The organism is Virgibacillus aidingensis, assembly GCF_010994035.1.
GTDB lineage: Bacteria > Bacillota > Bacilli > Bacillales > Amphibacillaceae > Virgibacillus_N.
In genome coordinates this window covers 57,672-115,342 of record NZ_WIXN01000008.1, presented here as the reverse complement: position 1 = coordinate 115,342, position 57,671 = coordinate 57,672, and the positions used below count along the sequence as shown (strand labels likewise).

52 protein-coding genes, 1 tRNA gene, 1 other RNA gene and 1 other annotated feature (1 of these 55 only partly in view) are annotated in these 57,671 nt (G+C 41.2%); of the genes, 37 read left to right on the top strand and 17 right to left on the bottom strand.

What is annotated here, in order from left to right; translation table 11 throughout:
• Positions 1-520, top strand: the end of a protein-coding gene (locus GHD25_RS08810) for an FAD-binding oxidoreductase (RefSeq protein ID WP_164216018.1). 845 nt of this gene lie to the left of the window's left edge; the window shows 520 of its 1,365 coding nt (coding positions 846-1,365); its start codon lies off the left edge, out of view; it ends in the stop codon at positions 518-520.
• 75 nt (positions 521-595) lie between these two features.
• Positions 596-751: a hypothetical protein gene (locus GHD25_RS08805; protein WP_164216017.1), complete on the top strand. Its 156-nt coding sequence runs from the start codon at positions 596-598 to the stop codon at positions 749-751.
• A 51-nt stretch (positions 752-802) separates the two neighbouring features.
• Here the strand turns inward: GHD25_RS08805 and GHD25_RS08800 are convergent, their stop codons facing one another.
• Positions 803-1,567 (bottom strand): NRDE family protein, encoded by a 765-nt coding sequence (locus tag GHD25_RS08800; protein WP_164216016.1) that lies wholly within the window; start codon positions 1,565-1,567, stop codon positions 803-805.
• Between the two features lie 247 nt (positions 1,568-1,814).
• Here GHD25_RS08800 and GHD25_RS08795 point away from each other — a divergent pair, with 247 nt between their 5' ends.
• A complete protein-coding gene (locus tag GHD25_RS08795) occupies positions 1,815-2,003 on the top strand; it encodes a hypothetical protein (RefSeq protein WP_164216015.1) in 189 nt (62 codons plus the stop codon).
• 53 nt (positions 2,004-2,056) lie between these two features.
• Here GHD25_RS08795 and GHD25_RS08790 read toward each other — a convergent pair whose 3' ends face one another.
• From GHD25_RS08790 to GHD25_RS08780, 3 genes are all read right to left on the bottom strand, one after another.
• A complete protein-coding gene (locus GHD25_RS08790; protein WP_164216014.1) occupies positions 2,057-2,998 on the bottom strand; it encodes a prenyltransferase in 942 nt (313 codons plus the stop codon).
• A 21-nt stretch (positions 2,999-3,019) separates the two neighbouring features.
• Entirely contained in the window at positions 3,020-3,505 is a 486-nt protein-coding gene (locus GHD25_RS08785) for a hypothetical protein (protein ID WP_164216013.1), read from the bottom strand.
• Between the two features lie 157 nt (positions 3,506-3,662).
• Positions 3,663-4,757: a branched-chain amino acid aminotransferase gene (locus GHD25_RS08780; protein WP_164216012.1), complete on the bottom strand. Its 1,095-nt coding sequence runs from the start codon at positions 4,755-4,757 to the stop codon at positions 3,663-3,665.
• A gap of 146 nt (positions 4,758-4,903) precedes the next feature.
• On the opposite strand from GHD25_RS08780, the gene GHD25_RS08775 reads away from it, so the two are divergent.
• Positions 4,904-5,716 (top strand): HAD family hydrolase, encoded by an 813-nt coding sequence (locus GHD25_RS08775; protein WP_164216011.1) that lies wholly within the window; start codon positions 4,904-4,906, stop codon positions 5,714-5,716.
• Between the two features lie 619 nt (positions 5,717-6,335).
• Here the strand turns inward: GHD25_RS08775 and serA are convergent.
• The 3 genes from serA to GHD25_RS08760 form a co-directional block, all read right to left on the bottom strand.
• Positions 6,336-7,922, bottom strand: a complete 1,587-nt coding sequence (gene serA, locus GHD25_RS08770) for a phosphoglycerate dehydrogenase (RefSeq protein ID WP_164216010.1) — start codon at positions 7,920-7,922, stop codon at positions 6,336-6,338.
• On the bottom strand, positions 7,922-9,088 hold the full coding sequence (locus GHD25_RS08765) for a pyridoxal-phosphate-dependent aminotransferase family protein (protein WP_164216009.1): 1,167 nt from the start codon (positions 9,086-9,088) through the stop codon (positions 7,922-7,924). Before GHD25_RS08765 ends, serA begins: the two co-directional genes overlap by 1 nt.
• Positions 9,089-9,310: 222 nt before the next feature.
• Positions 9,311-9,727, bottom strand: coding sequence for a general stress protein (locus GHD25_RS08760; protein WP_164216008.1), 417 nt, complete (start codon positions 9,725-9,727; stop codon positions 9,311-9,313).
• Positions 9,728-9,907: 180 nt separating this feature from the next.
• Between GHD25_RS08760 and GHD25_RS08755 the strand changes: the two genes are divergently transcribed.
• From GHD25_RS08755 to GHD25_RS08700, 12 genes are all read left to right on the top strand, one after another.
• Positions 9,908-10,603: a CBS domain-containing protein gene (locus GHD25_RS08755; RefSeq protein ID WP_164216007.1), complete on the top strand. Its 696-nt coding sequence runs from the start codon at positions 9,908-9,910 to the stop codon at positions 10,601-10,603.
• A 29-nt stretch (positions 10,604-10,632) separates the two neighbouring features.
• The gene (sppA, locus tag GHD25_RS08750; protein WP_164216006.1) at positions 10,633-11,631 is read left to right on the top strand and encodes a signal peptide peptidase SppA; all 999 of its coding nucleotides are present in this window, start codon (positions 10,633-10,635) and stop codon (positions 11,629-11,631) included.
• Between the two features lie 12 nt (positions 11,632-11,643).
• A complete protein-coding gene (locus tag GHD25_RS08745) occupies positions 11,644-12,114 on the top strand; it encodes an RDD family protein (protein WP_164216005.1) in 471 nt (156 codons plus the stop codon).
• 183 nt (positions 12,115-12,297) lie between these two features.
• Positions 12,298-13,899, top strand: coding sequence for an acyl-CoA synthetase (locus GHD25_RS08740; protein ID WP_240452281.1), 1,602 nt, complete (start codon positions 12,298-12,300; stop codon positions 13,897-13,899).
• 106 nt (positions 13,900-14,005) lie between these two features.
• Positions 14,006-14,146 (top strand): small, acid-soluble spore protein L, encoded by a 141-nt coding sequence (sspL, locus tag GHD25_RS08735; RefSeq protein WP_164216004.1) that lies wholly within the window; start codon positions 14,006-14,008, stop codon positions 14,144-14,146.
• A gap of 4 nt (positions 14,147-14,150) precedes the next feature.
• Positions 14,151-14,408, top strand: a complete 258-nt coding sequence (locus GHD25_RS08730; protein ID WP_462943523.1) for a sporulation protein — start codon at positions 14,151-14,153, stop codon at positions 14,406-14,408.
• A 71-nt stretch (positions 14,409-14,479) separates the two neighbouring features.
• Positions 14,480-14,667, top strand: a non-coding RNA gene (gene ssrS / locus GHD25_RS08725) — 6S RNA.
• A 161-nt stretch (positions 14,668-14,828) separates the two neighbouring features.
• Entirely contained in the window at positions 14,829-15,197 is a 369-nt protein-coding gene (locus GHD25_RS08720) for a VOC family protein (RefSeq protein WP_164216003.1), read from the top strand.
• Between the two features lie 352 nt (positions 15,198-15,549).
• Positions 15,550-16,992: an MDR family MFS transporter gene (locus GHD25_RS08715; RefSeq protein WP_164216002.1), complete on the top strand. Its 1,443-nt coding sequence runs from the start codon at positions 15,550-15,552 to the stop codon at positions 16,990-16,992.
• A 272-nt stretch (positions 16,993-17,264) separates the two neighbouring features.
• Positions 17,265-17,648, top strand: coding sequence for a protein kinase family protein (locus GHD25_RS08710; RefSeq protein ID WP_164216001.1), 384 nt, complete (start codon positions 17,265-17,267; stop codon positions 17,646-17,648).
• A 32-nt stretch (positions 17,649-17,680) separates the two neighbouring features.
• Positions 17,681-18,235 (top strand): phosphotransferase, encoded by a 555-nt coding sequence (locus GHD25_RS08705; RefSeq protein ID WP_240452280.1) that lies wholly within the window; start codon positions 17,681-17,683, stop codon positions 18,233-18,235.
• A gap of 10 nt (positions 18,236-18,245) precedes the next feature.
• A complete protein-coding gene (locus GHD25_RS08700; protein ID WP_164215999.1) occupies positions 18,246-18,662 on the top strand; it encodes a hypothetical protein in 417 nt (138 codons plus the stop codon).
• Between the two features lie 546 nt (positions 18,663-19,208).
• Here GHD25_RS08700 and GHD25_RS08695 read toward each other — a convergent pair.
• Positions 19,209-20,303, bottom strand: a complete 1,095-nt coding sequence (locus GHD25_RS08695; RefSeq protein ID WP_164215998.1) for an SDR family oxidoreductase — start codon at positions 20,301-20,303, stop codon at positions 19,209-19,211.
• Between the two features lie 139 nt (positions 20,304-20,442).
• Positions 20,443-20,709, top strand: a binding site (T-box leader).
• A 171-nt stretch (positions 20,710-20,880) separates the two neighbouring features.
• On the opposite strand from GHD25_RS08695, the gene GHD25_RS08690 reads away from it, so the two are divergent.
• The 5 genes from GHD25_RS08690 (at position 20,881) to carB (ending at position 27,688) form a co-directional block, all read left to right on the top strand.
• Positions 20,881-21,729, top strand: coding sequence for an SAM hydrolase/SAM-dependent halogenase family protein (locus tag GHD25_RS08690; RefSeq protein ID WP_164215997.1), 849 nt, complete (start codon positions 20,881-20,883; stop codon positions 21,727-21,729).
• A 107-nt stretch (positions 21,730-21,836) separates the two neighbouring features.
• Complete coding sequence (locus GHD25_RS08685; RefSeq protein WP_164215996.1) at positions 21,837-22,043, top strand: hypothetical protein; 207 nt, start codon at positions 21,837-21,839, stop codon at positions 22,041-22,043.
• 58 nt (positions 22,044-22,101) lie between these two features.
• Positions 22,102-22,920: a cytochrome c oxidase assembly protein gene (locus GHD25_RS08680; protein ID WP_164215995.1), complete on the top strand. Its 819-nt coding sequence runs from the start codon at positions 22,102-22,104 to the stop codon at positions 22,918-22,920.
• Between the two features lie 249 nt (positions 22,921-23,169).
• Positions 23,170-24,126 carry an alpha/beta hydrolase gene (locus tag GHD25_RS08675; protein ID WP_164215994.1) on the top strand — a complete coding sequence of 319 codons (957 nt, stop codon included), beginning with the start codon at positions 23,170-23,172 and terminating at the stop codon, positions 24,124-24,126.
• 328 nt (positions 24,127-24,454) lie between these two features.
• Positions 24,455-27,688: a carbamoyl-phosphate synthase (glutamine-hydrolyzing) large subunit gene (gene carB / locus GHD25_RS08670; protein WP_164215993.1), complete on the top strand. Its 3,234-nt coding sequence runs from the start codon at positions 24,455-24,457 to the stop codon at positions 27,686-27,688.
• 55 nt (positions 27,689-27,743) lie between these two features.
• Here carB and GHD25_RS08665 read toward each other — a convergent pair whose 3' ends face one another.
• From GHD25_RS08665 to dat, 8 genes are all read right to left on the bottom strand, one after another.
• On the bottom strand, positions 27,744-28,349 hold the full coding sequence (locus tag GHD25_RS08665) for a response regulator transcription factor (protein WP_164215992.1): 606 nt from the start codon (positions 28,347-28,349) through the stop codon (positions 27,744-27,746).
• On the bottom strand, positions 28,346-29,443 hold the full coding sequence (locus GHD25_RS08660) for a sensor histidine kinase (protein WP_164215991.1): 1,098 nt from the start codon (positions 29,441-29,443) through the stop codon (positions 28,346-28,348). The genes GHD25_RS08665 and GHD25_RS08660 overlap by 4 nt, the downstream gene beginning before the upstream one ends.
• A gap of 15 nt (positions 29,444-29,458) precedes the next feature.
• Entirely contained in the window at positions 29,459-30,145 is a 687-nt protein-coding gene (locus GHD25_RS08655) for an ABC transporter permease (RefSeq protein WP_164215990.1), read from the bottom strand.
• The gene (locus GHD25_RS08650; RefSeq protein ID WP_164215989.1) at positions 30,142-30,873 is read right to left on the bottom strand and encodes an ABC transporter permease; all 732 of its coding nucleotides are present in this window, start codon (positions 30,871-30,873) and stop codon (positions 30,142-30,144) included. Before GHD25_RS08650 ends, GHD25_RS08655 begins: the two co-directional genes overlap by 4 nt.
• Positions 30,870-31,817 carry an ABC transporter ATP-binding protein gene (locus tag GHD25_RS08645; RefSeq protein ID WP_164215988.1) on the bottom strand — a complete coding sequence of 316 codons (948 nt, stop codon included), beginning with the start codon at positions 31,815-31,817 and terminating at the stop codon, positions 30,870-30,872. Before GHD25_RS08645 ends, GHD25_RS08650 begins: the two co-directional genes overlap by 4 nt.
• 128 nt (positions 31,818-31,945) lie before the next feature.
• A complete protein-coding gene (locus GHD25_RS08640) occupies positions 31,946-33,949 on the bottom strand; it encodes a S9 family peptidase (RefSeq protein ID WP_164215987.1) in 2,004 nt (667 codons plus the stop codon).
• A 53-nt stretch (positions 33,950-34,002) separates the two neighbouring features.
• The gene (locus tag GHD25_RS08635; RefSeq protein WP_164215986.1) at positions 34,003-34,524 is read right to left on the bottom strand and encodes a DNA topology modulation protein; all 522 of its coding nucleotides are present in this window, start codon (positions 34,522-34,524) and stop codon (positions 34,003-34,005) included.
• Positions 34,525-34,697: 173 nt separating this feature from the next.
• Entirely contained in the window at positions 34,698-35,570 is an 873-nt protein-coding gene (dat, locus tag GHD25_RS08630) for a D-amino-acid transaminase (protein WP_164215985.1), read from the bottom strand.
• Between the two features lie 177 nt (positions 35,571-35,747).
• Between dat and GHD25_RS08625 the strand changes: the two genes are divergently transcribed.
• The 14 genes from GHD25_RS08625 to GHD25_RS08560 all read left to right on the top strand — a co-directional run bounded on the left by GHD25_RS08625 (position 35,748) and on the right by GHD25_RS08560 (position 54,684).
• Positions 35,748-36,437, top strand: a complete 690-nt coding sequence (locus tag GHD25_RS08625) for a Crp/Fnr family transcriptional regulator (protein ID WP_164215984.1) — start codon at positions 35,748-35,750, stop codon at positions 36,435-36,437.
• A gap of 586 nt (positions 36,438-37,023) precedes the next feature.
• Positions 37,024-37,097: transfer RNA gene (locus GHD25_RS08620), tRNA-Gly, on the top strand.
• Between the two features lie 607 nt (positions 37,098-37,704).
• On the top strand, positions 37,705-39,408 hold the full coding sequence (locus GHD25_RS08615; RefSeq protein ID WP_164215983.1) for an ABC-ATPase domain-containing protein: 1,704 nt from the start codon (positions 37,705-37,707) through the stop codon (positions 39,406-39,408).
• A gap of 17 nt (positions 39,409-39,425) precedes the next feature.
• Positions 39,426-40,571: a tRNA epoxyqueuosine(34) reductase QueG gene (gene queG, locus GHD25_RS08610; RefSeq protein WP_164215982.1), complete on the top strand. Its 1,146-nt coding sequence runs from the start codon at positions 39,426-39,428 to the stop codon at positions 40,569-40,571.
• Positions 40,572-40,795: 224 nt separating this feature from the next.
• Positions 40,796-41,644 (top strand): amidase domain-containing protein, encoded by an 849-nt coding sequence (locus GHD25_RS08605; protein ID WP_164215981.1) that lies wholly within the window; start codon positions 40,796-40,798, stop codon positions 41,642-41,644.
• A gap of 42 nt (positions 41,645-41,686) precedes the next feature.
• Entirely contained in the window at positions 41,687-42,160 is a 474-nt protein-coding gene (gene trmL, locus GHD25_RS08600) for a tRNA (uridine(34)/cytosine(34)/5-carboxymethylaminomethyluridine(34)-2'-O)-methyltransferase TrmL (RefSeq protein WP_164215980.1), read from the top strand.
• A 510-nt stretch (positions 42,161-42,670) separates the two neighbouring features.
• A complete protein-coding gene (locus tag GHD25_RS08595) occupies positions 42,671-45,535 on the top strand; it encodes a 2-oxoglutarate dehydrogenase E1 component (protein ID WP_164215979.1) in 2,865 nt (954 codons plus the stop codon).
• Complete coding sequence (gene odhB, locus GHD25_RS08590) at positions 45,522-46,790, top strand: 2-oxoglutarate dehydrogenase complex dihydrolipoyllysine-residue succinyltransferase (protein WP_164215978.1); 1,269 nt, start codon at positions 45,522-45,524, stop codon at positions 46,788-46,790. The genes GHD25_RS08595 and odhB overlap by 14 nt, the downstream gene beginning before the upstream one ends.
• Before the next feature lie 373 nt (positions 46,791-47,163).
• Entirely contained in the window at positions 47,164-48,456 is a 1,293-nt protein-coding gene (locus tag GHD25_RS08585) for an NCS2 family permease (protein WP_164216091.1), read from the top strand.
• Between the two features lie 146 nt (positions 48,457-48,602).
• Positions 48,603-49,790: a NupC/NupG family nucleoside CNT transporter gene (locus tag GHD25_RS08580; RefSeq protein WP_164215977.1), complete on the top strand. Its 1,188-nt coding sequence runs from the start codon at positions 48,603-48,605 to the stop codon at positions 49,788-49,790.
• A 283-nt stretch (positions 49,791-50,073) separates the two neighbouring features.
• On the top strand, positions 50,074-51,141 hold the full coding sequence (locus GHD25_RS08575; protein ID WP_164215976.1) for an undecaprenyldiphospho-muramoylpentapeptide beta-N-acetylglucosaminyltransferase: 1,068 nt from the start codon (positions 50,074-50,076) through the stop codon (positions 51,139-51,141).
• A 380-nt stretch (positions 51,142-51,521) separates the two neighbouring features.
• Entirely contained in the window at positions 51,522-52,556 is a 1,035-nt protein-coding gene (locus GHD25_RS08570; protein WP_164215975.1) for an ABC transporter substrate-binding protein, read from the top strand.
• A gap of 61 nt (positions 52,557-52,617) precedes the next feature.
• Positions 52,618-53,472: an ABC transporter permease gene (locus tag GHD25_RS08565; protein WP_164215974.1), complete on the top strand. Its 855-nt coding sequence runs from the start codon at positions 52,618-52,620 to the stop codon at positions 53,470-53,472.
• Between the two features lie 3 nt (positions 53,473-53,475).
• Positions 53,476-54,684 (top strand): quaternary amine ABC transporter ATP-binding protein, encoded by a 1,209-nt coding sequence (locus tag GHD25_RS08560; RefSeq protein ID WP_164215973.1) that lies wholly within the window; start codon positions 53,476-53,478, stop codon positions 54,682-54,684.
• 58 nt (positions 54,685-54,742) lie between these two features.
• Here GHD25_RS08560 and GHD25_RS08555 read toward each other — a convergent pair whose 3' ends face one another.
• Positions 54,743-55,300, bottom strand: a complete 558-nt coding sequence (locus GHD25_RS08555; protein ID WP_205601346.1) for a beta-class carbonic anhydrase — start codon at positions 55,298-55,300, stop codon at positions 54,743-54,745.
• 314 nt (positions 55,301-55,614) lie between these two features.
• On the opposite strand from GHD25_RS08555, the gene GHD25_RS08550 reads away from it, so the two are divergent.
• Positions 55,615-56,772 carry an MFS transporter gene (locus GHD25_RS08550; RefSeq protein ID WP_164215971.1) on the top strand — a complete coding sequence of 386 codons (1,158 nt, stop codon included), beginning with the start codon at positions 55,615-55,617 and terminating at the stop codon, positions 56,770-56,772.
• Between the two features lie 225 nt (positions 56,773-56,997).
• Positions 56,998-57,213 (top strand): hypothetical protein, encoded by a 216-nt coding sequence (locus GHD25_RS08545; protein ID WP_164215970.1) that lies wholly within the window; start codon positions 56,998-57,000, stop codon positions 57,211-57,213.
• The last annotated feature ends 458 nt before the right edge of the window (positions 57,214-57,671 follow it).

The window sequence follows — 57,671 nt, the reverse complement described above, 5'->3', positions numbered from 1 at the left end:
GCAGGATGTAGCGTTTACAAAAGAAATTTTAAATGATCATGATTGTAAAGAACTGGCTTTTGAGTCGGATACTGCGGCAAGAAATAAATTATGGGAAGCAAGACATAATGCTGCCTATGCTTACCTGCATGGAAATCCAGGGAAAAAACAGATGGTCACTGATGTTTGTCTGCCGATTTCCGAGCTGGCAGGTGCTATTAAGGATGCCAGGGAAGCAGTGGAAGCCTCAGGACTTACAGGAGGCATCGTCGGTCATGTCGGTGACGGGAATTATCATATTTTACTAATGGTGGACGTCAATAACCCTGCTGATATTGATAAGGCAAACCAGGTAAATGAGCGTATCGTTAACTATGCACTCGCACGGGGCGGTACTTGCACGGGAGAGCATGGTGTCGGAGTCGGCAAGCAGAAATACCAAAAACAGGAACACGGAGAAGCATTGCAGGTCATGCAAAAAATTAAAAAAGCGCTTGATCCGGATCATATTTTAAATCCCGGTAAAGTAATTGATCTGTGAAAGGACGAATGGGAGACACCGTATAAAAATGACCCTGGTGTAACATACTATAAGAAAAAGCCGGGAGGGTCATTTATGTCTGAAGAGAATAAGAACAAAAATAAAGATAAGGGCAGACAGCGGAATGTCCTGAAATATGATACAGAACCAAAAAGAAACAAAGATGCGGAGTTTTCAGAGGAAAGTGAATTCCTGAATCTGGATAATAAGAAAAACAAAAGAAATAGATAGCAAAAAGCCTGTTCACACAGTTTTGGTGGAGCAGGCTTTTCTGTACTCATATTATTCGATCTTGAAGCTAAACTGTTTTTCGTCTCTGAATTCCCCTTTTTCATAAGTTCTTTCAAAAAACTTAACATTATTTTGCTGATCCATGAGTAATACAGTCGAAGATCTTGTTCCATATTCGGCCATTTTAATAAATGGAGCAGAAAGTTTGCGCTCCATCTCCAGCCCGACTCCTGTCTCAGGCAAGGAAGCATCGTCTGCTTCTTCTGCATCGCTGATGATGGAAAAGAGCTTATCAGGGTCTATTTTTTCATTCGCTGCTGTATATTCTTTTAATTGCTTCTTCCCTTTTACTACTTTTGGCCAGGGCGTGTCTAATGTAGCATTGCTAAGGCCGTGAACCCCGGGTGAGATTTCTGTCCGTTCATCCAGCACATTGTTATAATGATATAATTTATCAGTATTTCCCACGAGTACGTTAAAACCTACATAATCGTTTTTTCTTTCCTTTAATTTTTGCAAGTAACCTTCCGGAGACAGATCAGTGGTTAAAAAGTTCGTTACAATCTCTCCTCTGGATAATGCACCTTTTTTCATATGCTCGGGATCACGGTAGTTGGTTAAAGCGGCAAATTTTCCACTTTTGGTAATGCCGAGCCATGTTCCCTTTTGCAGTAAATCCTGCCCCGCAAGTATATTGGGTTCTTCTTCCCAAAATTGGGCCGGAGCGGTTGGGCGCTCATAAAACTCATCCCTGTTTGCAGCAATAATCAATTTATAGGATGGATGTTCATTCCATTGAAAGTTAATCAAACACATTGCCAAGACCCCCTTCTTTCTTTTATTATACGTGGTATCCGGGGGGAGAATCAAAATTTAAATTTCCAGAAACGGCGACATGTTACCAAGGGCATAACTTCGGGTTTAAGTTCATGGAAATGTTTTAAGCAATCCGTGAGAGAAGAGAGATTACTAAATATAAGGGAAGGCCAATCCCTGAGGGTATATGGAAAAAGATAGAGAATGCAGGAGTTTTTGCGCCAACGGGACTCCAAAAGCTTGATTGTTGTTCAGTACCAGAAAAGCATTGAACAACCTTTCGGAAACGGTGCCTTTTGTACCTTGGCCAAAAGAGGTATCTGCTGCGATTACAATCATAGGAAAACGGGAGGGGAACAAGTATTGGTTACAGGATTCTTCAACAGAAAAAAAGGTATCTTCCCTTCTTGATGACGGGGAAGATACAAATTTATGAGGTGAAAATATATTATCAAATTGCGTAATAGCATTATAAGAATAAACCCTTTATTAAAGCATAAACGCTCCTGCTCCAATGCCAATGGCAAACAGTAAACCAAATGTCCAATGATGGTAGGCAGCCCATTTCATTCCTTTTATCTCCTCTTGTCTGGCTGCTTTTAATCGATAAGACCAGCACAAGCGTAAAGCTACTGGGATTGCAAACAGGGACAGGATTGCTGTCCAGGGAACAACTTGAATGATAACGAGAAAGATTGCCCAGGCATAAATAGAAATAAGCAGCACCGATAACAGGCGGGCAGCATTTTTGCGCCCCAGTTTCATCGGAAGGGTATTTCTGAAACCCCGGTCCTTTTTTAAATCACGGATGTTATTGGATAAAATCATGGTAGATATAAGCATAGCAAATGTTAATGCAACGGCCAGAATAAAACCATCTACGGCATGACCCTGAACCACAAAGGATAATATAGTTGTTACAAATCCGAGGAACACCGCTGCGGTCAGTTCGCCAAACCCCAATGCCGATAGGGAGTGCTTCCCTGCAGAGTATAAATATCCAAAAACAATACTGATGCTTCCAATTAATGCGACCCACCAGCTGCTTTGTATGGAAAGCCAGACACCCAGTATGATGGCAATACATAACATGCCTATGGCTGTATATGGAATATGGTGATGGGCCGGTTCATTCCCCGATCTCTCATCGGTATCTTTCCATTTCTCAGCATCCTGCCCATGTTTAAAATCAAAATAATCGTTAAACATATTTGCTGTGGCCTGCACAATTAAGGCTGCAATAATCATTACAAAAAATATATCCCAGCGAATTGGCGCATATAAAGAAGCCACCGCAGTACCGGCGAGAATGGGACTGATCGTTCCGCTGAAAGTCAATGGACGCATAAGTTGAAACCAGGAGGAGCGATACAGGTATGAGCCTTCTTGAAAACTATTCATTTTCTCTATTTCCGTATTACTTATTCCCATTTTTAAGACCTCCCTTATTTGCTAGAATGCTACCATCAGAAAAACTAGTGCAACAAAACCAACAACTTCTACTGATTCCAATGCAGCAAGGCGGATCAGCTGCCCGATGAGCGGCTTTTTGTTTCCTTTTTCCGCTTCCTTCCATAAAAACTCATCTTTAAAAATAATCATCATTTCTCTGTATCCGACCAACATCCCCCATAAGAGGGTAATTAATCCAATAATTAAAGCAGCAATAAAAATGTTTCCATACGTTGTATGCCATAAAAAACCCCATGTTTTAATTGGTCCAAATACGGTTCCAAGTAAAATTCCGGTGAAAATGACGAATGTGCCTGCCAATGTAAACAAATAATGGGTGTTTTTCATCAGAGAGATAAGAAAGTAACGCTGTCTGGCCAGGGAGAGCTTTAATGTGGCAGGAAAGACACCCCAGCCGATAAACATAATCCCGCCTGCCCAAATGATTGCAAGAAAGATATGTACAACCAGTAAAAGCTCCCGCATTGTTCTCACCCTTTCTTACTTTCATTTTATTCCTGGTTTAGTTTTGGAAACGTGATGATTATCACAAAAAAGAATATAAATATGAATAGGATGTGAACGAAAAAAGGACCATCGGCAAGCCGATGGTCCTTTAATAAAGGGATAAGTCTGTTGAATATTAATTTATAATTGCGCTTCCTTCAGGTACTTTTTCAATCCATTGAAATGGGTCTTCTTTTTTGCCGTACTGAATGCCTGTCAGCGTGTCATATAGGGACTTTGCCACTTCTCCGGTTTTTCCGTCATTAATAAAAATATCTTTTCCGTCCCAGTTTAATTGGCCGATTGGCGAAACCACTGCAGCCGTTCCGGTGCCAAATGCTTCCTCCAAGGTGCCATCCAAATAGGATTGATATAATTCATCCATCGATATTTTTCGTTCATCAACCGGAATATCCCAATAATTTAATAGTTGGATGACAGAATTTCTGGTAATGCCTTCAAGAATACTGCCATTCAATGCAGGTGTTACCACTTCACCATTTATTTTAAAGAAAACATTCATGCTTCCAACTTCTTCAATATATTTCTTTTCCACACCGTCAAGCCAGAGTACCTGTGTAAATCCATTCCTTTCGCAGATTTCCTGTGCTTTCAGGCTGGCGGCGTAGTTCCCGCCTGTTTTTGCTTCCCCGGTGCCGCCTTTTACTGCACGGACATACTGGTTCTCCACTGCGATCTTAACCGGGTTAATGCCTTCTTTGTAATACGCGCCAACCGGCGAAAGAATAACCATAAATTTATAATGATGTGAAGGCGCTACCCCAATATAGGGTTCCGTCGAAATAACAAATGGGCGAATGTACAGGGAGGTACCTTCTGCAGTTGGCACCCAGCCTCTGTCCAGATCTACAAGCTGCTTTATAGCTTTTAACACAAATGCCTCATCGATAGGTGGTATGCAAAGCCGGTCATTGGAATGATTCATCCGTCTGAGGTTTGTTTCAGGGCGAAACAGCTGGATATCCCCATTAGGTGTATAATAGGCTTTTAAACCTTCAAACACCGTTTGGCCATAATGAAAAGTCATCGCAGACGGGTCCAAGGTAATCGGCTGATAAGGGATAATTTTGGCATTATGCCACCCAACCGGTTCGCTGTAATCCATCACAAACATATGATCCGTAAATGTCCTGCCAAAAACCAAATCATCTGATTTTGGTTTTTCCTTCAGGTTTTCGCTAAACTCCACTTCAACTCTCCGGTCTCCCATGTCACTATCCCCTTGTTGAGAAAATTTAATAATAATCATACGCCATATATCGCAGAAAATCAACCCTTGAGCCACACTTTTTTTCATAATTCAAATTATGTTGTATAATTGAGATAGTATATGTGAGAAAAAGAGGGGCTGAGTGGGTGGTTAAAGCAATTTTATTTGATTTGGACGATACATTATTATGGGATGAAAAAAGTGTGAAAGAGGCTTTTAAAGCAACATGCCAGCTTGCAGAAAAGAAATTTGGCATCCATCCCGATATATTGGAGGAGCATGTACAAAAAAATGCAAGAGAGCTGTATGCTTCCTATGAAACATACCCATTTACGAAAATGATCGGAATCAACCCATTTGAAGGGCTATGGGGTGATTTTTCTGATGAAGGAGAGGATTTTCAGAAGCTGAACAGACTTGCACCCGGCTACCGGAAAGAAGCATGGACAAGAGGCCTGTATGATGCCGGTGCAGATGACCCTGATTTCGGGCATAAATTAGCAGAAGCCTTCCCGGTTAACCGCAGGAAATATGCTTTTGTTTATGAAGACACATTTTCAGTGCTGGATCAGTTGAAAAATGATTACCGGCTGCTTTTATTGACAAACGGCTCTCCCGATTTGCAAAATACAAAGCTTGAAATTACACCGGAGCTAGTGCCTTACTTCGATCATATCGTGATTTCCGGTGATTTTGGAAAAGGCAAGCCCGATCCTTCAATTTTTCTTTATGCTTTAAAACAACTGGGAGTGGAAAGTGAAGAAGCACTGATGGTCGGCGATAATCTTATGACAGATATACTTGGTGCTTCCAAAGCCGGCATAGACTCCGTTTGGGTAAACAGACAGGGGAAAGAACACAGTGATGTTGTACCAACCTATGAAATTTCCCAATTGGAAGAATTGCTGCTGCTTTTGGATGATATGGACCGGAGAAAGAAAAATAATAGTTTGGGGTAATGACAGACCAAGGCGGGTGCCCCCGAATGTTTAGTCAGATTTTTTTGGGCGGTACCTTGTTTGAAAGAAATTATCGTGTTATTTACCCCTTTAATCCTGGTTCAGTTTGAGGGCTCCCTGAAGCATCGCCTGTCTGATCACGGACCTGCACCGAGTATAATTCCAGCGGCCTGCCGGGGAGCGGAACTGGGAATAAATAAGTTGGAGGGAAGGACCTATAGTTCATAGGGCTACTCATACTAATGAACCATCGCTTATATACTTGAATTTAGCTGTAGTAATCCGTCATTCATATGCCCTGGTTCGCTTCTCAAGTACATGGGTCACGAATTTTACATGCATCATGTCCTCGAGATCGCTTCTCGAGGACATATCTGATTTAATATACCGGATTTATGTCTTCGAGATCGCTTCTCGAGGACATATCTGACTAATATACCGGATTCATGTCTTCGAGATCGCTTCTCGAGGACATATCTGATCTAATGTACCAGATATATGTCTTCGAGATCGCTTTTTAAATACATGAATCATGGATTTTTTCGGCAATGAACCCGCCTAAAGAAAATCCCCTAAAAATCGTTGGAATGGAGATACCGATACAGCAACTGCTGTCAGCCTAAAGATCCACCGCGGTAACATCCCTGATTTCTTCCAGTCTGATCAGTGCTTCTTTTTCCTTATTCTCCAGGTATTTATCTACGGTGAGCATCATGATGGCATTTCCGCCGACATCTGAGCGGTCTACTTGCATAGTGGCAATATTTACATCATGCTGTGCGAGCAGGTTTCCCATTTTCCCGATTACCCCAGGCTGGTCTTTATGATGGATGACAACGATATGTCCTTTTGGCGTTACATCCACGCTATAATCATCAATTTCCACTATGCGCGGACCGAGTCCATTGAGTAATGTGCCGGAAACACTGCGCGTGCCTGATTTTGTTTCCACTTCTACCGTGAGCAAATTGGTAAACCCTCTTGCTTTGGATGTCTTGTTTTCATGGATGGTTATGCCTTTTTTATCGGCAAGATAAAAGGCGTTTACATCATTAACATGTGTCCCGAGGTGGCGTGTCAGTAAACCTTTAATCGTGTTTCTGGTGATTGGTGCTATTTCTACCCCGGAAAGGTCTCCTGAATAATAAATATTTATTTTTTCGGCTACATCATTGGATAGATAGCTTAAAAAGATTCCAAGTTTTTCTGCTAAGTTAAAATATGGTTCAATCTTTCCAAGTGCTTCACTGGAAACGGATGGCAGATTGACCGGGTTTTTGACCGAACCTTTGGCAAGAAAGCTAATGACATCTTCTGAAACGTCGATGGCGACATTTTCCTGTGCTTCCACTGTACTTGCACCTAAGTGAGGGGTGGCGATTACTTCAGGCAAATCAAGCAGCTTATGATCATAAAAAGGTTCTTCCTCAAACACATCCAATGCAGCACCGGCTACCTTCTTGGAAATAATGGCATCATATAACGCATTTTCTTCAATAATCCCGCCCCTGGCGCAATTGACTATATGTATACCGGGTTTCATCATGTTAAAAGCATCCGCATTAATTAAATGTTTTGTTTCTTTTAATAATGGCGTATGGACGGTAATAAAATCTGCCTTTTGGATTACTTCTTCAAAACTGCCGTAATCTATTCCTAGATTTTCGGCTTTTTCTTCGGTAAGGAAAGGGTCATATGCAATAACTTTCATGCGCTGTCCTTTTGCTCTGTGGGCAACCTCTGCCCCAATTCTGCCGAGCCCCACAATACCAAGCGTTTTATTCTTTAGTTCAACACCAACATATTTTTTTCGTTCCCATTGCTGATTTTTCAGGGATTGATAGGCTTGGGGAATCCTTCTTGACAAAGACATAAGCATTGCCATTGTGTGCTCGGCTGCTGAATTCGTATTCCCGTTGGGTGCATTTACAACGATAATGCCTCGTTCAGTTGCTGCATCAAGGTCGATATTATCTACACCAACACCTGCTCTTCCAATGATTTTCAGCTGTTTTGCCTGGTTAATAATTTCCCGGGTTACTTTTGTTTGGCTTCTTACCAGCAACGCATCTGCATCCGCAATCTTCGTTTTAAGCTCCTCCCCGGAAAGCTCTGTAGCCACGTCAATATCAACGGATGGCTCGTTCCGTAAGGGTTTTATCCCTTCCTCGCTGAGGGGGTCGGTTATTAATACGCGAAAAGCCATTATTGCACCTCCGATAGTGAATAGTTCATATATAATTTCTGGGCAGCTTGTACGCCCTTTCCAAGCTCAATTTTTTCCCCTATTTTACTTAATCCTATTTCAATCAGGCTAATGGTCTGCAATATATCAGCTGGAGAACAATAACCCATGTGGCCGATGCGAAATATTTTTCCTTTCAGGTGGTTTTGCCCCCCGGCAATGGAAAGTCCAAATTCTTTTTTCAGGATCGCTCTAAGGTCATCTGCTTTAAAATCTTCGGGCTGCATCGCTGTAACTGTTGGCGAGGCTGCTTTATCCGTTGTCAGCAGCGGGATATGGTGTTCCAGAAATCCCGCTCTTACCATATGCATCATTAACTGGTGACGTGAAAAAACTTCCGGCAAACCTTCCTCATGTATTTGTTTTAACGCTTCCTCCAAACCGAATAACAAGGAAATAGGCGGTGTAAACGGTGTTGAATCATTATCCAAATTATCCCGGTATTTTTTCATGTCCAGGTAGAAACGGGGTTGTTGATTTTGGTTTATTACTTTCCAGGCACGTTTGCTTGCAGCAATAAAGGCAAGTCCCGGCGGCAGCATCATTGCTTTTTGTGAACCGGTGACCAATAGATCAATGCCCCATGCATCCATTTTTGCTTCAACTGCCCCCAGGCATGAAACTCCGTCAACAATAAACAAAGCCTCCGAATGATTATGTACGGTCTCAGCAAGCGCATCCACCGGATTTAATACACCTGTGGAGGTTTCACAGTAAGTGGCAAATACTGCCTTAATGCTGCTGTGATTTTCCAGAAAGTTTTTCACTTCGTCCGGATCCGCTGCATCTCCCCATTCTATTTCCAAACGATGGGTTGTTATTTCGTATGCTTCACAAATTTTTGCAAATCTGTCGCCAAAGGAGCCGGTAATAATAACTAAAACTTCGTCTCCTGGTTTCACAGTATTTACCACTGCTGTTTCCAAAGCAGCTGTACCGCTTCCGGCAATAATCATAACCTCTTCTTCTGTCCCGAATATCGGTTTAAGCTTTGGTTTGATCTGCTCTATCAGCTCTTTCGTATCCTGGTCCCTGTGACCAATCATCTGCTGTGACATAGCCCGCTGCACACTTGGAGGAATAGGGGTGGGACCCGGAATTCTTAGGATCTGTTGTTCTTTCAGCACTATCATGACTCCCTTCAATAATTTATCAAAAGCCGAACATTAACTTAAAAAATGTTTTTAATGTTTGTTTATTAGTTATTTAATATTAATCAGCATAGCAAATTCTATGCAAATGTCAACGCATTTACACAGTTAAAATAAATTAAATTATATCATGAAAAACCTCACTTTAGAAAATAAGTGAGGTTTTTCTCTCCAATTTTTATATTATTTACAGTAAGTTTACTCGCGCTGAATCATGTTCTCCCTCATGGAGACTGCATTGGAAGTACTGTCATTTCCCATTTTCAATTCATTGTCTGCAATAACAACAATTTCTCCGTTTTCAATTGCTTCCATAAGCTTGTCCGCCTGTTTGCCGGAAATGTTTTCATTTGTCAGCTTTTCATAAAGGGTAGCGTGAGAATTTTTGTCATTCGAAAATAAGCGCTGTATCTTTTCCACAAATTTTGGCTGATTTTGTTTACTGTCAGTCTCGCTTTCCACATTTACGTCCGTATGTTTAATTAAATCTTCTGCGTAATCTTCGTGGGCAAATAAGGAAATGTTGCTGGATTTATAGCCTTTTAACTGCAGGGCGGTCACCATATTAATTACTTCATCTCTTGATTCATAAGGACCGAAAACTTCATTTCCCATCTTTGACACCTCCCGTAATATAGAAGAATATATATGGCTTTTCCCGCTAAGGGGTAATTTTAAACGGTTGCCTTTCAGTTCATAATTAGACATGGAAGTGGTTATCTTGGTAAAGTGAACAGTATGATATTCTGCTGGGTATTTTCTTATGAAAGGCCAGCATATAGTGGGGAGAAGGTTATGTATAAAAACTCAGAGAAATTTTTAACGGCTTTTACAAAAATAGAGAAGCAATTAAAATCACGATTGAACAATCGAAGGGACATCGGGTTTGCCAGATCGGTAAAAATACTCCGGAGTTCGAATGCCATTGTAAGACGTTACAGCGAGGATTTATTATCTTTTGCCGAGCTGCGGAATGCCATTGTACATAATAAAATTGATATGGCCTATGCTATCGCTGAACCGCATGATTCTATTGTGGAACGAATTCAGCGGATTGAAAAAGAATTGACGCACCCGACATTGGTCGGTTCCGTTTTTTCCAAAGAAGTATTCACCTTTCAGGAAACTGATTCTCTCGCGGATATGCTGATGATGTTCCGGGAAAAAGATCTGTCTAAATTTCCTATTTATGAGAAAAATATATTTAAGGGCCTGCTTACCCAAAAAGGGATAGCAAAATGGCTGGCAAATAATGAAGGGGATCCCCGCCTTGCCAGTAAAACATTGATCAGGGAAGTGCTTCCTTTTGAGGGGGAAGAAAATTATAAATTTATCGCAAATAAAGCTTCTGTTTATCGGGCGGTAGAGATCTTCAGGGAGCAGATAGGCAGAGGTAAACGGCTGGAAGCATTATTAATTACGAAAACCGGCACGCCGCAGGAAAGGCTGACTGGGATCATCACTGCATGGGATATCCTGGATGCAAATTAACATACTGGTTTTATTGAGGAGGTTACATAATGAACAACAGAAGATGGGTAGCCCTGGCTATAGCGGTTGGGCTGTTCCTGATTTCGATCGTATTTCGATTTACGGCAAATATGGCAACAACGGATTTTGAGGAAGCATTTGGTTTCTGGGACAGACCGTTTGACGAGAATGTCATCGAGGAAGGAAATTTTAATGAAAAAATTGCAGTTCTTCATGTGGAAGGAGTGATCCAGGATGTGTCCACAAATGAACTTTTATCCTCCACCGCCTATAACCACAAAGGGTTCCTTGAGATGCTCCGGCATGCTGCAATGGACAATACAGTAGAAGGCATTATCCTGCGGGTAAATACACCTGGCGGGGGTGTAGTGGAAAGTGCCGAAATACATGATCAGATTGCAGAAATACAAGAGGAATATGAAAAGCCTGTCTACATTTCAATGGGCAATACAGCAGCATCCGGCGGGTACTATATTTCTGCCCCGGCGGATAAGATTGTCGCACATCCGGCGACTGTAACCGGTTCAATCGGGGTTATTATGGAAAGCATAAATTTTAGCGAGCTGGCCGACGATCTCGGCATTGATTTCAATACAATTAAAAGCGGGGAATATAAGGATATTATGTCTGCAACCCGTGATATGACCGAAGAGGAATTTGAGATTTTACAGACGATTATTGATGAAATGTATGATGATTTTGTACAGGTTATTGCAGATGGACGCGGAATGGATGAAGATGAGGTTCGAAATCTGGGAGATGGCCGGGTGTATACCGGACAACAGGCATACGAAAACGGGCTGGTAGATGATTTAGGTTCCATGGATGACACAATTTCCATGCTCCGCGATGATTATGATCTGCAGCAGGCTTCAGTCATTGAATACGAGGCAAATGCCGGCTTCAGCCAGTATTTGATGGGAACAATACAAAGCACATTCGGTTCACCAGATGTGAACATCCTTGGATTACAAGAACTATTCAGACAATCCAATGCACCGAGTGCCATGTATTTATACACGAAATAGGAGATGGTTCTGATGAGTGAAGAACAAGAAGTATATACAACCAATGACGAACCAGGGACAAAACCAAAATTTGCCGGCTTTTGGATGAGATTTTGGGCATATTTGGCTGATTTGCTAGTTGTTTTTAGTATAAATGGTATCCTGCTTAGCCCGCTTCGTTTTATGAATGATGGTCTCCCTATGGAAATAGGTTACTGGACAGCAGCAGGGATTGCCGGATCCGTTATTTTCTATTTGTATTTCCTGCTGATGACACGCTTTTATTCCCGGACGCTGGGAAAAATGATTTTTGGGTTAAAAGTGGTACGTGAGGATTTATCGGCATTAAACTGGAGTGATCTTTTGTTCAGGGAGGTTGTCGGCAGATTTCTTCATCGTGTTTTTTCCTTCACTTTCCTGCTTTATGTAATAGTCGGATTTACCTCCCAGAAGCAGGGAGTACATGACATGATAGGAAATACAAGGGTAATATTCGACGATTAACAGGGGTCAGATTCTTTATAGGATCTGCCCCTTAATTTTTTTATTTATCTGAGAAAAATCAGGATGCAGTTTCGTATTTTGCTATAGAATAGGCTTGTATTGGGAGAAAATATGGATTAAACTAAAAAGAAGAAATATTCAGCAAGCAACTCATCTTAAAATGTCATTTGAGGAGTGGAGAAAATGAAGGCGGAAACAAATGTACATGATGAACTGGAAAAAATGCTGGTGCGTACAAGACGCAGTACACTGGGAGATTTGCTTGTGAGAACGAGGGAACGAATGCCGGAAAAAGCAGCTGTAGTATATGAATCACAAAGGTTAAATTATGCAGAGTTAGATGATTTGGTAAACCAGACGGCACATGCTTTTTTGGCCGATGGGATGAAAAAAGGGGACATGATTATCGTAATGTCCAAAAACAGTCTAGATTTTATCGTGGTAAATTTTGCCCTTGCCAGAATTGGTGCAGTGATGATTCCGATTAACTATATGCTTTCTGCAGAAGATGTGCAATATATTCTGGAACATGCGGAAGCCAGCGGATTTATTGCTTCAGAGGAATATGCCCGGGTCCTTGATAAATCAGCGGGCCGATTAGAGATAAAATTCCGTTATTTAATGGATGTTCTCGGCACGTTTGAAGGCGAGTTATCAGCATGGACCCCATTATCCATGGCACGTGAAGGCCAGCCGGCAGATTTTGTGGATGCAGATATTGAAGATGATGATTTGGCACATGTCCTTTATACGAGCGGGACGGAATCCCGGCCAAAGGGGGTAATGCTTTCCCATAAGAGCCTTATCAGTGAGTATGTGAGCTGTATTGTAGACGGTAAAATGGAATCCCGGGATATTGCCATTCATGCGCTGCCGCTCTATCATAGTGCACAGCTGCATGTATTTCTCGGACCAAGTATTTATGTAGGGGCAAGTGGAATTGTGCTGGGTACTTCAAGTCCGGAGATTATTTTAAAAACGATTGAAGAAGAAGGGGCAACGCAGCTGTTTGCACCGCCGACCGTCTGGATTGCCCTGTTAAGGCATGAAGATTTTGATAGGCGTGACTTATCCAGCTTGGAAAAATGTTATTATGGTGCTGCAATTATGCCCAGGGAAATTTTAAAGGAACTTTCCGAGCGGCTGCCCAATGCCAGGTTTTGGAACTTTTATGGTCAAACGGAAGTAGCTCCACTCGCAACTGCACTGCAGCCGGAGGATCAATTGCGAAAGCTCGGTTCAGCAGGAACGCCGTCACTGAATGTACAAACAAAAATTGTTGATGAAGAAGGAAAAGAGATAAGTCGCGGCGAAATTGGCGAAATTGTACACCGTACCCCTCACGCAATGAAAGGGTATTTACATGATCCGGATAAAACAGCTGAAGCTTTTAAAGGCGGCTGGTTCCACAGTGGAGATCTTGGGGTGAAGGATGAAGAAGGCTATATTACTATTGTTGACCGCAAAAAGGATATGATTAATACCGGCGGTGTCAATGTGTCGAGCAGAGAGGTGGAGGAGACGCTTTACCAATTGGATGGTGTTTCGGAAGCAGCTGTAATCAGTATTCCTGATGCCTATTGGATTGAGGCGGTATCAGCCGTTATTGTTCCGAAGCAAGGAGCGAATTTATCTAAAGAGGAGGTAGAAGAATTCTGCCGGGCGAGACTTTCAAAATTTAAAGTTCCCAAATATATTGACTTTACCGATGAATTGCCGAAAAATCCAAGTGGAAAGGTGTTAAAACGGTCGCTGAGGGATAAATATGAGAAATTTTGGACATGAACAAGGTGAAAAGGCACTGTGCTCCGGCACGGTGCTTTTATCTTCTGTAAATTTTACAGGAATAGAAAATTGACAACTTGCAACACTAGTACTGGAGGTGTTGGCAATGAGTAAAAGGAAAAACCAGTACAGCAAACGAAGAGATGTTACGAGCATAAACCCGCAAGGATTGTCTGAAGATGCCTCAGATCAGCAGCCAAAATCCCAGCTGGAACAGCGGGCAAAAAAGAAGAATACAAAGATATAAGAAGGTGAATCTAATCGATCCTACTTTAAAATATTTATCCGAAGCTTTGTCAAATTACAGGGATAACGAACTATGTCAAAATATCATGGGAAAACTGGAAAGAGGCAATTACGCAAGTGAAGAATTATTTGTAAAAGAGCTGGATGAAGAAGAAGCCACCTATTTAAACGATGTGCTGGAAAATGAACTGGCTTATGCAAAAAGAGTGCAATATGTCCAAAGGGTAAAAGAACTGACAGAAGTATACGAGTTATTATTCTAAAATCAGACATAAAATTAGGATATTATTCCCATTGCAAAATGGGAGTGAAAGGTTTAATATATAATTATAAATACAAGCTGCAATGTTCGTATTTCACTTAAGTTTTAACCTCTAACGAGATAATAGGGAGTTTTACATTGAAACTCTAATGTCGGGCCGTCAATGTGCAGCGGAAGACAGGAAAGTTTCTGCAGACACCCACCTGGTGATATGGTGGTTAAAAACTTGTTATCTTAAATACGGCAATTGTGGCCTGTATATACATAACGATAGAAACCGGTTTCTTAGAGGGAACTGGTTTTTTTGTATTTTAGAATCAGATGTCCCGCCATATAAGTAAATGATGTCTCTTCCGATTAAAAAATGGTATTATCTTCATTCTGGCCGGAATGTTACGCTTAATTTAAGGGAGGTAATGGTATGGCTTTTCAATATGAAGCATTGGATCATGTGCAATTGGCATCACCCTTAGATAGTGAGGAGGAAGCCCGTCATTTTTACCGGGATAAGCTCGGGTTTGAGGAAATAGAAAAACCGGAGACGTTGAAGAAAAATGGGGGAGTATGGTTTCAGGCCGGAGCTGTCCATATCCACATTGGGACAGAATCCCCTTTTGCCCCCGCAAAGAAAGCACATCCGGCAATCCGTGTGAAAAATCTGGAAGCATTAAAGGTGCAATTACAGAAGGAAGACATAAATTTTCAAGTTGATGATCGCCTTCCGGGGGCGCACCGTTTTTATGTTGCAGATCCATTCGGGAACAGAATTGAATTTCTTGAGTGGCAATAGGTACGGCTGTAACTCCCCAAGAATTCAAAGTGACAGGCACTGCCGGCTATTCGACGAAATCAGGGGAATGACCACAATTTTCGGTGAGACTGGTTTTTAGCGCGGCTCATACACCAGATAAACTTGAGTTTATGCCGGCAGTGTTACATATTTTCTTCTCTTGCCGTTGGGAATAGCTTTTCATCCTCTCGCTTGTTTCATAAATTTCGTCCTCCTTCATCCCGTAATTTACACGTTAGAATTAATTTTACGATGGATAAGGTTTTGTTTCCCCATAAGTATGGTAAAATGGATATTGCTTTTATAACGTTTATAATAGTTAATAATTTCATTGCAACGAGGAGATGCAGTCATGAGTAAGGTGAAAATAGAAAATCCGGAACAAATAAACAAGCTTCCCATCGTTGCTGTACTTATCACAGGTGCATTTTTAGCCATCTTAAATCAGACATTGCTTGCCACTGCCATTCCCCATATTATGGCAGATCTAAATTTAACAGAGAATACGGCACAGTGGGTAACCACTGTTTTTATGCTGGTGAATGGAATTATGATTCCTATTACTGCTTTTTTGATAGAAACATTTACATCGAGAAAGTTATTTTTAACGGCGATGAGCATATTCGCATTTGGGACGCTGGTATGTGCGTTTGCCCCGGACTTTACAATGCTAATGATTGGACGGGTTATTCAGGCTTCCGGTGCAGGAATTATGATGCCGTTAATGATGACGATATTTTTATTGATTTTTCCTGTGGAAAAAAGAGGGACAGCGATGGGCACAGTCGGTCTTGTGATTGGCTTCGCACCGGCATTGGGTCCGGTTATTTCCGGGTGGCTGGTTGAACAATACCCGTGGCGGTCACTATTTTATGTAGTGCTTCCATTTGCAATTTTAAATATAGTCATAGCTTACTTTGTTATGAAGAATGTTACGGAACAAACCTACCCAAAAGTGGACGCCATATCTATCATTCTATCAACTTTGGGGTTCGGCGGGTTGTTGTATGGGTTCAGCTCGGCGGGAAACGTTGGCTGGTCAAACTTCACTGTGCTGACTGCGCTGTCTGCAGGAGCCATTGCGCTTACAGCTTTCATTCTTCGCCAACTGAAGCTGAAACAGCCTATTCTGGAATTTCGTGTCTTTCAAAATAAAATATTCACGATCAGCACGATTATTGGAATGATAGCTTTTATAGGATTAATCGGCGCGGAAACGATTTTGCCTATATATATGCAGAACATGGCGGGTTATACTGCACTGGAAGCGGGTCTAATGGTGCTCCCGGGAGCATTAATTATGGGATTTATGTCTCCTGTTAACGGAAGGATTTTTGATAAATTCGGTGCCAGATATCTGGTCATTACAGGATTAACTTTATTAACAATTACTTCTTTTCTATATACCAATTTAACACCGGAGACATCCCTCGGTTTTATTACAACTGTTTTTGCCATTCGCATGTTTGGCATCTCCATGGTAATGATGCCTGCCACTACAGCGGGACTAAATCAGCTGCCAAGAAAATTAATCCCGCACGGCTCCGCCATGACAAATACAATGAGGCAGGTGGCAGCTTCGATTGGAACTGCCATATTAATTACAGTGATGACTGCAGCTGCATTGAATACAGGCCCGGACGCTGCGCCGGCTGAATTAATTCATGGTGTCAATGTATCTTTTTATATTACGGCAGGACTATCACTTGCGGGACTGATCCTGGCTTTCTATATCAAAGGGACGAGACCAGCATGGCAGCCGGGAAACAAGGTAACAGAACATAAAGCACGATGATTTACAAGGGTGTTCCAAGTGTTTTGGAGCCCCCATATTTTTTATATGTGATTATTTTATCCTGTAAGTTCATGATTTTAGTAAATCCATTTATAAAAATCTAAATTGAAGACGATGGAGAAGCAATCTCAAGAACTTACCTCTTAAACTCGAACCGTGCAAATAAAAGGAAGGAATGGTGACTTGTAATTGTCACGATTGAAATACAGGAATTTTTGAATGAAGATCGAATTACTTTAAAAGAGGCATAATAAGACTGTTGGGGGTACATTATGACTGCAATGATCAAAGCGAAGCATACCTTAATTGATGAAACTACTATTAGAGAATTGCTGCAGCATTATGAACTAAAGACGATTAAACAATGCCGATTTCTAACAAGGGGGCTGAATGATACATATTATATACAAGACGAAAATAATGCTTATATTTTCAGGGTGTACCGTCATAAATGGCGGGATAAATCAGCGATTTTATTTGAGGTGGATGCACTAAACCATTTAAAAGAAAAAAATTATCCCATTTCCTTTCCGCTTAAAAAGAAGGACGGTTCCTATCTTTGTAAAATAAAAGCGCCGGAAGGATTACGGTATGGCGTGTTATTTTCTTACGCAAATGGGGAACGACCTAGAGTAATACAGATAACTCCCATCTGATGGGAAAGTCGCTTGGAAAAATGCACGTACAAATGGATTCATTTCAAACGCAGCAAACTCGAGGATTTCAAATTGATGAAGCATATTTGCTGGATCAACCGGCTTCATTCATAACACCTGTACTGTACACATATTTTGATAAAGACGCAGTAAAGACATTCGAAGATACCATCGAAAATATTAAAAAGGTGTTGGCTGAAAAGGATTTGGAAATTGGTTTTTGCCACGGAGATTTTCATAATCATCATATGCATATCCATCACAATAAACTGAAGATATTTGGATTTGATCGCAGTGCTGTTGGATATCGTGCTTATGATATTGCAGTATCCTGGTGGAATTTGATTACCAATTATAAAAATGATGAAAAAAGATGCTGGGAAGCATTTATGCAGGGGTATCTGAATGAGCGGGATTTAAAAAAAGACGATTTTGGCGTTTTGCCTTTCTTGATTACAGCAAGAAGGATTTGGCTCATTGGCACAATGCTGGAAAATGAAGATGTCTGGGGAAGAAACTGGATAAATAAACAGGCACTGGAGTTATTTTTGCTGCAGGTTAAAACAGATCATGTAACGGGTAATTAGGAGTGTGGTGGTGATGGAAATGTCAGCAGGGCTTTTTTTCTATGCCGGTTTTTTGTTCCTTACTTTACTTACAGCTATTGTAAGTAATTTTAAGAACAAGTTAATTCCATTTGCTTATATTACAATCATTGTTTCTCTTGCTGTGCCCCTGATAAATTTAATATTCATCGGCGGTAAACCTGCAAATATATCAGGTGTGTCCTATCTCTTACAGGAATTTTTGAACAGGAATTTGTGGGCGGTGCTCATTGGATTGATGTATATCTATTTGACCGCCTGGGCAGTGTTATTTATTTATACACTTCATGGGGAAAATTTCAAAAAGTGGTATGGCTTTATGTTGGAAAAAGGAAAAGAGTTATGGATGACGATTTTAGGAAAAATAAAAGAATCAGGCAGGCAGAAAGAACAGAAAACGGAAAAATAATGACCGGGAAAACTTAAAATATGGTAATTATTTACTTGCAGTTTGAGGAATGTTTTTATAAAGTAGTGAATAGAATGACATTGGTGCGTAGGTGAGCCGCAAGCTGTCACTTGCGACTCCGACAGATACCTTTAAGATGCGGCGGCCTTTTATTGGATAAAAAGTAATTTCCCGTTCCGACAATCAGCAGGGCGATTTACTTTTTTCCACGGGTATCAACAATCAACAGCACAAGTGTGGCAAACATAAACATGAGGTGCATCGTCGTGTCAATTGGAATCACAATTTTCACCCTTTCATGAGGGGTTTTTCAGCCGCCAATAAAAGAGTGCTTTACAGCTTTAACCGAAGCTCATCCCAGGGTAGCCTGTCATAATCAGTATACTACAAAAATTAACGTTAATGTGGTAATTTTTAGAAAATAGTACATTGTTCATAGCTTTCAGATATATAACTGAAACTATATTACTGTAAACCATATGAATATAGTAGTATGCTATTCCAAGACAAATGCAGCAGGATATGCTTCTTATTGCCTATGTAAAATTAAGGAATATAAATATGCCTTGTGTGGTCATGTTTATATTTGCGGTAAAATTCCACCATCGTCCGGATTGTGTCTTTAAAATCCGGACAGATAATTCCTGACCCGGCCAAATCTGAAGCAGCCAGCGACACATCATAGGAAGAATGGACAGTAAAATAATCCATGGCTTCTTTTTCCACCTTTAGCCACTTTCGTAAAGCCGGTATGGACAGCAGCATTTTTGCCGTTTGGGATGGAATTGTAAATTTTGGCGTTTTTCCTAAATAAGCTTCCGAAAGCATTTGTTGCAGTTCTTTCATTGTATATGGGTTTGGGTCTGTCAGATGATAGGTTTTCTTTTCCCCCACCGGTGAAAATGACAGGAAGCTTGCTGCTTTTAACACATAATCCTGCGGGACAAAATTCCCTTCAGCCGTTCCTTTACTGAAATAGGGAATTGTTGGCAGACTGCTTAGCCGTTCCAGTAAATTCAGCATGAAATATATTCCGTCAAACTTAGTCGTTTCTCCGGTGATGGAATGTCCTCGTACAACACCCGGCCGAATGATGGTAGTCGGTATATACGGCTTTAGATTCTCGACAAGTATTTCTGCTTCATATTTTGAGTGCTCGTAGTGATTTCTGAATGTCTGCCCCTTTACTAACTCCTGTTCATAGATCCTTCCTTCTCTGGTGCCTGATACATAAGCCGTACTGAAATAAATGTATCTTTCCAGATTCTTTAGAGATGCAGCCCATTTATTCACCTTCTCTGTCCCGTTAATGTTAACGTGAAATGCAAGTTCTTTATCTGCTCCCAGATCATATATGGCAGCCAGGTGAAAAACATGTGTCACGCTGGTTATTAACTTTTCATTTATTTCCGGATGCAAATCCAGATTTTCCTTTGTAATATCCCCGGTTATAATGGTGAAAGCTTCCTCGCTTAATTCGCTTTGTTTTACTGCATAGGCAACTTTTTCAGCCGCCGAATGTTTTTGATCCGGCAGCACGAGTAAATATACGTGCTCTATTTCCTTTTCATCAAGCAGAACCTGTTTTAGTAAATTTTCAGCAAGATAACCTGGATATCCTGTAAAAAATAAGGTTTTCATTGAATCGCCACCTCCATAAATAGTTAATGGTTTTATTATAACGTATTTCACAAACGATGCAGCTTAAGAATGGAAATGGATTTGTAACGCTTGCATCCGATCTTTTATTTTCGTATAATAATCTCTAATATTTACTTGCAAAAAAGTGATGAAGAGGAAAAGTAGGGTTCCGTTATTTTCTGCAGAGAGCTTCGGCCGGTGAAAAGAAGCAAAATACGAATCTGAACAATGGCCTCTGAGCTCCGTGCTGAACGTATGATATACTAGTAGGTTCCGGCGGGTTTGGCATACGTTATTCTTGCCACAGTATAAAAAACGGAAAATGTTTTTCGTACTTGCAGAGTCTGTATGTGTGAGCATGCAGTGAAGTAAGGTGGAACCGCGTAAATTCAACCACGTCCTTACCGTTATTCGGTAATGGCGTGGTTTTTTTGCATGCAGGAAGCATGAAACTTCTTACATGCATATGTGCAAGAGCCTTTATAACCGCCGTTTCTTGTGCCTATGCTTGCGGTGTTGAGGTTATCACTTAAAGGCTTGGTTAAGCAGGCTTTACTAATAAATAGGAGGGTTCAATATGAAGAGAAATCTGGTTTTGCAGACTGATTTTGGACTTAGTGACGGTGCTGTGAGTGCCATGTATGGGGTAGCTATTTCTGTAGATCCCGATTTGCGTATCTTTGACCTGACACACGATATACCAAATTATAATATCTGGGAAGCATCTTACCGGTTATTTCAAACGATCACGTACTGGCCGGAAGAGACGGTGTTTATTTCCGTTGTGGACCCCGGAGTGGGAACAGAGCGCCTGAGTCTGGTGGCAAAAACGGCAGATAATCAGTATATTGTCACACCTGATAATGGAACATTAACCCATATTAAAGATCATATTGGCATTGTGGAAGTGCGTATGATAGATGAGAGGTTAAATCGCCTCCCAAAGTCGGGTGAATCGTATACTTTTCATGGAAGGGATGTGTATGCCTATACTGGGGCAAGATTGGCTGCAGGAGTTATATCCTTTGAGGACGTCGGCCCGCTCGTAGAAGCCGATCAAATTATCGCTCTTTCTAAACCGGATGCCATTTTGGAGGGGGAAGTGATTTCCGGTCATATTGATATTTTGGATATCCGTTTTGGCAACCTGTGGACGAATATTAACCGGGAGTTATTTAAGCAAGCAGCGATAGAATATGGGGATACGCTGGAAGTCACGATTATTCATAATAATCAGCAGGTGTATAAAAATCATATTAACTACGTCCGTTCCTTTGCAGAAAGCCGGCTGGGAGAGCCGCTTCTTTATGTAAACTCCCTGGATAATATTGGTGTGGCACTAAATCAGGGATCTTTTGCGAATGCCTATCATATTCGGACAGGGAGTAATTGGGGAATAAGCATTTGCAAAGCGGAAGGAAAATAGGATCCATTTGAGCGACAGAAGCATTGCTGTGATTGAAAAAAATATAAAACGAATATGAACCCTGGCAAACCCCGCGTGGCAAGCAGGTTAATATTGCGAGAATAAAAGTGAAACCGGCGAATGTAATACAAAGCCGTATATGGGCACCATCAAAACACGGGGTGGAAGCATTCGTACAAAGCGATAGTATTATTAAAAGGGAAGTAGGGGTCATCAGTTCAACAAGAGGGGCAGCAAATATTTACAGGCAGATCCAGCGAGGCATTAATAACCCTTCTGTTGTCATTATATTGTTAAACTTAGGGCACGCATGACATTCATTCATCAAGTATACTGGGTTTATGGATAAGTATTAAAAAGAAGGTGTACACGATGCTTGATATTATACTTGATGAATTTCACTTTTCCACGATGTGGAATGGCGGTATTTTTTTATTTTTGATTTTTGGATTAATTATATATTTCTTTCTATTGCCTGAGGATGACAAATTTTCGATGAAAAAAGCAGTTCTTTTTGTAGCGGGCACCATCGCATTATTTGCAGCCCTTGGGAGTCCATTAAATATTATTGGCAGGATTCAGTTCAGCACACATATTATTCAACTTATTTTATTGCTGATCGCCGCCCCGCCGCTGCTGATTTTGGGATTCAAAAATAAGATTTTTGAAAAAGTAAAATCAGTCTCTTTTTTGGATAAAACTTTTCACTTTCTGACCAGACCAATGACAGCAACGATCTTGTTTCAGGGTTTATTTTACGGCTATCATATCCCAATTATCTTTAATTTTGCCCGAATGGATCTTTATTTGAATTACTTTTTTCTGTTGGCAGTTTTTATAGCGGCAATATTAATGTGGATTCCTATTATTTCGCAAAATATATTATCCAAACAGAAAAAAATCATTTATATTTTGATGAATAGTCTGCTGCTCGTGCCGTATAGCCTTATTCTAATTTTAGCAGGAGAAGCACTATACGTTATTTATACCGATGTTGATTTATTTGTCTCTTCCCTGGCAGCCTGTTTTCCTGATTTGGATTCCGTTCCGGATGACTTTTTTGCTGCCCTGCTGCCATTTGAGCCGGTGCATGAACAGAAGGTTGGCGGATGGTATTGGCTGGGAGGTCAATTAATTATATTTGCACTTTCCATCTTGCTGTTATCATTAAAAAAAACACCTGCAAAATAACTTTTGGGATTATTTGCGGCTTTCTTTTTCAATTATGGGAAAAGAAAGCCATTTTTACACCTTAAGAAAGTTTTAGCTATAAAGCCGATTGAAGAATATTAAGATGCGTAAGTCCTAATCACAGGAAAAACTAACACATTTACTGCGATTTTTCCTGAAAGAAAAAAAGGATTTGTTAACATGTACCATGGAGAACATGTGCTTAATTTTTGTATAATAGATTAAGAGAATGTAAGAGGGGGCAGTAATGTGAAGAAAAAAAGATGGATAAAAATAGGAATCGGACTGCTTTCCGTCCTTTTAATTATAGATATTATCGCAAGCTTTTATTTTTATAACTTAGCCATTGAGCGGAACGTGAAGGATTTTTTATCGGATAACTCCGATTTGGAGGTTTCTGCGGAGGCGATGGATGTTTTTATAGATGGCGGCTGGCGTGAATGGGCGGATAATCAGGATTTTGAGCAATGGGAATTGACTTCTTATGATGATTTAAAACTGCAGGGGTACTATCTGGAGGCGGAGGAGCCAACGAATAAAACGGCTGTTTTTGCCCATGGGTATCTTGGGCGTGCAAGCGATATGGCCTTATATGGACAATATTATTACGAAGAGCTTGGGTATAATATTTTAACTGCAGATATGCGTGGTCATGGCCAAAGTGAAGGCGACTATATCGGTTTCGGCTGGCACGACCGGCTGGATTATTTGGATTGGATTGATCTTGTGCTGGAAAAACAGGGTAAAGATACGGAGATCGTCCTGCATGGCTTGTCCATGGGGGCTGCCGCAGTGTTGATGGTCAGCGGGGAAGATCTTCCCGGAAATGTTAAAGCCGTGATTGCAGACAGTCCTTATGCGAGTGTATATGAATTGTTTGACTATCAGCTTGACCGGATGTTTCATTTACCATCCTTCCCTGTACTGCCAAGCACAAGCCTGGTTACTCAAATGCGTGCCGGGTATTCATTGACAGAAGCTTCGGCAATGGATCAGGTAAAGAAGGCGGAAGTTCCTATACTCTATATTCACGGAAAAGAGGATACGTTTGTTCCGACAGCCATGACAAAAGAATTATATGAAAATACGAAAAGTGAATCAGAAATTCATCTGTTTGATAATGCCGGCCATGGAGAAGCTTACGTCACACAGGAAGACAGATATACAGAAAAATTGAATGCTTTTCTTGAAAAATATATGAACTAGGAAAATGGACTGCCCTGTATGTTTAAAAGAATAGGCAGTCCTATTCTATTTTTTTGTACAGGAGTTCTATAATATATGGAGGATCGGGTAAGAGGTGGTCGTGTACCATGAAAATTTCTATAGTACATGAACAGCTGGGAAAACAAATCCCGGATGTATAAATATAAAAATACTTGCATATTTATGTACAAAAATCTATAATAATGAATAATTAACAGTTAGAAAATTTGGCTTGCAGCTAAGCAATTCTTAAAAGCGTATTTTAATTCCGCCAAAATTTTTTAAACCTGAATAGAAACGCAGTCAGTCAATCAGAGGAGAGATTTTCATGGGGAACAAAAAATTGCCGAAAAAAGTGCTTGTCATTGGCTCAGGTCCGATTGTGATCGGTCAGGCAGCCGAATTTGACTATGCGGGCACGCAAGCCTGTTTAGCATTAAAGGAAGAAGGCATTGAAGTTGTACTTGTAAACAATAATCCGGCGACCATTATGACAGATGAACAAATCGCTGATACAGTGTACATGGAGCCTTTAAATATAGAAACGCTGGAAAAAATTATTGCCAAAGAACGACCGGGAGGCATGATTGGTACACTTGGCGGTCAGACAGGATTAAATTTAACTGTGGAATTGCATGAGAAAGGAATTCTGGATTGTTATCATGTGGAGCTGCTTGGCACCAGTGTGTCATCAATTCAAAAAGGGGAGGACCGGGAAAAGTTTCGTCAGTTAATGATGGATATTGGAGAACCTGTTGCAGAATCAGAAATTATTTCATCCATGAAACAGGGAATGCAATTTATTCGGGAAATTGGCTATCCGGTTATTCTGCGTCCGGCTTATACACTGGGTGGAGAAGGCGGAGGTTTTGCCAATAATGAGCAGGAATTTAAGGAGTTACTGGAAAAAGGATTAAAACTAAGCCCGATTAATCAAGTGCTTGTAGAAAAAAGCATCAAAGGCTGGAAGGAAATTGAGTTTGAAGTAATGCGGGATTCCTTTGATCAATGTGTGATCGTCTGTGGGATGGAAAATATCGATCCTGTCGGCGTTCATACAGGCGACTCCATTGTGGCAGCACCGACCCAAACGCTTTCAGAGCAGCAGGTAAATATGTTAAGGGAATCTTCCAAAAAGGTAATCAGAGCATTGGATGTCGTTGGCGGCTGTAACATCCAGTTTGCCCTCCATCCGCATACAAATGAATATTTTATTATTGAAGTGAATCCAAGGGTCAGCCGTTCTTCGGCCTTGGCCTCAAAGGCAACCGGCTATCCAATCGCACATATTTCAACGATGTGTGCACTCGGTTTTGCCCTGGATCAAATTCAAAATCCAATGACAGGTATATCCAATGCATTGGAAGAGCCATTGCTTGATTATACTGCCGTGAAAATTCCGCGCTTTCCTTTTGATAAGTTCACGGAAGCGGACCGGACTCTCGGCACTCAAATGAAGGCAACCGGGGAAGTCATGGCGATTGATATGACTTTTGCAGGTGCTTTGAATAAGGCGGTACGCTCGCTGGAATTAAATAACTTCAGTCTTCATTGGCCCGGGTTCAATGAATTGAGTGAAGAGGAAATAGCACATCTGCTGCAGGAGCCGAATGATCTGCGGCTATATGCCATTGCAGAAGCTTTTTCCATCGGGATGAAAACGGAAAAAGTTCATCAGTTAACAGAAATTGATCCATGGTTCCTGGCTCAAATGAAAAGTATCATAGATTTGGAAAAATCATTAAAAGGAAGGGCATTAGCAGAACTGCACGATGATGTATTACTTGAAGCGAAAAAGTTAAATATCAGTGACTTTAGAATAGCACAATTAATTGGGATCACTGAAACACAGCTGAGAGCGTATTATAGAGAAAAATCATTGAAGCCTGCCTTTAGAGCAGTACAGACAACAGGAGAAAAGGGTGCCGCTCATTCTTATCTTTACTCTACCTGGAATGATCTTCAGGAAGAGAAAGCCGGGAGCGGGAATGAAAAGAAAATTCTTGTATTGGGTTCAGGTCCAATACGAATCGGCCAGGGAGTAGAATTTGATTATTGCTCTGTTCATGCCGCACTTGCAGTAAAGAAAATGGGGTATAAAGCCATTGTTATCAACAATAACCCGGAAACAGTCAGCACGGATTACAATGTTGCGGACCGCTTGTACTTTGAACCATTAACCGCGGAGGATGTTTTAAGAGTAATTGAAAAAGAAAATGTGGAAGGAGTACTTATTCAATTCGGCGGACAGACGGCTATCAACCTGGCAGATCATCTGCGGGAAGAGGGGGTCCATATCTTTGGAACACTCCCTGAACATATTGATCAGATGGAGGACAGGGAGCAGTTTTATTATTTTTTAAACAGGTTAAATATCTCCCATATAACAGGCCATATTGTTCACCATCCTGATGAACTGACAGGCTCAGTCCATGACCTTGGATTTCCGGTACTCATTAGGCCTTCCTTTGTTATCGGCGGGCAATCCATGTTCATTTGCTATGATAAAAATGAATTGAAAAAATACGTTCATCGTATACAGAGGGATACGAATGATCAATGCTGGCCGCTGTTGATTGACCAATATATTCCCGGGAAAGAGTGTGAAGTAGATGTCATCAGTGACGGTAAAGAGACCATTATTCCGGGTATATTTGAGCACATCGAAAAGGCAGGGGTGCATTCCGGAGACAGCATAGCCATTCATCCCCCGGTTACATTAAGTGACAATGTAAAGAAAAAAATTATTGATATTGCTCAGCTGATCAGCAGGGAACTGCCGGTCATTGGCATGATGAATATTCAATTTGTTATAAAAGATGAACACGTATATGTGCTCGAGGTCAACCCGCGTGCTTCACGGACCGTGCCGATTATGAGCAAGGTAATGAATACTCCAATGACGGAACTGGCGGTTAAAGCACAGCTTGGCGAAAGTTTACAGGGAGCAGCACATGTGAATGAAAGTATGCATCCCGGTTCCTTTACAGTGAAAGCCCCTGTATTTTCTGCGAATAAGTTAAAAGGGGTGGACCATGTATTAGGGCCGGAAATGAAATCCACCGGGGAAGTTATTGGAATCTCTTCTTCCAGGCAGGAAGCTTTGAAAAAAGCGATTGTTTTTTCCTATGATGCGAAATCCTTGATAAAGGAAGGCAGCCGGTTGTTCGTTTCTGTTTCAGACCGCATGAAAGGAGAAAGCCTGGCGCTGGTTCGCCTGCTGAGTGACATGGGACTCTCGATCGATGCAACAAAGGGAACGGGTGAATATTTGGCTGAGGCAGGGGTGAAGACGGAAATGCTGGTCGAAACAAAGGCAGCCTTACTTGATTACTGGAAGCAGACACCACCGGATCTTGTGCTGAATATTCCCAATCAGGGGAGAGAAAAAGAAAAAGTGGGCTACTTTATCAGAGAACTGGCTGTTCGTCATCAGACTCCATATTTTACAAGTCTCGAAACATTGATGACAATGGCACAATGGCTAAAAGAAGCCAGATTAAATGAACAGCCAGCTTCATTAAACAGTTATACAAAACAATTGCGAATGGTACGTATATAAACATCGGGACGGTTCCCACGCTGCTATTTTTGCAACAGGAAACCGTCCCGATGTTTCACTTTTTTCGCTGCCAATAGTATATGGCGAGCTGGGTGCGGTCACGCAGTTCAAGTTTATCCAAGATAATGGAGAGCATGTTCCTTACTGTTCCGGTACTTAGATACAGTTCTTCACTGATTTCTTTATTGGATAGCCCTTGTGCCACACATTCAACAATATCAGCTTCCCGTGCCGTCAGCCCCTCCGGCATCCCGGCGGCAGGTTGCATAATGGTTTTAAATACGTCCGGGTCAAGGATGGCTGCGCCAGTTTTTAATGCTCTGATTTGATCTGCCATTTTTTCTGCCGGTGTAGATTTAAGTACATATCCTGCTGCCCCCGCATTTAATGCATGGCGAATATTTTGTTCATCCCGAAAGGTGGTAAGCATCATGACTTGAATATGCGGAAATTTCACTTTAATGATTTTCGTACTTTCAATCCCGTTCATTACCGGCATTTGAATATCCATTAAGACAATATCCGTATCATCTGTACATAAGCCGACTGCTTCCTTTCCATTTACTGCAGTTCCCTGAACCGATAAATCAGGTTCTTTGCCAAGTAAAAGCTTCAAGCTTTGGCATACCAATGGATCATCATCCACAATAATCAGCTTCAATCCCGGTCAACTCCTTCCTGCAACGGGATGACGCAAACGACCAAAAACCCATCCTCATTGCTGATGGATAAACTTCCGTCAAGTGCACGTGTGCGCAGCTGCAAGCTTCTCAAACCGCTGCCCTCAAACTGTGTTTTTTTATTTTGTTTTGTCCCATTGTCCTGAATGCTTAGTCTTACAAGTGCATCTGTCACCTGCAGGTCTATATCCGTTTTTGTGGCATTGCTGTGTCTTGCCGTATTGGTCAAACATTCTTTCAGGCAGGATTCCAACAGGCTCCATATATATGCGGGTACACTGAAAGTATCGCCATATTTTTTAAAACTGGTATCGAACTGATGGAAATCATTGATAATTTCTTCCATTCGTTCTGCTCCCGTCATTACAGTGGATGACATATTATGTACCGTTTCCCGCAAATGGATGGTGCTCCGCTGAATCCGTTTTTTTACTTCTTCAAGAAGCTGTTCTGCTTTTTGTTGATCTTCCATATGCTCGTACGCCTGGATAGCAAGAGAAGCCCCGGTTAAATCATGTCCGAGATGATCATGGAGCTGTCTGGAAATACGGTTTCTTTCCAACAGCCGCGCCTGCTGTGACGTGGATTGATTTGCTTTCAGCAGATCTGTTTTTAAACGTTCCAGTTCGTATTCGGATTTCCGTAAGGCATCAAGTCGCTCAAGCTGAACATGCTGGTTTTTTAAAGTGAAGTAGGAAAAAGCGCCAAAAAGCATTGCCTGCAGCAAATGCCAGAAGATAAAATCGGAAGAAGAAAGTAAAATAATGCTGCTTAAAAAGAGCAGCACAGAATACAGCCATTTCCCTTTTAACACAAGCTCAAACAGTGGTAAAGCCAGACCATAATGACTGATATTGGTATATGGAATATATAAGAGACAAAAGAAAAGATCAAATAGAACCGACCATGCCGGGAGTGACAGACGCCAGCGCAGACTGGCCAGTAGAAGCAGCAAGAGAATCAGGATAAAATTACCGGCATTGGAGTCGCCAATGATCCATAAATGTATTAATAAGATAATATTAAGAAAACGCCATCCATTGATAAAAAAATTGGCATCCAACCCCGTCTTCATCCTGTAACCCCCATATTAATTTATCCTTCTGACACTGCCGATGACAAGGAAAATGATCGTATATAACCATAATACGCCATTGATCAAGAGAAATTCAGAAATGTCATTTCCAAAAACAATCCATACTATGCCCTCACTGAGCCAATAAGTAGGAAAAATAACAGCTATCCTTTGCAGTATATCCGGAAAGGCTTCTATAGGCATGAGTAATCCGCCCAGGAAAACGATCAGAAAAATAACTGACATATAAACAAGAAAAGATGTCTCTTTACTACGATATAAAGAAATCCATGCTAAAGCAACCGCCAATGATGTAAAACTGAAAGAAATGAATAAAACCAACAGCCATTCCGGATGATAAAGCTCATGGCCGTAAAGCACTCCTCCATAAATGACAATGATGGATTGGAGGATCAGGATGATCGAAAATGCAAGCAGATTCTGGGTTAAATATTGAAAATGTGTGACAGGGGCGACTGCCAGCCGTTTGACTACTCCTTTTGCCCTGTCTTCAAGAATAATGGTTGCCAGGCGAATACCGACAAATAGAACAATAATCCCGAAAAACTGATAGCCATAAGGGAGAAATGGCCACACTTCTCCCATAGGCAAAAAAATGGCACCGACAGGAAACAATGTGAGAAAAATAAGGTTGGTTGTATTGCTGAAACTTCTTTTTAAAGAGAACCAAAAAATAGTCATCGTATCTTCCTCTTTCCTAAAATAAGCATTACAATAAAAAGTACACCTGATGCTATTAATAGAATATTCGACCGAAACCATGCTTCTCCCGCATGGGACTGATTCATGCCATAGATGGCATCGGCAGCTAAAGTGATCGGATTGACGTAAGTGTTAACAAAGACGAAAAAATCATTTCCCGGCACAGGGAAGATTAAGCCTGCCAAAATAACAAAGCCTACCCCATACACCTCACTTAACCGTTCAGCAATTTTAAAATTATTCACGGAAAAAGTGAAAATTAAGCAAACGATATTCGACAATAAAGCCAAAAGAAAAATGATATATATTGCCCAGAGCCAGTTTCCCCAGTCAGCACCGAATACAAATTCGGAAAAAGTCATTAACACAATACCGAGCAATACAGAATACACGATGCCGCAAACCATAATTGAAAATGCGTATAGTGTCTGATTAAAAGGCAGTGCGTAAATGCGCTGCTTTCTCTCGGTGAAAAAGTCCGTATGAATATAAGCCATTGCAAGCGCCCCTCCAAACATCTGGAACACCAGTACGAAAATAACGTTTTGTTCATTGATGAGTGGTTCACCAGTTTCCGTGGTCACCCCTTCCAATACGAAGGAGAAAACAGTAAGGAGCACAATGGGGACAACGAGCAACAGCAGCAGTGTAATATATTCTCTCACCATGCGAAAAAAAGTAAATTTCATCGTGGATATTACTCTCATTCTTCTCCCACCTTATCCCTTAGTTGCTTCCCTGTTAAGGTTAAAAAGACATCTTCCAGATTCGGCTTATCTGCTTGAATTCCAAGTACACCCGCATGCGCTTTAATCAAAGACAGGATCCGGTCCAGGTTTCCCGAATTTGCTTCTGAAATAATCATGATTTGATTTCCGTCTACATTTACCTGCTTTACCCCTGTTACTGACTCCAGCTTATTCAGCGGTATTTGCCCCGCATCCGTGACATCAATTTTCACCTTCTCTTCATGCTGGATAGTCTTAATCAATTCATCAACGGTTCCTTCTTTAATAATTTGACCCTGGTCCATAATAACAACCCTGGATGCAATGGCTTGCACTTCCTCCATATAGTGGGTGGTATACAGAATGGTAGTACCTTCTTCCCGGAGTTTTTTTACAGCCTCAAGAATATAATTTCTCGATTGCGGATCAATCCCGACAGTAGGTTCATCCATAATAATAAATCTCGGCCGATGTGTTAATGCACAGGCGATATTCAGCCGTCTTTTCATCCCGCCGGAAAACTTCTTTGGCATTTTATTTGCTCTGTCACTGAGACCGACAAATTCCAGTGCCTCTTGTACGCTATTTTTCTTTTCCTCTCCTTTTAAACCATAAACACCTGCGAAAAACTGCAGGTTCTCTTTAGCTGTCAGTTCTTCAAATATGGTTATTTCTTGCGTAACAAGGCCTATTTTTTCCTTGTTTTTATTGGAGAAAGGAGCTTTCACATCACCAAACAAAGTCACTTGCCCTTTTTCAAAAGGTATCATTCCTGTCAATGTTTGAATCAATGTTGTCTTCCCGGCGCCGTTTGGGCCAAGCAGCCCGATAATCTCCCCTTCATCAATGGCAAGATCAACATAATCGAGCACAATATTTGAACCATATCTTTTTACGACTCCCTGCATGGAAGCAATCATCATTCTTTCTTCACCCTTTCTTACGTATCTATTTAAATTATGCTGTATTTCATTTGCTTTTCCCAGTTACATTTGTCATGAAAAAAGACCCTCTATTTTCTAGAGAGTCTGTGATATTTGTCATTTTAATCTTATAAATAAGTGTCAAACCATCGGCAGATATGATTCAGCCGTTCCAGACGCATTTCCGGCTGACCGTTTCGGCTAAGTTCATGATTGGCTTCCGGAAAGCGGACGAATTCCACATCTTTGCGTAAATGCTTCAACGTAATAAATAGCTGTTCTCCTTGCTCAATCGGACAGCGGAAATCCAGTTCACCATGTAAAATTAACAGCGGAGTTTCCACATTTTCTGCATATTTCAGCGGGGAGAAATCCCAAAGCTTTGCAGGGTCATCGAGTAAATTTAAGCCATGCTCCCATTTGGTAAAAAAGAATCCGATATCACTTACGCCGTAAAAGCTGAGCCAATTGGAAATAGACCGCTGGGTTACTGCAGCTTTAAAGCGGTTTGTATGACTGACAATCCAATTTGTCATAAAGCCGCCGTAGCTTCCGCCGGTAACGCCGAGACGATTTTCATCAATAAAACTGTAGTTTTCAAGCGCGAAATCAACTGCACGCATCAGATCGGTGTAATCGCCGCCGCCATAATCCGTCCGTACGGCATCCACAAATTCCTGGCCATAGCCGTGACTGCCGCGCGGATTTGTGTATAAAACAACAAAGCCCTTTGCCGCCAAAAGCTGCATCTCATGGAAATAGGTCTGGCCGTACATCGCATGCGGTCCGCCATGGATTTCCAATACGAAAGGGTATTTTTTTCCTTCTGTAAAGCCGTGTGGGCGGAGGAGCCATCCTTGAATCTTCCAGCCATCCTCTGCAGTTATGGTTAAAGTTTCGGGTTCAGATAAAGAGACTTCACTTAAAAGACTTTTATTGCTTTCTGTCAGCTGTCTTAATTTCCCTTCGTTATTTAAATGATAGAAATTGCCCGGATCTGTTGGCGTACTGATTCCAAGAATAAAAGATTCCGAGCTGCCATGGTAGGAGAACCCGAATACATGATTATCATTTTTATAGAGTACATCAAGCTTTTCGTCCAATGTTACCTGATACAAGCCGGTGGCACCGGAATCAGTTGCAATAAAAATCAGGCGCTCTCCGTCCCGGGACCAGACAGGACCAGTGTCTGACTGACCTAACCGTGTATCACCAATCATGACATCACCCAGCTGCATATCCCAGTCATTGCCTATTACAGTACGTTCCTTCGTTGCTGTATCAAATACGAAAAGTTTGTTTAGCGTTGCTCCTTTGAACTCGAATTCATGACCGAGACAGGCAATTTTGTCTCCGCTTGGGGAAAAAGAGGCACTATGGCAGCTGCCGGTGCCGCTGGTCAGTTTTGTTATTTCTTTTGTACTTACATTTACCGTATATAGATGATTATTTAATTCATAGTCTGCATCATCACTTAAATTAGCAGTGAAAAGAACAAGCTGTCCATCCGGTGAAATATCCTGATATACATGGTCTGCATCATGATCTGTAAGTTGTGTAAAGGTTTCACTGGTGACATCGAATAAAATAAGTTGTGTTCTTTTATTATCATGAAAGCCTTTTGCGTCCGATTTGTATTTTAAACGGGTAACGACGTGCGGCTTCTTCTTTATATTTTCCTGCTCTTTTTGCTTTTCTTCCTTGGTGAGTTCTGTCTGATTATTAATATCATCATCTGAATCAAGTGAGGTGCTGAATATAATAGAATTTCCATCCTTGGACCATGCAGGTGAGGAGACGCCATGTTTGAACGTTGTCAGCTGTCTTGCTTCACCGCCGGCCATGGAAAGCAGCCAAAGCTGCGGGGAACCGCTGCGCGCAGAGATAAACAGTGCCTTTTTTCCGTCTGGTGAAAAGCGCAAATCGCTGTTTTTATGATTACCGAAAGTCCATTGTTTTGCATGATTTTCTTGTATGTTTTGGTGGAATACATGAGATTCATATTCCTGGTCCTTATTAATGATCGTTGAGACATATGTATAGTTGTTTCCGTCAGGGGTAAATTGCGGGTCGCTGAAAACTTCAATTCGGGTCAGGTCTTCTGCAGTTAAAGCCCTTTTATTGCTATCCATATCAATTCCTCCTCTTAATCTATGTATATAGTTTGATTTTAAACTACTTCGGGTTACGAATCAATTGGGAGAGTAAGCCCTGTTAAGTATTTTTTTACCTGTTTTCTGTTTCTGAAAACGAGTATATCTTTATTTTTCAGCTTGGAAAGTCTTTCGTAAATAGAAGGAACTTTTTTCTTGTTGAATTGCCGGACCCATTGAAAAAATTCCCAGTCCAGCTTTTCCGGACAATCTTTCCCCATATCGGGTCTTGTCTTATTATGGTACTGAATTCTGCGTTTTGTGATGCCATACAAACAAGTGATGGTTTTATAGTGCAAAAATATAATGGTATCTGCCTGTTCCAGTCTGATATCCATTGTGGCTCCATAATTTCCGTCGATAATCCAGGAATCATTTTCTTCCAAGATTTTAGTTGTTTCAGTTATTAGTTCTTCCCGGCCGATGCTTTGCCAGCCTGGTTTCCAGAAAATTGCATCCATATGATAGACCGGAATATCCAAAAGAATACTAAGCTGCCTTGCTAATGTTGATTTTCCTGCACCCCCGCTGCCGATAATTGCAATTTTTTTCATTTCAAACCTCCCTCTGGATAATAATGTGAGAGTAATTATAGCATAATATTTGCTTTTAAAAAGTTTATCATTGGATATCCTGTGAAGATTCTTTGCGAGGGTTAGAATCAGCTTTTGCTTTTTCGGCAAAAAAATACTTGGGATGTCTTTTCCCAAGTATTTTAATCGGTCTGTTAAGCGTTGATTTTATTTTTCGTGATATTTGCATCCTTTTCATAAGCTTCCTGAAGCTGTTTCGTTATTTTTCCGGGTTTTCCGTCCTGGATTTCTGTGTTGTCTACTTTGACAATCGGCATGATTTCTGATGTACTGCTTGTTAAAAACATTTCATCTGCAGTCTGAATATCTTCCACTTTAAAAGCTTCTTCTTTAAACGGGAGGTTAAGTTCTTTGGCAAAATCTTCTACACGCATACGAACACAGCCATGCAAAATGTTGTTTGTAGCTGGATGGGTATAAATTTCTCCATCCTTAACCATGTAAACATTGGAAGAGCTGCATTCGGTTACCAGTCCATCTTTGTGGAGAATTGCTTCATATCCTCCGTGCTCTTTTGCTTCTTGTTTCGCCAATACGTTTGGCAATAGGTTCAAACTTTTTATATAACAATATTCCCAGCGCACATCACGGTGAGTAATCGTGCTTACACCATTTTTTAAAAGTTCGACGTTGCGAGGAAAATCTTCCATATAGGCATACATGTTTGCACTTACATCATCTGCAGGAAAAACATGATCTCTCGGTGCGGAACCTCGTGATACCTGTAGATACATTTTTCCATCTTCTTCCATCTGATTTCTTTCCAGTAATTCCAGTAATAAATCGGTAAGTTCTTTGTGGGTTATATCAAGTTTTATTTTCACGGCTTCTGCCGAGCGGAATAATCGATCCACATGTTCCTTGAGCAAATGATATTCTCCCTGATAAATGCGGATAACTTCGTACACCCCGTCACCGAATTGCAGTGCTCTTTCCTCATAAGGATATTTTAAACTGTCACGGTGCGTGAATTTAGTCTGGTTTAAAATAATTGGATAAACTGACATAATTTCGCCCTCCCTGTTATCTAAGCCTATTCTATATCTTCTGGCGTGGTCTGTAAACTTTTAATTTCCAGTCAGCTGGTTATTAAACTTTATCTCAAATTAAGTGATTAATGTCACAGATTAATGTTTAGATATTCTTTTATAATGGTATAAAGAAATATAGTGGGGTGATGTAGAATGGAACCATTGCTTACCAGGCTAAATGAAAAAGATTATCATATCTTATTGAATAAATCCCGACACTTCGAGGTTAACAAAGGTGATATCATATATAAAGAGAAAAACGCCTCTGATTATTTATATTTTATACATACTGGAGAGGTTCGCATATTTAAAAAAATGGGGCCAAATAAGGAGCTCACTATTTTTATAAGAAAAGAAAATGACGCTTTTGGAGAAATAGGAGTTTTTAGTGGTCCAAATTATTCAAATTCTGCTCAGGCAGCGAAGAGTAGCAATATATCTGCAATAAGAAAAGAAGAATTAGAGAAACTGATTGAAACAAATGGAAAGCTGGGTCTGCAATTTACAAGATGGGTAGCAGATTCGCTGGAAATCAGCAAAGCAAAAATAAGAGATTACATGTCTTTTGGATCGGAAGGAGCAGTGGCATCCGTATTTGTCCGCTATTCCAACATGAATGGCATTGTAACTACTGAAGGTGTGCGTTTGACCGAGCCGGTGATGATCAGGGATATTAGCATGCACATCGGTATATCCAGAGAGACAGTCAGCCGCGTTGTCAGCAAATGGAAAGAAAAAGGGGTCATTACAAACGAAAATAAATTTTATGTAATTAAGGATTTGAATTATTTTAGAAGGCTGCTTGCCTGTGAGTACTGCGGTGTAGAGAATTGCGTGCTGTAGGGGGATTGCCTGAAAATCACCAGGGATAAGGCACTGCCATCTTTCTAGTTTTCGCCGATGGCATGTATTCCTTTATTGTTCTTCCGAATTCTTTTATGAAGCTGCTTATATATGTCACTCTCTTTTTGTGGGGGAAGACAATAATCCTGTTTATTTTTGTCGAAGAAAATAAAAATTACTATTGATTTCAGTGTAAGGACTTGTTATAATAAGTACTGTTGTTTCAGAAAATCTCAAATTAAACACAGGATGTATTATTTATAATACAGATAATACGGGATTTAGAATAAGTTATGTAAAATCTCAGCCACGAGCAAAGCATCTGCCGAGTAAACTACGAGTTGTCCCGAAGCAGCAATCATCCTGAATAAGCTGGAAGATGCAGGGACATGCAGTTCGGGATTGAAAATAAAATAACTTTTTATACCTTATGCGGGTGTAGTTTAGTGGTAAAACCTCAGCCACGAGCAAAGCATCTGCCGAGTAAACTACGAGTTGTCCCGAAGCAGCAATCATCCTGAATAAGCTGGAAGATGCAGGGACATGCAGTTCGGGATTGAAAATAAAATAACTTTTTATACCTTATGCGGGTGTAGTTTAGTGGTAAAACCTCAGCCTTCCAAGCTGATGACGAGGGTTCGATTCCCTTCACCCGCTCCATACATATATGTCTTAACGCAGTATTTCGTAGAATGGCTACGAAGTATTGCGTTTTTAATTAGATGAGTTTTTATTCGAATTAAGCGAGTCAGGCTGCTGGCAAGTAACTGAAGCCATAGTCAGTCTGCCTGAATTAAAGTGAAGTTTTTTTAGAGGCTGCCTTGTCTATGTCACTTGACTTATTTAACTCTGGATGGTAACCGGAAATATTCTCGGGGCGGTTAAGGAGACTTTTCCATTCAATGAGGTACCCGAGAAGATCGCTCGGGGCGGTCAAGGAGACTTTTCCGTTCAATGAGGTACTTGAGAAGACCGCTCGGGGTGGTCAAGGAGACTTTTCCGTTCAATGAGGTACCCGAGAAGAATGCTCGGGGCGGTCAAGGGGACTTTTTCATTCAATGAGGTACCCGAGAAGACCTCTCGGGGTGGTCAAGGGGACTTTTCCATTCAATGAGGTACCCGAGAAGAACTCTAATGGCTGAAAGGGGCTAAAAGCTTGTTAAAACGCACAGTAGAATTTATTCCCAAAGATTTGCCTCTGCGCTTCACTTGAATACTAAGTTTTGTTCATTGTATTCTTAAGTAAATACAATCTGTGAGGGGTTTTATGAATACATTAATCAGACAGCTGAAACAATTGGATAATAAAGGGTATAAAGCGTATAAAAGTGTGCAGGGTCACTACAAATTTCAGGATTTTGATTTATATATAGATTATGTGCAGGGTGATCCATTTGCCGCACCATCAAAAATCCGCATAGTTGTACCCAAGAAAATCCGTGCCGTCAAAAGTGAATGGATGAAAACGAAAAGCAGAAAGATCGCTGCGGCAGATGCCATTGCAAGGAGTGTCGCCAAACCCGTCCAACATCAGCGTTTTTCCATCAAAGGTTCAGGTAAAAGCGGAATGATTTTATTTGACGCTCCCGGCCAGGAAGTGATGGAGCGCAGCGCGGTACAGGTAAATGCAGACGCCATTACGATCTGCATATCTGCAGGATTGCCGGCCAATGGCAGAAAAATAAATGGAAGAGAAGCGGAAAAATTATTTATTGATGCCATTCCGGCTATTATTCAAAGCTCTGTCCTTACCATAACAGATGCAGAAATAAATGAGGCGATTAAATTAGCCGATCAGCAGGATGAAATTAGAAAGCAAATGAAGGAAAACGATTGGATTGCTTTTATTGCAAATGGTGCTATTTTGCCGAGGGAAAGCGGGGTCAGTAATCGGCCGTTAAAAAATGCTGTTGCTTTTCAGAGTCCGAAAGAGAATGAAACGGAAATAAAGATTCCGCACCAGGAAGAGCCAATCAAAGGGATGGCAATAAAAAAAGGAATCACACTCATTGTTGGCGGCGGATACCACGGAAAAAGCACCTTGCTGCAGGCGGTGGAACGGGGAGTCTATTCCCATACGAAAGGGGATGGCCGTGAATTTGTTCTGACTGACAGTGATGCGGTGAAAATCCGTTCTGAGGATGGAAGACAAATTACAGGTGTAAATATATCACCGTTTATTTCCAATTTGCCTCATGGCAAAGATACGGACTTTTTCTCCACGGAAAACGCCAGCGGCAGTACGTCCCAGGCAGCCAATGTGATGGAGGCATTAGAAGCTGGAGCAACTACTTTGCTTATTGATGAAGACACAAGTGCAACTAACTTCATGATCCGCGATCACCGAATGCAGCAGCTTGTAACGAAAGATAAGGAACCAATTACGCCATTTATTGATAAAGTAACACAGCTTAATGAACAGCATGGTGTGTCCACCATACTTGTCATGGGAGGTTCCGGGGACTATTTTGCCGTAGCGGATACGGTGATCATGATGAAAAATTATATTCCATACAATGTTACCGGCGAGGCGAATGACATCATGCAAAATGATCCGGTTAAGCGGGAATCGTTAGCTGATCAGGATTTCGGGAGAATTGCCGATCGCAGTTTCCGCCAGAATTCTCTGCAGACGAAAAAAGGGAAACGGGCGAAAACCCAGGCGAAAGGATTAACAAAGATTCTTATGGGAAAGACGGAGATTACCTTTGATGCGACCGAGCAGCTGGTAGACCAGTCCCAGACGAGGATGATAGCAGAAATAATTCAGTTTCTTGATAAAACGGATGGGCTCAAGGATAAAAGCCTACATGAATTACTGGATGAAATGGAAGCACGGATGGATCAAAAAGGCCTGGCATCCTTTACCGGCTTTAAAGATCAGCATCCCGGCGATATTGCAAGACCACGCAGGTATGAAATTGCAGCTGTATTAAACCGCCTGCGGACAGCAAAGGTAACACAAAAATAGAAAGGAGGGGGCAGCCAATGAATACTGCACACCTTAAACAGGAAATTATTGATTACAGCAAAGAAATAGGTATTGATAAAATTGGCTTTGCCTCTGCTGATGTTTTTGGAGAATTAAAAGAAAGACTTCGCCGCCAGCAGGAATTAAAATTTCAATCCGGCTTTGAAAAAGGGAGCAATGAGGAACGGACAGAACCACAGCGCCTATTGCCTGAAGCCCAGTCTATTTTATCCATTGCACTTGCCTATCCATCCAGGATGATCAATCCGCCGAAAGGGACGAAAGAAGAAAGGCGCGGAATTTTTGCCCGTGCTTCGTGGGGGACGGATTATCATCATGTATTGCGTGACAGACTGGAAAAACTGGCAAGCTTCATCAAAGAAAAAGTGCCGGATTCCACCAATAAACTCATGGTGGACACAGGAGAACTGTCCGACCGGGCAGTAGCTGAACGTGCCGGCATCGGTTTCAGCGGCAAAAATACAGCAATTATCACGAAAGAATTCGGCTCGTTTGTATACTTGGGAGAACTCCTCACGAATATTCCTTTTGTGCCGGATGAACCGGTGGAAGACAGCTGCGGTGATTGCCGAAAATGTCTTGACGCCTGTCCGACAGGTGCGCTTGTACAGGGGGGGCAGTTAAATGCCCAGCGCTGTATCGCGTTTCTAACCCAGACTAAGGATTTTCTGCCGGATGAATTCCGTTCCAAGATTGGTAATCGTGTGTACGGATGTGATACGTGCCAGGTTGTCTGCCCAAGAAATAAAGGCATTGATTTTCATATTCATCCGGAATTTGAGCCGGATAATGAAACGGAAAAACCGAAACTGAAGCCGATGCTCCGCATTTCCAATCGGGAGTTTAAGGAAACATTTGGCCACCTTGCAGGCTCCTGGAGAGGTAAGAAACCGCTGCAGCGCAATGCGTTGATCGCATTGGGCCATTTTAAAGATAAGACAGCCGTTGAGGAAATCACTGCCGTATTAAATAATGATCCTCGTCCGGTGATCCGCGGAACTGCCGCATGGACACTCGGAAAAATCGGAACAGAGGAAGCATTTCAAGCCATTGAAGAAGCGATGGTAAATGAACAGGATGAGCAGGTGCTTGTTGAAATGGAAAAGGGGCTGCAATTCCGGAGCAATGCTGCAGTTCGTTAACGGGACCACATGTGCCACTTACTTTTTTCAAAAGCAGTAATTCAAACGATGAGGTAATTCATTAAGTAATTATTTTTGTACCTCCTTTGCAGGGAAAATTCTTTGGCCCGGGGAACAGCTGTGTCACATTAATATAGCCAAAATTACTGAATAAAAAGTTTGCATTAAAAAGCTCTTAGTCAAGCCTTCCCTCCATATATTAATAGCATTGGAGGGAATTTTTTATGGAAAAACTAAAAATGCAGTGGCTGGATTTTTTTCGGGAAGCTCATTTTTCCGATGACTGGTGGGGAAGAAAGAAGCAATCATGCGAAGAACGGGATGCCGAAATAGTCAGTATACAAGGTGATGGTCATATCCACCAAACATTACGGTATGATAATAAAAAGATATATAATTATTTGCTGCATCTTGCATTTTTAATAAAGCAGAAAGGCCACTTTTATCTGGAAGAAACAGTAATATCTTATCAGTTTCGGCTGAAAAACGGGGAAGTTGCAGAGCATAGGAAAATCGAAACGCCGGATAAAAATGGAACTGCAGCCATACAACCGGAGGATATGCTGAGGGAGGATGAAATGCAGCGGTTTACCTATGATAGACATGCTGCAGTACAATATGCGGAACGATGGTGGAATAGTTATAATCCGGAATTTCGAAAGTTTGATGTGGATTGTACGAATTATGTCTCGCAATGTCTATACGCGGGAGGGGCGCCGATGTGGGGTGCCCCAAATAGGGAGCGCGGCTGGTGGTACAGCGGGGATAACTGGAGTTTCAGCTGGGCTGTTGCACATTCGCTCCGCTGGTATTTAAGCGGTTCTGAACAAGGATTAAAGGGGAAGGAAGTGGAAAGTGCTTCCGATCTCATACCAGGCGATATTATCTGCTATGATTTTGAGGGAGATGGTAGATACGACCACAATACCATTGTGGTCACTAAAGATGCTAATGGCATGCCACTTGTCAATGCGCATACCGATAACAGCCGCAATCGCTACTGGGCTTATGAAGATTCGGCAGCATGGACACCAAATATTCAGTACAAATTTTTCAGGATAGGTGAAGAATAATGGTATACTTACTGGGAATTAAAAAATAAGGAGTATGAGAAAGTGAGTTTACATGTCGTGTTATATCAGCCGGAGATCCCGGCAAATACCGGAAATATTGCCAGAACTTGTCTGGCTACGGATACTATGCTTCATTTGATTCATCCGCTCGGTTTTTCCACAGAAGATAAAATGCTGAGAAGAGCCGGTTTGGATTATTGGAAACACGTAGATATCCAGGAGCATGATTCCATTGAATCTCTCTATGGGAAGTATCCTGAAGGGTCCTTTTATTATATAGAAAACTTCGGCAACCAAAAATATACGGATTTTGACTTCAGCCAAACTGAAAAAGAATTGTTTTTTGTCTTCGGCAGGGAAACAAATGGCATCCCCCGCGAATTGCTGGAAGGTAAGGAGGACAGGTGCCTGCGCATTCACATGAATAATAAAGTACGCTCCCTTAATTTGTCCAATACAGCAGCCATCATTATTTATGAGGTGCTGAGACAACAAGGCTTCCCGGGGGTGGAGTAAAAAAGGCCGTCATGAAAATATCATGGCGGCCTTATTTTTGGCAGTAGGGGATGGTTTTTCCATCCCGCTATTTGTTTCGTTTATTACATGATTTAGATCGTTAAGGATGTATTTTGTAGCCCGAAAACCCTTGTTTATGAAAGCATCTGGTCTTTTTTCGGTACACCTGGTTTTGATTCGTAACCCGAAGTAAAGAATGATATAAAGAATACCACGATTACTCCGAACAGCAAAAGTAATTTCATTGGTCATCCTCCTAAGAAAGATTTCTGATAGTATGTCCCTATTATACCCAATAATGCCTGCAATGTGAACTAATGATATTGTACATTTTATGAACATAATCATATGAATATTTCATCAATAAAAAGACCTTCAACCTAATATTGTATACTGCCGTAAAATAAGGTATATTAGTTGAAGTACCACAACCACAGTTTTATAATGAATAAGAGTGTAAAACACCGTTACATATACGGAAATAGTTAATTTCTAATGGGGGTATAAAAGGTGGCACAAAGTGAAGAATCTCATCAAAGATTCTGGGCGGACTTTCATGGTCCAAACATGGGGTATATTGAAGAGCAATATGAACTGTACAAAGCGGATCCTGAAGCGGTCGACCCGACTATAAAGGACATGTTCGACAGGCACGGAGCCCCTGAATGGCTGACAGAACAGCATCCGCAGCTAGAGAGCTCAAAAGGAACATCCATTGATAGCGTGAAGAAACTTACCTCAGCAATGAAGCTTGTTGAGGCTATTCGCCGTTTTGGTCATTTGGAGGCAGACATCTATCCTGTTGGTTTGGAAAAGAAGAGGGTGTCTGAACTCGTGAAACCCGAAACGTACGGATTAACGGAAGATGATCTGAGAAATATTCCGGCAGCCTGGCTATGGGAGAAATCCCCCGGTGATGTGGAGAATGGATTGGATGTAATTAACAAACTGAAAAAATATTACTCAGGTACCATTACCTTTGAATATGATCATGTAAATAATGACGAAGAACGGCAATGGCTGCTTGACCTGATAGAATCAGGCAATGCGCGCCTCGATTTATCCGATGAGGAAAAGACAGAGCTATTGCGGCGTCTTGCCCATGTAGAAGGATTTGAAGCGTTTTTGGCAAAAACGTTTGTCGGACAAAAGCGTTTCTCTATTGAAGGGCTGGAAGCGATGGTTCCAATGCTTGATCAAGTGGTGGAATTTGCATCAGCGGATAAAATAGGAAACATTATGGTAGGAATGGCACACCGCGGAAGGCTGGCAGTGCTTGCCCATGTGCTCGGGAAACCATATGACAAAATCTTTTCCGAGTTTCATCATTCGCCGGATAAGGAATTAATCCCATCAGAAGGTTCCATGGGGATTAATTATGGATGGACAGGTGATGTGAAGTATCATTACGGTGCAAAAAAAGTTGTGAAAGAAGACGATGTAATTCAAACAAGGATCACCCTGGCGCATAATCCTTCCCACCTTGAGTTTGTCAACCCGGTTGTCGAAGGGTTTGCCCGGGCAGCCCAGGATGACCGCTCGGAAGGCGGCTATCCAAAACAGGATATAAATAAAGCAATCCCTATTTTAATTCATGGTGATGCAGCATTTATCGGGGAAGGTGTTGTAGCAGAAACGTTAAACATGAGCGGATTGCCTGGCTACCGCACGGGAGGAACACTCCATATTATTGCGAATAACCTTGTCGGGTATACGACTAATCAGGAAGACGGAAGGTCGACAAGATATGCCAGTGATTTGGCTAAAGGGTTTGAAATTCCGATTATTCATGTAAATGCTGATGATCCAATTTCCTGTATATCCGCTATGAAAATTGCTTATGACTACAGGCAAAAATTCCATAAAGATATATTAATAGATCTGGTTGGATACCGCCGTTATGGCCATAACGAGATGGATGAGCCCAGAAGCACGCAGCCTTTGCTTTATAAAGAAATTGATAATCATCCTTCAGCGGCAAATGTGTTTGCAAAAGTATTGGAAGAAAAGGGCACCTTAGGTCAAGAAGCTTTTACAAAAATCAAGAAAGACGTGGAAGACGACCTGCGCTCTATTTACAACAGTATGAAAGAAAATGAAACGGCTGACTCCGAACCGGACAGTATGCCTGCTGCATTGACAAATGGTCTGGGGCAATTCGACACAGCTGTAGAGCTGGACAGGCTGAAAGCTTTAAACAAGGGACTGCTGAAGCGTCCGGATGGTTTCACAGGTTTTAAAAAAGTGGAAAGAATTCTTAAACGCCGTGCTGAAGCACTGGAAGAAGGGAATAAAGCTGACTGGGGGACCGGAGAAGCATTGGCATATGCCACGATTTTAGAGGATGGCATCCCAATCCGCTTAACTGGACAGGATACAGAGAGAGGAACTTTTGCCCACCGTCACAGTGTCCTGCATGATATAGAAACAAGTGAAAAATTCAGTCCGCTGCATGGATTCGATGGTGTAAATGCGTCATTCGACATACGGAACAGCCCATTATCAGAAGCCGGTGTTTTGGGATTTGAATATGGCTATAGTGTTCAATCGCCGGAGACATTGGTTATTTGGGAGGCGCAATTTGGTGACTTTGCCAATGCTGCCCAGGTGGTATTTGATCAATTTATTTCAGCTGCACGTGCAAAATGGGGAGAGAAATCTAACATGGTTCTCTTGTTGCCGCACGGATATGAGGGACAAGGACCGGAACATTCCAGCGCCCGTCTGGAACGCTTCCTGCAAATGGCGGCAGAAAATAACTGGATTGTTGCCTACCCGACGTCATCAGCACAGTTTTTCCATTTGCTGAGAAGGCAGGCGGCCTTGCGTGACAGAGAAGAAGCAAGACCACTTATCGTAATGACGCCAAAAAGCAGTTTGATCCGCAACCAGAGAATTGCATCAGCTGCGGAGGAGTTTACAGAAGGTAAATTCCAGCCTTTGCGCAATCAGCCAAACTTTGAAGTGAAAAAGGAAAAAGCAAAAAGCCTGTTGATTGGAAGCGGGAAGGTTATGGTGGATATTGAAGAATCAATTGATAATTCTGAAGCAAATTTTGATCACCTGCAGATTTTGAGGCTGGAACAAATTTACCCATTCCCTAAAAAAGCGTTGGCGGATAAATTAAAAGAATTACCTAACCTGGAAGAAATCGTTTGGGTACAGGAAGAACCAAGAAATATGGGAAGCTGGGACTTTGTGGATGACTATTTAAGGGATCTTCTAAAGGAAGGCCAAACATTGAGGTATGTTGGCCGGCCGGATCGTTCGTCTCCTGCAGTAGGTGTACCGAACGTGCATAAAACTGAACAGGCACAGCTTGTAGAAAGAGCAATTAACCCATCAAAAGGAGGAGATTCTAATGCAGGAAATTAAGATACCAGAGCTGGCAGAATCAATTACAGAAGGAACCATTGCCGAGTGGCTTGTCAAAGAAGGCGATAAGGTTGAAAAAGGGGACCCTGTTGTAGAACTGGAAACGGATAAAGTAAACGTGGAAGTGAATGCAGAGTTTTCCGGTGTGCTTGTAGAAATTACCGCAGGCGAAGGGGAAGATGTAGAGGTAGGAGATGTGATCGGTAAAATGGATGAGTCCGCTGAAGCCGGAAGCACTCCAGCCGAACCGGAAGAAAAATCAAAACAAGAACCTGAAGAAGAACCAAAAGCAGAGCAGCCAAAAGAAGAATCTCCGAAAAAAGAAGAGGAAAAAACTGACAGCGGCTCAAAAGCGGATGTTATCGCTTCTCCTGCCGCAAGAAAACGTGCAAGAGAGCTGAATATCGATTTATCAGAAGTCAGTCCGCGTGATCCGCTGGGACGCGTGCGCCCTGAAGATGTGGATGCAGCTGCTAAAGGATCCGCTGAGAAAGCAAGTGACAAGTCTTCCGGTAAAAAGGAAACAAAGGAAACGGAAAAAACCGAATTCGACAAGCCGGTGGAACGCATCAAAATGTCCCGGCGCCGCCAGACTATTGCTAAAAACCTGGTAGGTGTACAGCAGGAAGCAGCCATGTTAACTACATTTAATGAAGTAGACTTAACAAATGTGATGAAGCTTCGCAGTGAACGCAAAGAAAAATTTGCGGAAAAGCATGGTGTTAAGCTTGGTTTCATGTCCTTCTTTACAAAGGCAGTAGTCGGAGCACTGAAAGAGTTCCCGCTGCTGAATGCGGAAATCCAGGGAAATGAAATTGTCATGAAGAAATTTTACGATATCGGTATTGCCGTTTCCACGGATGACGGGTTAGTCGTTCCGGTAGTACGTGATGCCGACCGTCTTGATTTTGCCGGTGTTGAACGTGAAATTGCAGAACTCGGCAAAAAAGCCCGCGATAAAAAGCTGAAAATGGAAGACTTGCAGGGCGGATCATTCTCGATTACTAATGGCGGTATCTTTGGTTCCATGCTGTCTACGCCAATTCTGAATGCTCCTCAAGTAGGGATTTTAGGAATGCATAACATCCAAAAAAGAGCAATGGTTATGCCGGATGATACAATCGAAGTACGTCCAATGATGTATCTTGCATTATCCTATGATCACCGTATTGTCGACGGAAAAGAAGCAGTACAGTGTCTTGTCCGCATAAAAGAAATGCTTGAGGATCCATATGACTTGCTGCTGGAAGGATAAATTAAAATAAAAAATTAATACTGACCTCGTTTGGGCGTTCATTCCCATGCGAGGTCTTTTTATTTTTATAAAGCCGATTATTATGACGAGCAGCGGATAATTATAAGCTTGTACACAAAGGGACACAGAAGTATTAAAGCAATGAAAGGAAAGACTGTCTCACATGTATATACCGCTTCTTTAAAGTACTGCATACCGCCAATAAAAATTTTCCCATCAGCTAACCGGCTTTTAAAATACCGATTATTGCAGCAGTCTGATGTTACTAACGTTAAAAAAACATAATTAATTGATATAAATCTATTGCAAAAGAAAGGAAAAACAAATAATATATTAACTGTTGCCAAATTCATTCGGAAAGAAAGGTGTAAACATGCAAAAATTCTTCAAGATTAAAGAAAAAAACACTAATATCCGAACAGAAGTGATTGCGGGAATGACAACTTTTCTAACTATGGTATACATCATTATTGTCAATCCGGCTATTTTGTCTTCAGCAGGGGTACCATTTGACCAGGTATTCATGGCTACAATTATTGCCGCCGTGGTTGGAACATTATATATGGCGATCTTTGCCAATTATCCCATTGCCATTGCTCCAGGGATGGGGATGAACGCTTATTTTGCCACTGTTGTAGCTGCCCATGGGGTTTCTTATCAAGTTGTGCTTGGAACTGTTTTTTTGGCAGGGATTATTTTTATATTACTGAGTTTAACAAATTTGAGGGAAACCTTAATCTCTGCTATTCCGGCCTCTTTAAAATTTGGCATTACTTCCGGTATTGGACTTTTTATCGCTTTTATTGGTTTGAGAATGGCAGGGATTGTGATCCCGAATGAGGAGAATATTGTAGGTTTTGGAGATTTGCAAGATCCGATGACACAGCTTACCATTGCTGGTTTGTTTATTACATTGATCTTATTTGCTTGGAAAGTAAAGGGTGCTCTTTTTTTAGGAATGATTGCTACAGGTCTGATCGCCTTGATAACAGGACATTTGAGTTTTGATGCAGGATATGTGTCTGCTCCGCCGGTTCCTGTATTTTTTGACTTGGATATTGCCGGGGTTTTCACACATGGCCTCTATACAGTGGTGCTGGCTTTTCTGCTCGTTACTATTTTTGATACTACTGGCACCATGATCGGGGTTGCAGAACAGGCGGGATTAATGAGGAACGGAACCATGCCCAGGTCCAAATCGGCATTGCTGGCCGATGCTGCATCAACAACAGTAGGAGCGATGTTCGGAACAAGTCCGTCTTCGGCTTATGTGGAATCTTCCTCGGGAGTGGCTGCAGGTGGACGAACAGGTTTGACGTCCCTGGTTGTCGCTGTGTTATTTATGCTGTCAATCTTCTTCACGCCGATCATTGGAAAAATTGCGGACTTGCCTGCCATAACAGCTCCTGTTTTAATTATTGTAGGCTGTTTTATGATGGAAGGACTTGCAAGAATTGACTGGAAAACCTTTGATGAGGCATTTCCGGCTTTTGCCATCATCCTTACAATGCCGTTAACATCCAGTATTGCCACCGGTATAGCAATTGGGTTTATCACCTATCCTCTGCTAAAATTGGTAAGCGGAAAAGGAAAGGACGTTCATTGGATTATTTATTTCTTTGGGGTTGTTTTTGTATTGCAAATGATATTCTTTCCCGCACACTAAATTATATAAAGAAATTCCTGTGAAAAAATTTACAGGACTTTCTTTTTTATGTTAGTAAAAACGAAATCAGGGAACAATTAATTAGAGTTTATCGTTTACAATCCAGAAAATCTGAATTCATGGCAAATGAAAAGGAGAGTTGTGCTGTGGGGGTTCTTCTAGGGGTTTTGGCAATTATTGCAGTAATTGGCATCGCTTTTTTACTATCCAACGACAAAAAAAATATTAATTATAAAGGCATCGGAATTATGCTGCTCCTGCAACTGTTAATTACATGGTTCATGTTTTCCACCCAAATTGGACAAAACATTATCAATGGAATATCAGCAGGTTTTAATCAGTTAATTGAATATGGAATGGTAGGAATAGAGTTTGTAGTCGGTGGTTTTGTCATCGATGAGGGTGGCGTATTTTTCTTTAACGTACTTTTATTAATTATCTTTTTTGCAACCATTCTTTCTGTCCTTACTTATTTGAAAATATTGCCAACGATCATTAAGTATATCGGCGGCATGATTTCCAAAATTACCGGACTGCCGAGGGTAGAATCATTTAATGCTGTAAACAGTATCTTTTTTGGCCAGTCCGAGGCATTGATTGCAATAAGAACTCAATTCCATCATTTAACAAGAAACCGTTTATATATTGTCAGTGCTTCAGCAATGAGTTCCGTATCAGCTTCTATCGTAGGTGCCTACCTCCAGATGCTGCCGCCATCCTATGTTTTGCTTGCATTGCCTCTGAACATGTTCAGTGCGCTCATTATTGCTTCCATTATTTCACCGGTACATGTTCCAAAAGAAGAGGATACGGTAGATATAAATAATGTAACCGATGATAAAAGTATTTTTGAGGCAATGGGCAACGGCGCATTGGAAGGCGGTAAAATCGCATTAATTGTTGCAGCTATGCTAATTGCCTTTATTGCCTCCTTGGAATTGATAAATGGTTTAATACAATTAGTATTCGCCGGTGTGACCTTGCAGGAAATTTTAGGATATATCCTGGCGCCTATTGGCGTATTAATGGGGATTGCACCAAATGAAGTGATCCAGGCAACTTCTGTTATGGGGACAAAAATTGTAACCAATGAATTTGTCGCTATGCTTGATTTTCAACCGATGATAAATGATATGTCAGAGAAGACAGTGGGAATTGTCACCGTCTTTCTGACAAGCTTTGCAAATTTCTCTTCTATCGGGATCATTGCCGGTACTGTTAAAGGAATTGACAGCGAGAAAGCAATCAGCGTTTCCGGCTTTGGCATGAAATTGTTAGTTGGGGCAACATTGGCTTCAATTCTATCAGCAACAATAACAGGTCTTTTCTTATAAATAAGCCGCGCCTGTTATGCTGATCTATCTATATACTATACTGTGATGCAACAATATTTCGTCCAGCAGACTCCGGGGAAAGATCAATTACCAGCGGAGGGGTATACACCCAACACCTGGGACTGCGGTACAGCAGTTCCTCGTCCCACCGAAAAGATCTGGGACTGCGGTACAGTCGCTGCTAAAAGTGTTATACATAATTACACTTCCTTTTTTCATTATTTTTTAATAGGATAGAGGAGGAACAGTTATCGCTCGTTATGTGGAGGAAAGGAAGTAATTTATGGAAAAAAGAATTATATTTACCGGCGGGGGCTCTGCCGGGCATGTAGTTGTTAATCTTGCACTAATACCCGAGTATTTGGATAATGGGTGGGAAGTTGATTATATTGGTTCAATAGATGGTATTGAAAGAAATCTTATTGAGCAAATGGAAGGTGTAACATATTACCCTATCTCAACAGGGAAGCTTCGCAGGTATATTTCCATGGAAAACGTAAAGGATCCCTTTAAAGTACTGAAAGGAACAATGCAAGCCAGGAAAATAATAAAAAAAAGGAAGCCTTCAGTTATATTTTCCAAAGGCGGCTTCGTCTCCGTACCGGTTGTGCTTGCAGCAAAAATGCAAAGAGTGCCGGCTGTCATTCATGAATCCGATTATACACCGGGACTTGCGAATAAAATAGCAATTCCTTTTGCAAAGAAAGTTTTGGCAACATTTTCGGAGACAATGGAATATTTGCCCGAGCAGAAACGGGAATATGTCGGGGCAGTCATTCGGGAAGAGCTATTTCAGGGAAACAAGGAAAAAGGTTTGGATCTTGCCGGACATACAAAACATAAACCAGTTCTGTTGATTATGGGAGGAAGTGCCGGTTCTCAAAAGCTGAATAGTATTGTAAGAGGAAATTTACAGGAATTATTAACTGTATTTCAGATTATTCATATATGCGGAAAAGGTAATGTAGATAATTCGGCAACTACAGCAGGTTATACCCAATTTGAATATATAAATGAAGAACTTAAGGACATATTTGCTGCAACGGATTATGTTGTATCCAGAGCAGGCTCAAACGCTATTTTTGAATTCCTTGCACTGCGTATCCCAATGCTTCTTATCCCGTTGTCACTCAAGGCAAGCAGGGGGGATCAGATTGTAAATGCACGATCATTTAAGGAAAAACAGTATGCGCTTGTACTGCAGGAAGAGGAGCTGACAGAAGAAACATTACTGTCAGAACTGAAACAGCTGCAAAATCGCGGCCCAGTGATGATCGATAAGATGAAAGAATATAAAAGTGAAAAGGCACGTGAACGGGTCCTCGAAATTATCCGTGAAGTGCAAAACTAACGGACAGTCTTCTGTGTAAAAAGCAGGAGACTGTTTTTTAAAACGATGAGGAAAAAGTCTTAAAAAAATATTACAGGATTATTAATCCATTTGCCGTTATTTTGAGTTATTTTGACTATATTGCTAATAATTCCGGTTTATATAGCCGGTATTGTTGGATATACATGCTTAACCGTGTATTTTGCTGTTTTAAGCGAATTGATTAAAGGACATTTATTTATTAAACTTAATTTGTTACAAAAGAATTACAGCGGCGGATTCCCCTTCCACTTCTTACTTTTGCATCTACTCCTATTATATTTTCATTTAAAAAATAGTGAATTGTATTAAGGACAGTTGGTAAAACTATGTTAAAGAATTTTTGGAAAAGGAGCAGAATAATGAAAAAGCTATTATTTTTATTTTCAGCAGCAGCTTTAATTGTGCTTGCTGCATGTGGCGGTGATTCAGAGTCTGAAAGAGATTCCGGGACAAATGGTGAATCAGGATCTGGAGGAGACATTGACACAATCGTATTTGCTGATGCCGGTTGGGACAGCATCAGGATACATAACAGCATTGCCCAGACAATTATTGAAGAAGGGTACGGGTATGATACTGATGTCACGGCCGGTTCAACCGCAGCAACAATTCAGGGACTTCGTGATGGAGACATAAATGCATATATGGAAGTTTGGACAGATAATATAAGAGAAGTGTATGAAGAGGCGCTGGAACTAGGGGATATCGAAGTTGTTTCCACGAACTTTGATGATAACGAACAGGGACTGTATGTGCCAACGTATGTTATTGAAGGGGATCCTGAAAGAGGAATCGATCCAATGGCCCCTGATTTAAGAACAGTGGAAGATTTGAAAGATTATCCGGAAGTATTTGAAGATCCGGAAGACCCTGGAAGAGGCCGGGTGATTAATGCCCCAAGCGGATGGGCAGTTGCCGATGCGATTGATGATAAATTTGAGGCATATGGCCTTGATGAAACAATGAATAACTTTATGCCTGGTTCCGATGCTGCAATTGTTGCCGATTTGGCATCGGCTTATGAAAACGGTAAAGCATGGGTGGGCTACTATTGGTCACCAACTTGGCCGACAGCGGAATATGATTTAACCCTATTGGAAGAGGATCCATATGATGAAGATGTATGGAATGAAACAAAAGCGACTGAATTTCCGCCAAATGATGTAACCATTGCTGTACACAAAGACTTGCCGGATCAGGCTCCTGATGTAGTGGAATTTCTGAGCAATTATGAAACAAGCACTGAATTGACAGAAGAAGCTTTGATTTATATGGATGAGAATGATGCATCTGCAGAGGAAGCAGCAATTTGGTGGATGAATGAACATGAAGATCTTTGGACAAGCTGGGTTTCAGATGAAGTGGCTGAAGTTGTAAAAGATGCTTTGCAATAATATGGAAAGCAGCTGGCAGTCCAGCTGCTTTCCTGTATGAATTTGGAGGTGAGAAGATCATATGGGCACGTTTCCAGATATACAGACACAATTAGGTAATTATGTCGATCAGTTTGTCAGTTTTCTTGACACGACTTTCGAAGGATTTTTTGATTTTGTTTATTTTATTACCTCCCGGACAATTAATATGATTGATGATTTTCTCGTTTGGCTCCCGTGGTGGCTATTCATTATTTTCATCTTTTTATTAGGGTGGTATTTTAAATCGGTCTTTGCAGGTCTGCTTTATAGCATATTTATATTTTTAATCGGTACGTTTGGTTTATGGACAGATATGATGACAACCATTGCAATTATTCTTGCGGCCGTTATTATTTGTTTAATTATTGGTATTCCTTTAGGGATATGGATGGCCTTCAGCAAAGGATTTTCAACAGTTTTGCGACCGGTACTGGATGCAATGCAGACAATGCCGAGTTTTGTTTATTTAATTCCGGCTATATTTTTCTTCGGCTTAGGTAATGTATCTGCTATTTTTGCAACGTTAATTTATGCAGTGCCCCCGGTTATACGTTTGACGGAGCTGGCAATCCGCGGTGTGGATAAAGAAGTGGTGGAATCTGCACAATCATTTGGTTCATCAAGATGGCAAATGCTCAAGAAAGTACAGCTCCCACAGGCTGTTCCAACAATCATGGCCGGGGTGAACCAGACGACAATGATGGCTTTGGCTATGGTAGTTATTGCATCCATGGTAGGTGCATCAGGGCTTGGAGAACAAGTTTTGGTTTCCATTAACCGGATTGATATTGCATTGGGATTCGAAGCAGGAATCAGTATCGTATTTTTAGCAATCATCATTGACAGGGTTACAAATGGAATTGTAGAAAAAGTACAAAACAGGAGAGGAGGCTAATACATGACAACGAAAGTGAAATTGGAAAATGTATCTAAGATTTTTGGATCAAGGCCCAAATCCGTTATCCCATTGATTAAAGAAGGAAAAACAAAGGATGAGATTTTAGAAGAAACAAACCATACAGTTGGCGTGTATGATGCCTCATTCGAAGTTAATAAAGGCGAGGTTTTTGTCATTATGGGCTTGTCCGGAAGCGGGAAATCAACATTAATACGCTGTTTTAATATGCTGAACAGACCAACCACTGGTTCAATCTATGTTGATGATGAGGATATTGTCCAATATTCACCCGGTCAGCTGAAAAATTACAGGCAGAAAAAAGTAGCAATGGTGTTTCAGCATTTTGGTTTATTCAGCCACCGGACGATACTGGCAAATGTGGAATACGGGCTGGAGATCCGGGGTGTTTCCAAAGAAGAAAGACGGGACATTGCGATGACAAACATTGAAAATGTCGGACTCAAGGGGTACGAGAACAAATTTCCGGATGAATTATCAGGTGGAATGCAACAGCGTGTAGGTTTGGCCCGTGCACTTGCCAATGATCCGGATATTCTGCTGATGGATGAGCCATTCAGTGCACTCGATCCGCTAATTCGCCGTGAAATGCAGCTGGAGCTGTTGGATCTTCAGGAGCGCCTGCAAAAAACGATTATTTTTATTACCCATGATGTGAATGAGGCATTTAAGCTGGGTGACCGTGTTGCAGTGATGAAGGACGGACGGGTTGTACAAGTAGGAACGCCGGAAGAAATCATTGAAGCTCCTGCAAATGAATATATATCCGAGTTTATAAAAGACATTGACAGATCGAAAGTATTTCAGGCCGAGCATATTATGATAAAGCCGAATGCGCTCGTTTCCATGAAAGACGGTTTGAATGTAGCCATTAAAGAAATGAAGGAAAATGGGGTGTCCAGTGTTTTTGTTGTTGACCGCGGCCGGCATTTAAAGGGAATTGTCACCATTGATGATGCTGTAAAAGGGGTTAAAGAAAAACAATCACTGGAAGAAGTCATGCATCAGGACATTACAGCCGTAAAACCGGATGAATATGTGAATGATTTAATTCCAAAAGCGCTGGAATCAAGTTTGCCATTAGTAGTTGTAGATGATAATAACAAACTGCGGGGCATCATCCTGCGCGTACATGTACTGTCCGGACTGGTATCCGAAGAAGTAGATGAAACAGAAGAATACAGCGGCTAAGTAAACACAGGGACGGTTCTCCTGTTGCACCTGCAACAGGAGAACCGTCCCTGTGTTCCTATACATCTTTCGTAACGACGTCCACTTTTCCTGTACCTGGGTCAATTACAAGGCCGTGTACCTTTACCCCCGATGGCAGCAGTGGATGTTTGCGGATAATCTGTACACTTTGTTGTACTGATTCTTCCACTGTTTCAAATCCATGGAATTCTTCTTCAAAATCAATTCCTGCATGTGTTAAAGCGTTAAGCGTTTCATCTGGTATACCTCGTTTCGACATTTCTTCAGTTAATGCATTGATGTCGACTTGTGACATTCCGCAGTCATGATGACCAATGACGGTTATTTCTTCAGCCTGTAATTTATAAACTGCCACTAGAATACTTTTCATCACACTGTCAAAAGGCTTGCGGATAATTGCCCCTGCATTCTTTACCATTTTCACATCGCCATTTTGCAGGTTCAATGCTCGATGAAGCAGCTCTATCAGTCTTGATTCCATACATGTAAAAATAACCATTCGTTTATTTGGTATGCTGTCCGTTTCATATGCTTCATACCCCTTTTCTGCAACGAATTTTCTATTAAAGGCAAGCATTTCTTCTAAGTGCATGATAGTTTACAACTCCTTGTTAAGTACATTTCATGAAAGAGACTTTATCGTTCATCATATTATTCCTTCTTATTCCTTTCCATGATTATACTTCCTGACTTAATTAACATCAAATTGAAAGGTGCAAAAATTAATTAAAAAGATGTTTGCGAATTGAAAATATACGAATATAGGTAAAACTGGTAATAAGCAGCATATTTCTTTATCATATTGGGTAAGTAAATTTATAAACGAATAAATTGGCAGGCATCAAATAATAATAATGAAATATGGAGTCATAAATGAAAGCGCAGCCAAAATAACAAGGAGGCGGAAACATGACGGAAAAAAGACAAGGACAGACTGCAGCACTTGTATTTTCCACACTGGCAATGATCTTTGCATTCACTGCCTGGGGAATATTAAACCCAATGGCACAGGAAGTAGAAGCAAAGTTTGGACTGAGTGCGACACAAACGAGCTTGCTGCTGGCGGTGCCAGTGATACTCGGTTCAATCATGCGTATCCCGCTGGGCATACTTTCAGACAAATACAGCGGCCGAAAGGTATATACCTTAACTATGTTATTTACTGTTCTTCCCTTAATCGGAGCAAGTTTTGCAGAAACGTATGCCATGCTGGTATTTTTTGCCTTCTTTATCGGTATGGGTGGAACTACCTTTGCGATAGCAATCACATATGTTTCGGGGTGGTATCCGAAAGAAAAGCAAGGTCTTGTGTTGGGAATAGCCGGAGTTGGTAATATAGGTACAGCAGTGGCAAGTTTTCTTGTGCCGGTTCTTGTTGCTGCATACAGTGTGCCTTGGGCTTTTCGCATTATTGCTGTTGGTGTATTGATCATGGCCGTCATTTTTTATTTTGGTACGAAAGAAAGAGAGCAGGCAGGCAATAAAACTTTTAAAGATTCGATGGAGGTTCTGAAATTTGGACAGACATGGCTGTTATCTGTATTTTATTTTTTAACTTTTGGCGTGTTTGTGGCCATGGGAATTTATTTGCCCACACTCCTGCAGGATTTATATGGACTGACAGCAGTTGATGCCGGACAGCGGACAGCAGGTTTTATTGTTCTGGCTACATTTATCCGGCCGCTGGGAGGAATGATTGCGGACAGACTCAGTCCTAAAAAGTTAATCAATATTGTTTTTATTGTAATAACCATTTGTGCAACCTTTATAGCTTTTTACTCAGAAAACATCCTCTTATTTACCATTTTCTGTTTAATCCTGGCCGCATTTGCAGGTGTAGGAAATGGGGTTATTTTTAAGCTGGTTCCACTTGTTTCTCCTTCAAATACGGGAGCTGTCACAGGTATAGTAGGTGCAGCAGGCGGTTTGGGAGGATTTTTTCCGCCAGTTTTACTTGGTGTGGTAAAAGATTTGACTGGAGTATATTTCCTTGGATTTATCCTGTTGGCATTATTTAGTGTGGGTTGTCTCTTGGTTAATATGACCCGGAAACAACTTGTGAGCTAGTGGCAAACCGTTGAAAATGAAAAAGTCTCCTATTGGGCTTCCGCCATTTTCTCTATGACTAAAGCACCATTATCAAAAAATTCATACAAAGGTATTGTTTGTATTTGTAGAATATTGTATAATGAGCCTATTAGAAAAAATTACCTATTGGCGGGTTTTTATGTCAAATACTTTAGCACCAAAAGGGTGCGGCCTAAAATCCAATTTCATTAAGGGGTGGAGGCAATGGGAGAATTGGTTCGCAATTGCCGTTTGTGTAAACAACCAATGGAAAGCAGTCCGTTTATGCTGTGCACGACGTGTCTGACGGAGACTGATAAAGTTCAAAGTTTTATTAAAAAGAATCCTCTTGTTTCTATTGAAGAGATATCCCGTTGGACAAACGTACCATGCGAGAAAGTAAAAAAGATGGCCCATTTAGGTGTGGAACTGAAAAGTTAAATGAAAAGAAAGTACATAGATAAGAAAGTTGTATAATGTTTGGATCCAGACAAGAATGACTCAACCCCCGAGTCATTCTTTTTTAACTGGATAAGTCTCAGTTTGTACGGCTGCTTGTGTTATAGTTTTTTGGATTGTAATATATTGTATTGCAAATAAGTTTTTGTGAAGGACATGAAAACCTGAAAATAATATTGTATGTAATCATCACTGGACTTTGTTTTCTTGTTTATCCAGGATACGTCACATGGTCCGAAGATCCGCTATATTCATTCTGCAAAAAACAGCGAGTATGGATATGAAAAAATCATTCACGAGACACTCAAAGTATTAAAGAAAGACAGTACGACATGAATCCTTGTTCACCGCCTAACAACAATAGAACAGGCTGATATTATTTTTGTGCTAAAACGTGGTAAAATACAAGAAGAAGGGAAGTACGATGCGCAATAAAGGCT

Bases quoted from the DNA above. Each gene is read 5' to 3' on its own strand.
- GHD25_RS08805 (WP_164216017.1), top strand. From the start codon at position 596: ATGTCTGAAGAGAATAAGAACAAAAATAAAGATAAGGGCAGACAGCGG.
- GHD25_RS08800 (WP_164216016.1), bottom strand. From the start codon at position 1,567: ATGTGTTTGATTAACTTTCAATGGAATGAACATCCATCCTATAAATTG.
- GHD25_RS08790 (WP_164216014.1), bottom strand. From the start codon at position 2,998: ATGGGAATAAGTAATACGGAAATAGAGAAAATGAATAGTTTTCAAGAA.
- GHD25_RS08785 (WP_164216013.1), bottom strand. From the start codon at position 3,505: ATGCGGGAGCTTTTACTGGTTGTACATATCTTTCTTGCAATCATTTGG.
- GHD25_RS08780 (WP_164216012.1), bottom strand. From the start codon at position 4,757: ATGGGAGACCGGAGAGTTGAAGTGGAGTTTAGCGAAAACCTGAAGGAA.
- serA (WP_164216010.1), bottom strand. From the start codon at position 7,922: ATGGCTTTTCGCGTATTAATAACCGACCCCCTCAGCGAGGAAGGGATA.
- GHD25_RS08760 (WP_164216008.1), bottom strand. From the start codon at position 9,727: ATGGGAAATGAAGTTTTCGGTCCTTATGAATCAAGAGATGAAGTAATT.
- GHD25_RS08755 (WP_164216007.1), top strand. From the start codon at position 9,908: ATGTATAAAAACTCAGAGAAATTTTTAACGGCTTTTACAAAAATAGAG.
- sppA (WP_164216006.1), top strand. From the start codon at position 10,633: ATGAACAACAGAAGATGGGTAGCCCTGGCTATAGCGGTTGGGCTGTTC.
- GHD25_RS08745 (WP_164216005.1), top strand. From the start codon at position 11,644: ATGAGTGAAGAACAAGAAGTATATACAACCAATGACGAACCAGGGACA.
- GHD25_RS08740 (WP_240452281.1), top strand. From the start codon at position 12,298: ATGAAGGCGGAAACAAATGTACATGATGAACTGGAAAAAATGCTGGTG.
- sspL (WP_164216004.1), top strand. From the start codon at position 14,006: ATGAGTAAAAGGAAAAACCAGTACAGCAAACGAAGAGATGTTACGAGC.
- GHD25_RS08720 (WP_164216003.1), top strand. From the start codon at position 14,829: ATGGCTTTTCAATATGAAGCATTGGATCATGTGCAATTGGCATCACCC.
- GHD25_RS08715 (WP_164216002.1), top strand. From the start codon at position 15,550: ATGAGTAAGGTGAAAATAGAAAATCCGGAACAAATAAACAAGCTTCCC.
- GHD25_RS08710 (WP_164216001.1), top strand. From the start codon at position 17,265: ATGACTGCAATGATCAAAGCGAAGCATACCTTAATTGATGAAACTACT.
- GHD25_RS08705 (WP_240452280.1), top strand. From the start codon at position 17,681: ATGGATTCATTTCAAACGCAGCAAACTCGAGGATTTCAAATTGATGAA.
- GHD25_RS08695 (WP_164215998.1), bottom strand. From the start codon at position 20,303: ATGAAAACCTTATTTTTTACAGGATATCCAGGTTATCTTGCTGAAAAT.
- GHD25_RS08690 (WP_164215997.1), top strand. From the start codon at position 20,881: ATGAAGAGAAATCTGGTTTTGCAGACTGATTTTGGACTTAGTGACGGT.
- GHD25_RS08680 (WP_164215995.1), top strand. From the start codon at position 22,102: ATGCTTGATATTATACTTGATGAATTTCACTTTTCCACGATGTGGAAT.
- carB (WP_164215993.1), top strand. From the start codon at position 24,455: ATGGGGAACAAAAAATTGCCGAAAAAAGTGCTTGTCATTGGCTCAGGT.
- GHD25_RS08660 (WP_164215991.1), bottom strand. From the start codon at position 29,443: ATGAAGACGGGGTTGGATGCCAATTTTTTTATCAATGGATGGCGTTTT.
- GHD25_RS08655 (WP_164215990.1), bottom strand. From the start codon at position 30,145: ATGACTATTTTTTGGTTCTCTTTAAAAAGAAGTTTCAGCAATACAACC.
- GHD25_RS08650 (WP_164215989.1), bottom strand. From the start codon at position 30,873: ATGAGAGTAATATCCACGATGAAATTTACTTTTTTTCGCATGGTGAGA.
- GHD25_RS08645 (WP_164215988.1), bottom strand. From the start codon at position 31,817: ATGATGATTGCTTCCATGCAGGGAGTCGTAAAAAGATATGGTTCAAAT.
- GHD25_RS08640 (WP_164215987.1), bottom strand. From the start codon at position 33,949: ATGGATAGCAATAAAAGGGCTTTAACTGCAGAAGACCTGACCCGAATT.
- GHD25_RS08635 (WP_164215986.1), bottom strand. From the start codon at position 34,524: ATGAAAAAAATTGCAATTATCGGCAGCGGGGGTGCAGGAAAATCAACA.
- dat (WP_164215985.1), bottom strand. From the start codon at position 35,570: ATGTCAGTTTATCCAATTATTTTAAACCAGACTAAATTCACGCACCGT.
- GHD25_RS08625 (WP_164215984.1), top strand. From the start codon at position 35,748: ATGGAACCATTGCTTACCAGGCTAAATGAAAAAGATTATCATATCTTA.
- GHD25_RS08615 (WP_164215983.1), top strand. From the start codon at position 37,705: ATGAATACATTAATCAGACAGCTGAAACAATTGGATAATAAAGGGTAT.
- queG (WP_164215982.1), top strand. From the start codon at position 39,426: ATGAATACTGCACACCTTAAACAGGAAATTATTGATTACAGCAAAGAA.
- GHD25_RS08605 (WP_164215981.1), top strand. From the start codon at position 40,796: ATGGAAAAACTAAAAATGCAGTGGCTGGATTTTTTTCGGGAAGCTCAT.
- odhB (WP_164215978.1), top strand. From the start codon at position 45,522: ATGCAGGAAATTAAGATACCAGAGCTGGCAGAATCAATTACAGAAGGA.
- GHD25_RS08585 (WP_164216091.1), top strand. From the start codon at position 47,164: ATGCAAAAATTCTTCAAGATTAAAGAAAAAAACACTAATATCCGAACA.
- GHD25_RS08575 (WP_164215976.1), top strand. From the start codon at position 50,074: ATGGAAAAAAGAATTATATTTACCGGCGGGGGCTCTGCCGGGCATGTA.
- GHD25_RS08570 (WP_164215975.1), top strand. From the start codon at position 51,522: ATGAAAAAGCTATTATTTTTATTTTCAGCAGCAGCTTTAATTGTGCTT.
- GHD25_RS08565 (WP_164215974.1), top strand. From the start codon at position 52,618: ATGGGCACGTTTCCAGATATACAGACACAATTAGGTAATTATGTCGAT.
- GHD25_RS08560 (WP_164215973.1), top strand. From the start codon at position 53,476: ATGACAACGAAAGTGAAATTGGAAAATGTATCTAAGATTTTTGGATCA.
- GHD25_RS08550 (WP_164215971.1), top strand. From the start codon at position 55,615: ATGACGGAAAAAAGACAAGGACAGACTGCAGCACTTGTATTTTCCACA.
- GHD25_RS08545 (WP_164215970.1), top strand. From the start codon at position 56,998: ATGGGAGAATTGGTTCGCAATTGCCGTTTGTGTAAACAACCAATGGAA.